This is a genomic window from Paenibacillus sp., assembly GCF_031177825.1.
Lineage (GTDB): Bacteria > Bacillota > Bacilli > Paenibacillales > YIM-B00363 > Paenibacillus_AE.
The window spans coordinates 1-57,671 of record NZ_JAPSKE010000004.1 but is presented as its reverse complement, the minus strand read 5'-3'; the positions used below and the strand labels follow the sequence as shown (position 1 = coordinate 57,671).

The following is a 57,671-nucleotide window of genomic DNA, read 5'->3' as shown; positions in this document are numbered from 1 at the left end:
CGTCATGAAAAAAATCGGGTACGCGTTGGCGTTATTCGCCCTGCTTAGCCTTGCTGCGGGATGCGGCGTCAACCCTTCAGCCTCGCCCGAGGGGAACGGGCACATTGGAACGGTGTCGGACGGCGGCAACGGCGGCCATAACGGCGCCGGCGTAGCGAAACCGACTCCTACGTCCAATAAGATGACGATTCAGGCTTATTACACGGACGACGATATTATGGAACTGCATCCATTCGTCCGAGAGATTGAGGTTTCCCCCGAGCATTCGAAGTATGAGGGCGCGTTCAAGGCTCTGCAGTCGGAAGATGGCGGGGTCACAGCCCTCTGGAAAAACGTCGATCTTAACAGCATTACATTTGTCGCCGAGAATGGCGGACTGTCGATGAATATCAGTTTACCGGATGAAGCCCGGCTTGGGGCCGGGGGCGAAGCGTTAGCCCTCGAAGCGCTCAAGAACACGATGTTCCAATTCGACGAGGTCAAGCACATCGAACTGACCGTGGACGGCCGACAGGTAGAATCGTTAATGGGCCATGTCGACCTGGAGCATCCGATAACCCGGCCGCAATGAAACGGGCCGCCCCCTCAAGAAGACGGAAGGGATGGATGGACGGTTAGTAAAGCATATCGTAAGCCTTGGCGGATGGATAGAAATTTTGACTCGCGCGGTTATGCTCGAGCAGAAGACAAAACCATAAGAGGGGCGAACGGGGCAGTGCTTGGCAGACTCATAAAGTATCAGATTTCAGAAAACGCGCTACCGATCGTCATACATCTCGTTGCTGCAGCAGAAAATTCCCGGCAAATGCGCGTGTAATTAATGAGATGCGAAAAATGCTAGGGGAGCCGGAGCTTGACCTTCCCTACAACGGCGGAACCAATCACGACAACTTTTAACAGTCAGGAAATATACTGCCCGATAAAACTAGCTAAGCCGAACGGGAAAGGGTTTCCGATAACCGCTCCTGAACGCTCGGCGGTACTTCATTGCGAACCGTTGCCGACAACCCGGTTTACGGATAGAATGAAAGCCGAAGGGAGCGACGACGCATATGGCGAATAATTGGTACAATCGGTTGCTGCTATCTTACATTCCCATTTTCATAATCGTTCCCTTGGTACTTATTATTATATTCCTTCTCGGCGCGGCGGAGATGACGAGGAAGGAGACGGTCCGGGCGAACGAGGTGTTCTCGGGCCAGGCGACCCAATCGTTGGAGTATTCGCTGCGCGCGATCAACGAGATGATGAATCGTGAAATTATTTCCAACGGATTTATCCCGTTTTTTACAAAATCAGGCAATCCGTATATCGCGGCGAACGAGGTATCCCGCAAGTTGAACGAAATCAAGCTGTCCAATCCGCTGATCGATTCGCTCTACCTGTACCGTCACCAGGACGGCGTCGTCCTAGGGCACCAGTCGATGCAGACGGCGGACCAGTTCGCGGATCGGGCGTTCCTGACGCAGATGCTCGAGCAGCCCGGCAGGACGGGCTGGTCCGACCCAAGAACGTTGGGAACGGAAGGGAAGGTCGTCGTCAGCTTGACGCGCACGGTACCGCTCTTGACCGGCGAACACGGGCTGATGGTCGTGAATGTATCGCAGAGCGCATTACGGGATTTCCTTCGAGGTATGATCGGCAACGAATTCAGCTTCATCCACCTCTACGACAGCAGCGGGACGCTGTGGTTCGGCACGGAAAGCGAGGACCTCGAGGCGGTGTCCGCGAGCGTCGGCCGCGAGATCTCCGACGTCGAGTCCGGCTACACGGGCTGGCGCATCCGGAGCGGGATGCTCGGCGGGTCGCCGTTCCGGGCGTTCGCGGAGTTGTCCGACGTGTGGATCGTAGCGACCATGGCGACGCTCGCGGTCGGGCTGGCATGGCTGATCCTCGTGTCTCGGCGTCACTATCGCCCGGTCGTCAGCCTTGTAAGGCGGATTCGAGATCTATCGAGCCCTGAGACCGCCCCGGAAGAGACGCCGCCGGCCAAAGACGAGTTTACGCTCATTGAGTCCGCGCTCAGCAAGATCGTGCAGCAGTCGGCGGAATACCGGAAGCAGCAAGAGGCGGATATCGTGTACAAGCGCCGTCATTTCTTCCACGAGCTGATGGAGGGCGACCGAACGATCGAGCCGGAGGAATGGAGGAAGGAACTGCGGCGGTTCGGCATGGACCCCGCCTTCGACGAGACGGCCGTCGGACTGCTGGAGATCGACAAATACGCCGCCTTCGAGCGGTCGTACTCCGGCAATGGCAAGGAGCTGCTTCGGTACGCGCTCACGAACGTCATCGTCGAGATCGCCGCGATGCGGTCCGTGCAGGCGTGGCCGGAGTGGATTTCCAGTCAGCAACTGGGCTTGCTCTTCCGATCGAAGCGAGGCGGTTCGGAGCAAGACTTCGAGGACCGGCTGCGAGAGCTGTGCGAGCATATGGTTCGATGGACGGCGGACAACCTGAAATTTTCGGTAACGCTTTCGATCGGCAGCCGAACGACGTCGTTGTCGGAGCTGCACCTCAGTTACGACGACGCCATGGAAGCCATGAAATACAAATCCGTGTTGGGGAACGGACGGGTCATCGGCCAGCAGGATATTCGTTCGAGGTCGGAGGGCGAAGTCTATAAGGGGCTGCAGATGGTTCGCGGCATCGCGCAGTCGTACCGGATGGGCGAGGTGCTCTGGGCGGAGCAGCTGAAGGAGATGTTCGACGACTTCCGAAGCCGCATCATCTCGAAGGACGACCTAATCAACGTCATGAACTACTTGATCTACCACCTGTTCCGGGAGATGATGGAGCTTCCGGGCGAGATCCAAGACATCTGGAAGGACGAGGTCGTGCCTGCGCTGAACGAGGCGTTGGAGCGGTTCGAAACGGTGGACGAGCTGTACGAAGACGTGCATCGGCTGTTAGAGGAGAACGCCCAGAAGCTGAAGCTGCTGCGGGAAGGCAAGAGCAATCACCAAGTCATTCAAGAGGTTCGAAGGTTTATCGAGGAGCAGGCGAGCAACCCGAATTTGTCGTTATCGCTGATCGGGGAGCGGTTCCAGATGAGCAACAGCTATGTCAGTCGATTGTTTAAGGACGAATTCGGGGAAAATTTCGTCGATTACGTCGCGAAGGTCCGCATCGAGCATGCGAAGCGATTGCTCCGGGACACCGGAGAATCGATTCATCATATCGCGACGACGATCGGATATACGAACTATATGACGTTCAATCGGGTATTCAAGAAGGTGACGGCGACGACGCCGAGCGAATACCGGAGTCGCCATTAAGCGACGTGAACGATGCATCGGGCAGGGCCCGCGGACGTAAAGTCCGCGGGCCCTTTTGGCGCGCTCTGCAAGAAATGCGGGGCGCTCAAAATCTGTTAGCGGCCATCGGGGCGGGCGGAGGAGCCATTTTCGCAAAATGTGTTAGGGGGTTCAAAACTGAGAATTGTCTCCTGAACGAAACATCGAGTACAGTGGGGGCAGTCGAACGGACGCTGCTCGGCGGGCGGATCGGACGGCTTACAATCAACCAGAGGTGGACGTATGCAAACTATGGGGAAAGTTTCCGCGGACGGGGGCGTTCTTCGGAACGCGTCGCTGCATCGCAGAAGAAAATGGAATCAGAATAAGCCGCTCCTCGTGATGTTCCTGCCGGTCGCCGCGTTCTTCCTATTGTTCAAGTACGCGCCGATGCTGGGTCTCGCGATCGCGTTCAAGGACTATAACTTCGCGGACGGCATCTGGGGAAGTCCGTGGGTCGGCTTCGCGAATTACGAGTACTTGTTCAACAATCCGAAGACGCTCAACATTATTCGCAATACGCTCACGCTTAGCGCGCTGACGGTGTTCGTCGGCTTCCCGTTCCCGATCGTGCTGGCGATTCTGCTGAACGAAGTGCGGCGGGCGTGGTTCAAGAAGTGGGTGCAGACGTTGGTGTTTCTCCCTCACTTCCTGAACTGGGTCATCGTCGGCGGACTGGTGCTGATGGTGTTCGCGCTGGAGAGCGGATTCGTCAACAACGCGCTGCAGGCGCTGACCGGACAGAAGTTCCCGTTCCTGTTTCACGAGACGTCCTGGATCGCCATCTTCGTCGGGTCCAGCATCTGGAAGGGAGCCGGGTGGGCGGCGATCATCTACCTGGCGGCGCTGACGTCGATCGACCCGAGTCTGTACGAAGCGGCGGGCATGGACGGCGCGAGCAAGTGGAAGCAGCTCTGGAACATTACGATTCCGGGCATCCAGCCGACGATCGTGCTGATGTTTATTCTGAACATCGGCAACGTCATGGACGTGGGCTTCGATCAGGTGTATGTGCTGCAAAATCCGGTTATCGTCAACGTCGGCGAGGTCATCAGCACGTGGAACTTCAAGGTCGGCCTCGGCGCGGGGCAATTCAGCAACGCGACGGCCATGGGGCTGTTCGAATCGCTGATCGGACTCGTCCTGGTGCTGACGGTGAATCAAATCGCACGGAAATTCGACAGAGGCTTGTGGTAGGGGGATGGGCATGAAGCAGACTTGGGGCGAAAAGGTATTTTACGGCGTCAATTATGTCATCTTGTCGTTGGCAGCGCTCAGCTGCCTGCTCCCGTTGATCCATCTCGTCGCGCTGAGCCTCAGCAGCGGCGAGGCGATCACGCTCGGGAAAGTCGGGCTCTGGCCGGTCGATCCGACATGGGAGGCTTATAGAAAGCTAATCCAAGGGACGGACATCATGAACGCGCTCCGGAACAGCCTTGTGATTACGGTCGTCGGGACGGCGCTGAATATGGTGTTTACGGTGTTGGCGGCGTATCCGCTCGCGAAGAAACATTTCTATGCGCGGAGGGGCCTGACGCTGGCGATCGTATTTACGATGCTGTTCACGGCCGGGCTCATTCCGAACTATATGCTCGCCAAGACGCTGGGCCTCGTTAACACGTACGGCGCGCTGTGGCTGCCCGGTCTCGTCAGCGCCTACAATATGCTGATTTTGCGGTCGTTCTTCGAAAACATTCCGGAGGAGCTCGAAGAGGCCGCGCGCATCGACGGCTGCGGGGAATGGCGCATCATCGGCCAGATCGTGCTGCCGTTATCTTTGCCGGCGATCGCGACCGTGTCGCTGTTCTATGGGGTCAACCATTGGAATTCGTTCTTCAACGTCTTGATGTACATCAACGATTCGACGAAATTCAACCTGTCCGTGCTCGTGCAAAACATGATTCAAAGCCAATCGCTGCTCGCGGAGATGGCGCAGCTCGATCCGGAGGCGTTCACGCAGCTCACGCCGGAGTCGATCAAGTCGGCGGGCGTGCTCGTCATGGTCGTGCCGATGCTGATCGTGTATCCGTTCTTGCAAAAATATTTCGTGAAGGGCGCGCTCATCGGCTCGATCAAAGGCTAGCGCGAAAGAAGATGCAGGGAAAGGGGGAATGCCGGCTCGGCTGAAGCTTGCGGATGGACATGATAAGCTTATTGCAACCTATGCAAACCAACGAACGGACGAAAAAAGGGAGGCTTTACGCATGGAGAAGCATCGGATGAAGAAGACGGTCGCGCTGTCGACGGCGGCGGTCATGACATTGTCGATTTTGGCGGCTTGCGGCAGCGCGGCGAACGAACCGAAGAGCGAGCCGGCGGCGGAAACGCCGTCAACCGGAGGAGAGGCGCCGGAAGCGAGAGGGAAAATTTCGGTTTCGATCTACGACCGCGGGCAAATTCCGAAGGAAGAAGGAACGTATTCCGATAACCGCTGGACGCGTTGGATCAACGAGAACGGCCCGGTCGACGTCGAATTCGTGCCGATTCCGCGGAACGAATCGCAGCAGAAGTACAGCATGCTCTTCGCGTCCGGAGAGGCGCCGGATCTCGTTCTCGAGTATGACAACGCTTTCGTCAACACCTTGTGGGCCCAAAAGCAGCTGCTCCCGCTGGACGACTTGATCGCGGAGCACAGCACGGAATACAAGAAGCTGCTCGAGAAATTCCCGGAGCTCAAGAAGCTGGCGACGAAGCCGGACGGCAAGATGTACGAGGTCGCTCGCATCATGAAGCCGGAAATTCTCGGCATGATGGTCATCCGGAAGGACTGGTTGGATAAGCTGGGTCTCCAAGTGCCGAAGACGGTCGAGGAGCTGTATCAAGTCGCCGACTCGTTCGCGAACGGAGACCCGGACGGCAACGGAACGAAGGATACGTTCGGCATCAACCTGAGCCAATTCGCGACCTATTACGTGGACGCGATGTTCCAGAACGAGATGTTCATCCTCCAAGACGGCGAATTGATTCGCCAGTTCGACCGGATGAAGCCGGCGTACGAGTTCAAGCGCCGCCTGTTCGAGAACAACATCGTGGATAAGGACTTCCTCACGGACACGAACGGCCAGAAGGCGGAGCAGGACTTCGCGAGCGGCAAGCTCGGCATCTACTTGGCGTACGCTTCCGTCATCAGCAAAAACTACGATACGCTGAAGAGTAGCGTGCCCGGCGCCGAAATCGTGGCGATGCCGTTCCCGGCGTCGGAATTCGGACAGTTCGGTCCGGACTTCAACCCGCCGTTCCAACTGACGGGTTCGGTGAACGCGAAAGCGAAGGATCCGGCCGCGGTCATGAAATATATCGACTTCATGGTGTCCGAGTCCACGGTCAAGCATTTCGCGTACGGCGAGAAAGGCGTCCACTACAACGAATCCGCGAGCGGCTGTCCGCAGCCGATCGACCGCGACAAGAATAAAGCCGAAATGGGCTATACGAACGACTATCGGATGTTCATGCCTACGTACCTGCTGCAAACTTGCGCCGTGAACGATCGTTCCCTCGAGTCGGAGAATCCGATCGACCAGGAATGGATCGCGATCGCCGAAGAAGCGACGAAGCTCTACTTGGATCCGAATCGTCCGCATCCGGGCTTCACGCACGCGAAGTTCCGTCCGGCGCTCGACAAGGACCTCAACACGATCTTCAACGACGGCTGGAACACGATGAACGAAATTATGGCGAAGACGGTCGTCAGCGGTAACTCGTATACGGTCGATCAAGGCGTCGCCGACGTTATCAGCGCATGGGATGCGGCGGGCGGCAAGAAGCTCGAAGAATGGTATAAGAACTGGTACCAGGAGAACAAGGACAGCTGGTTGTTCATGGAAGACCTGTATCAGATGAAGTTCGAGTAAGGCACCGCGTCGGGCGAGCGGCGGGGCATCGGCTCCGCCCGCGGTCCGACGGCTTTATAACTTGATTTGAAAGGGGTTACATAATGCGGAAAAGGAAAAGTTCATTGGCTCTGTTGCTCGCGCTCTCCCTCTTCGGAGGCGCGGCGGTTCCCGGCGCCGGAGCGGCGACGGCTTCGACGGGCGAGGGTTCGGCGCCCGAGCCGGTAACGTACCGGGCGTCCGCAGGATTCTCTGGCACGCAGGGCGGGAACGGCTGGCATTACTGGAAGCACCGAGGCGGCGCCCTGTCCGATCTGGTGTTCGTCGAGACGCCGACCGGCAATCCGATCGTCCCGCGGTGGAAGGACGCGACGACGAACACGCCGTGGATCTCGGCGACGGCGATGCACCCGGGCGCGTCCGACGACGTCGTGCGCGCGTGGACGGCGCCGGGCAGCGGAACGATCGCAATCGGCGGCGCCGTTCGCAAGGGCGACAACCTCGGCGACGGCGTACTCGTCTCCGTGCGGAAGAACGACGCGCCGCTGTGGAGCGCGCATCTGACGACGACGGAGCCCACGACGCCGACGGGTGTCGACACGGTGGGGGTCGCGCCTGGCGACGTTATTGCCTTCGTCGTGCAGAAGAACGTTACGCTCAACAACGATCATACGAATTGGGATCCCGTTATTACGTATACGCCTTCCGGCGGACCCGGCGAGGAGCCTGGCGAGGAGGAGCCTGTCGTCATTCCGGTCGCCGCCGCGGTGAATACGCAGGGCGGGGCGCAAGCGGACGTCAATCAGGAGTCGCTCGTCGCGGGCGGGACGGAATTCGCGATCAAGCACTTCTTGAAGAACGGCGCAACCGATAAGCCGACGCATCGGGAGGCGTACCTGAAGGCGGACTTCGGTTCGCTGTCCGGCGCTGCCGAAAACATCGGAACCGTCACGCTTGCCGTCTATTTGCCGGTCTCGCTGGGCAAGGACGTTCCGATTACGGTTCGCGGCCTCGAGGACGCCGCGTGGGAAGAGACGGAGATCACTTATAATAACGCGCCTGCGGAAGCGGGTGTCGTCCTGGATACGGCCGTCGTGCGCGAAGCCGGCTGGTACCGATTCGACGTCTCGTCTTACGTTCAAGACCGAGTCGAAGCCGGAGCGCCGACCGCGTCGTTCCGCATGACGGACGACAGCGCGGCCGATACGCTGGTGCGCTTCCGCTCCGACGATGCGCTCGAGCCGGAGCTCCGCCCCTACTTCCTCGCGGAAGTCGCCGACGGTGGCTCCACGGGCTCGTTGCCGCGCGGCACCGTATCGAATCTGCCGGATAGCTTCTATGCGCGTCCGGGATTGGAGACGATGCCGCGCATCGATTACGCGTCCATGTACGTCGCCGACGTGACGAAGTTCGGGGCGGCGGGCGACGGCGAGACGAACGACCGCGAGGCGTTCGATCGGGCGATCGCCGCGCTCGAAGAAGTCGGGGGCGGCATCGTCTATATGCCTGCGGGACGTTATTATTTCGCAGCGCCGCCGGCGCCGGACGCGACGCCGGCGGACCGCCGATTCTGGGATCGGACCGGCGAGCGGGCGCTGGAAAACGTCCACTTCGTCGGGGACGGCGAAGCGACCACGATCGTGTTCCGGAATCCGGGCCTCGCGGCGCTCCCGGAAGGGCGTCTCTATCACACCTCGAACGGCGTTTACAACGGCCGTCCGTACGGTTGGCGGATCGACGGAAAGAACGTGTCGTTCCGCAGCTTCGGCACGTCCTGGTCGCCTCGGATGGATATGCGTTCGATCAACGGACCGTATAATTTCGGGGTAAGCGGAGAGAACCTGCAAGCGATCGACCTCCATATCGACCAGGGCGCGATCGGCATCGTCTTCTGGCAGGGCACAAGGAACGTCTGGGCCGTCGATAACGAGGTGCGGAACACGGGCGCGGACGGCATTCACTTCGCCAACGTCGTGAATGCGACAGCGGCTTATAATTATACGGAAAATATCAATGACGACGCGATCGGCTTCGTCTCCGACGCGCCGGGCGCGAACGGTTGGCCCGTCTCGGAAAACAACTTCGCGCTGCATAACACGATCGTTCGCACGACGTGGGGCCGGGGCGTCAGCGCCGGCGGCATCGGGCACCGCATCGAAGGGAACTGGATCGAGAACTCGCTGCTCGCGGGCGTCTTCACGAACTCATTGGGGCAATCCGGCGAAACCGGCGTGCCGGTGGAGCGCATCTCGATCAAGGACAATACGATCGTTCGCTCCGATCAGAACAATCGAGCGGACAACAACTTCAATCAGAGCCACTTGTACCGCGGGGCCGTCGCGATGAACAACCTCGCGGACGAGGTGACGATCGAGGGGAATCGCATCTACGGCAACCCGGGCAACGGGATCTTGTTCAGCGCATGGGGGTCCGCGCTGCGGGCGACCGATCTGGCCGTAAGGGGCAACGACATCGCCGACTCCGCGGGGAGCGCGATCCGAATCAACGGCAACGCTACGATTCAAGGGCTGGAGATCGCGAACAATCGTTTATTGGGGAACGCGAACAGCGTGCTCTTCGGCGGGACGTTGTCGGGCGAAGCGTATGCCGGCAACCTGGTGTCGCAGCCGACGGTTCCCGCCAAGGAAGGCTTCGAGGTCACGGCGGAAGCGCCGTCCTTCGTCGACGTATACGACGCGATGGAGAACGCGCTGGAAGAGACCGGCTGGGCGACGGCGCCGAGCGTAGCCGTGCCAGAGACGATCGTCGACGTCAAGGCGTTCGGGGCGAAGGGCGACGGCACCGGCAACGATCTGCAAGCGTTCTACGACGCGCTGGAGGCGATCCCGTCGTCCGGCGGCGTGCTGTACGTGCCGGCCGGCACGTACAATTTGGAGCCGATCGCGGAACGCTCGTCGTTCCCGTTCACAGCGATTCGGCACCATCTGTTGATTGCCGGTCGCGCCGATGTCGAACTCCGGGGCGACGGGGAAAGCTCCGTCTTGCGCTTCCGGTCCGAGGATCATCAGGGGATTCGGATCGTGGATTCGGACAACGTGAAGGTATCCGGTCTCCGCTTGGAGCTGGCCGATCCGCCGACGCAACGCCATAATCGGGCGCTGCTAGACGTCTCGGCCAGCGCGGGGATCGAGGTCGAGCGCGTTCGCTTGATCGACTCGGGCGGTCCGGGCTTGCTCGTGGACGCATCGACGGGCGTCGCCGTGCGGGACAGCCGCGTAGACAATGCCGGCACGGCCGGTATCGAGATTGTCGGCAGCCGGCAGGTGTTCGTGGAAGGGTCGACGATCGCGGGCTCCCGGGACAGCGGCATTCACGTGAACAAGCTCGGCACGATCGCGCGCGAGCCGCAATACGTTCGCTTGCAGGGCAACCGCATCGAGGGCTCCCGCGATCATGCGGGCATCTCGATCGCGAGCGGCCAGCATATCGACATCGCGAACAACCATATTTCGGATACGCATATGGCCGGCGTCTTGCTTTACTACACCAGCGAAGCGTTTTATCACGAGAAGGTTCGGGTCGTCGGCAATACGTTGACGAATACGAACAGCGGTCCGCTTACGTATCATCACGGAGCGATCACGGTGCTGCAGAGCGCCAAGGGCGATCTGGAGGTGTCCGGCAATACGATTCAGGGGACGCCGTACTCGGGCTTCGCGGTGGACCGCAGTACGCTGACGAAGCTGCAGCTAGGAAGAAATCGATATGAGGACGTAGGCGGAGAAGCAGTGCTCTTGTGCCCGCCGAACGCGCAAAATCAAGCTTGTTCGATCGCTTCGTTCGTCGATCTCGATCGGCTCGTGAACGTGAACGCGGCGACGCCGAAGCTCGTCGAGCCGAACGATTGGGAGCGGTGGGCGCTCGAAGTGGAGATCGAGAACATTAGCGGCGGCGCGGTCGAAGGCGAGGTCGTCGTGACGGACCCGTTCGTCTCGGCGCCGGCTCCCTTCGCGGCGGCTGCCGGCGAAACCGTGCGGGCGACAGTCGAGGTGCCGAAGGAAGCCTTGTCCCCGACGCACGCCGTGCCGCTGCGCATCGAGGCGAGGCTCGCCGACGGCTCGACGGTTCCCGCTCAGGCGGTCGCGAACTTCTTGGCCGCGGCGAAGACGCCGGCGCCGCCGGTCCTCGACGGCAGCCTCGAGGAGTGGAGCGGCGCGATGACGTTCCGACTCGAGCAGGAGAGTCAGTATAAGAAGGTGAGCGGAGGTTCGACGCCGTGGGGCGGCGTCGACGATCTGAGCGCGACCGGCGCCGTCCTGTGGGACGACGACCACCTCTATCTCGCCGCGACTGTTCGCGACGACGTCCATCGCCAAGGGCAGACGGACGGCGCGGCTTGGATGGGCGACGGCATTCAATTCATGATCGACCCGGCGCGGAGGGACGGCCCCGGCAGTGCGGGCTACAGCGAATTGTTGTTCGCGCTCGCCGATACGGGCGAGATTGTGAAATGGCGTTGGGCGTCGGTATCCGGACGTCCGGTCGGGGCGCTGGCGAACAGCGAGGCGGCGATCGTACGGGAGGGCGATACGACGACATACGAGCTTCGCATCCCGTGGTCGGAGCTGCTCCCGGCGGGCGAAGCGGCGCCGGATTCGTTGATCGGCTTCTCGTTTTTGGTCAACGACGACGACGGCGCCGGACGACACGGCTGGCTGGAGTACATGAGCGGAATCGGCAGCGGGAAAAATCCCGCGTTGTTCGGGGACCTGACGCTCGCGTCGGAGCCGATGGCGAGCCTCGAGCGCCTGAGGACGAAGCTGGAGGCGTACGCGGACGCGGGCGAGCTGGATCGGCCGCTGCTCGCGGCGCTGCGAAATCGAACGGATTCGGCGGAGGGTCACTTCGGGAAGGGACGCTACGATCAAGCCGCCAAGCATCTGGAAGATTTCATGAAACACTTGGAGCGGCCGTCCCAGGGCGTCTCGCTCACCCCTCGGGCGGAGACGGACTTGAGGCGAACGGCGGAGACGCTGATCGCGCGGTGGCGGAGCCTGAACGACTAAAGAAGCGACGCCCCGCGCCGGCAACGGCGGGGGGCGTCGCCTTTTTCCCCGGTAGATTCGGCGGATATTCAAGATGTGCAAGTTGCTCAAGAACTGTTAGCTCGGGCCGGGAACGCCGTTGCCGCACGGGGCCGCAACCGTTGTTACCGCCTCAAAACTTGATAGTTGCCGGGACGCCCGCGCTCCGTTAGATTGGGGCTGTGAACGATGGCTACGGCGGAGAGTAAGGGGGATGAGGACGATGTTCTACGATACATCGGCGTTGGCCGAGATCCATGGCAAGCTCGAATCGCTTCCGGCGGTTCGGGAAGGGTGGGAACGCTTCGTCGCGCAGGTGCGGGCGATCGACGAGGATGCGATCGCGACGTACGAGCGCACATTGGAGACGCTGCGCGAACGAGCGAGGGAGCTCGGCGGGAATAAGCGATTTACGCTGGGGAATTTCGTGAGGGAGCTCTCGAGAGAGGCGCATCGCCTTGCTTTTTATTTCAGAATGACGTCGGAGCCTCGGGCAGCGGACGGCGCGCGGCGATTGCTTCTCTCGATCTGCGGGGAGGACGCTTGGCTCTACCAAGTCGGCGGCGGCCGGAATTCGGATTTATGGACGGCGGATATCGGCGTGAACGCCTCGCTCGCCTTCGACGCGATCCGTTCCGTCTTGTCCGGGGAGGAGCGGGAGTCGATCTCCGGGTGTTTGCGGGAGAAGGCGTTCGCGCCGCTATACGACGATTGGCTGCATCCGACCAAACGCATCCACGCGCTGGATACGATGGGACATAACTGGTGGAGCGTGTGCGCGGCGGGAGCGGGCGTCGTCCTGATGGCGCTCGAAGAGGAGCGGCCTGAGAACGACGCCTACTTGCACGCCGTCGTCGAGGGGCTGAAGGAATGGTTCGCCTACCCGGGCAACGTGCTTCAAAACAAGAAGGGCAACTTCGGCGCCGGCGGCGATTATATCGAGACGATGAGTTATCTCGATTATGCGCTAAGCAATGTCGTCGTCTTCGAGTCGTTCTATCGTCGGCGGACCGGAGACGACGGACTGCTGCGAAGTGTGCCGGCGCTCGAGGGCGTGCCCGACGCGTATATCGCTACCGTATACCGTTCGGAGAACGGCATGAAGACGCTGGGCTTCGGGGACGTCGGCGATCGGGAAGGAAACACATTCGTCTGGCTGCGGCTGGGCGAGCTGCTGCGGCGCGGCGAGATGATCACGTTCTACCACGCCTTCAAGCCGGCTCCGGACGGTCCGCTCGAGCTGCTGTATTACCCGCCGGCGCTGGCGCCGCAGCCGTTCCCTGCAGGGGACCGGACGACGGTGCTGGAACATTCCGGATACGCCGTGCTGCGGTCTGAACGGGAGGGCCGCGAGACGGTGTTCGCGATCAAGACGGGGGAGAGCTGGAATCATAACCATCTCGACGTCGGCACGTTCCTGCTGATCAGCGGCGGCAAGGAGTTCGTCGCGGACTCCGGGTATTGCGTCTATTCGAAGCCGCTATACAACAGCTACTACCGGCAGTCCCGAGCGCATAACGTCGTCCTGCTGGACGGCGAGGGACAGCCGCCGGAGATGATCGAGTACGGCACAAAGTTCGAAGGGAATATCCCCGTCGCGCTGGAGGCGCCGGGATATCGGTACGTACTGGCGGATTGCACCGGGCCTTACATGCATCTCTACCATCGCTTCTATCGGCATGTCATCTTAACGGACCGATTTCTCGTTATGGTAGACGATCTGCACGCGAATCGGGACGGTGCGTTCGAGTGGCTGCTGCATTACGACGGAACGACGTCGCGCGACGGCGATACGTTCCGCATCGCGAGCGGCGGAGAGACGCTCGAGCTCCGATCGCTGTATCCCGATCGGAAGACATACGCGACGGAGCAGGGCTACCTCAGCTCCTTCCATCGGAGCAGCGGCAAGGAGGACGAATTCCCCGAAGCGGAGTATTTGTCCGTTCGCGCGAGCGCCGCGGATCGGCGGATCAAGTTTATGAATGTATTCGTGCTTCCGGGCGAGGACGGCGCACGCTTCGACGTCGAGAAATTCGGCGACGAGCGGGTGCATGCCTTCCGCGTCCGGGAGCCGGAGGGGAGCGTAACCTCCTTCTATTGCAATACGCTGGCGGACGGCCGCGTCATGCACGAGAATTCGCATGTCGCCTTCGAGCGAATCGAGACGGACGCGTTCCTCGCGAGCGTCGCCGTCGACGGGGAGGGCCGCTTGCAGCGGGTGAGCCTGCACAACGGCAGCTACGTCAAGGTGGACGGGGTATGTCTGTTCAGCACGCTGCTGAAGTGCGACGCGACGCTGGACTACCGGGACGGACTTGAAGTGCGGACGTTCGCGAACGCAGCCGCATGGTGTTATGTCCGCTACGACGGCGAAGCGACGGCGGACGGCGTGCGGTACGACCCGAACGTAGGAATGTATAAGAAGCGGGTCGAGGAGGGCGCCCGTCAGTTCCGGCTGTAAGTTTTATCTGCAATATGGAAAAGGAGGCGCGCGACACAATGGTTGAGCGGGTAGAAAAGGCGCTTCGGGACGCCGTCGCGAAGACGAAGCGGAATATACTCCGACACGGAGACCGGTTCCCGTATATTACGGAGGAGAAGCGCTACGACTGGCGCGACGCCAACAATGAATGGATCGAGGGCTTCTATGCCGGCTTGGCGTGGCTCGGTCACGAGTTCGAAGGGGACGCGGCGCTCGGCGACGCGGCCCGACGCTTGACCGCGCGGCTCGTCAACCGCATGGAGGCGCGACAGGCGATGGGGCACCACGATATCGGGTTTCTGTATTCGCTGTCGACGAAGGCGGAATGGATCGTCGACGGCGCGGAAGCGGCGCGCGACCGCACCGTGCAGGCTGCGGACGCGCTGATGGAGCGTTGGCGTCCGGCAGGACGGTATCTGCAGGCTTGGGGCGAGGAGGGGCATGCGGAGCACGGCGGTCGCATCATTATCGATTGCCTGATGAATTTGCCGTTGCTCTTCTGGGCCTCGGAGACGACGGGGAAGCCGGCGTACCGGGAGGCGGCCGAAGTGCAGGCGGCCCGCTCGCTGAAGTATCTGATGCGCGGCGACGGCTCCTCGTATCATACGTTCCGCTTCGAGCCGGCTACGGGCGAGCCGGTCCGCGGCGAGACGCATCAGGGCTATCGCGACGGGTCGACGTGGGCGCGCGGGCAAGCCTGGGCGGTCTACGGCTTCGCGCTCGTCTATCGGTACACGGGCGAGCGGCGGTACCTGGATGCGGCCGTGCGGGCGGCGACGTATTTCCTCTCGCGGCTGCCGGAGGACGGGGGCGCGCATTGGGACTTCGACGTCCCGAAGGACGGACCGGACAACCGCGACAGCTCCGCCTCGGCGATCGCGCTCTGCGGGCTTCTCGAAATCGGGCTTCTGCTCGAGGAAGGCGCCCCGGAGCGGGACGCGCTTCGCCAAGCGAGCGAGCGGATGCTTCGCGCGCTGATCGAATCGTATTCGACGCTGGACGACCCCGATGCCGAGGGGCTGCTGCGGCACGGCGCCTATAACGTTGGCCGGCAAAGGCCCCGACGATTATATGATCTGGGGCGACTATTATTATGTCGAGGCATTGATGCGCGTCGCGAAGGGTGTCAACGGATACTGGTACGAGCGGTAAGCGGGAAGCGCAGAACGACGAACCGCGAACGACCCATGGTTGCTGCTTGAGGCTGTCCCGAAGTAGTTACATCTACTTCGGGACGGCCTCTTTCTTTTACGGCATGCACGCGCAACAACGACGACTTCCGGTACTCTATAGATTTGGAGGAAAGGTGGAAGATTGATGAAATGGGTTAACGAAACCGGCAAATTACCGGGCGGATCGCCGAGGTCGTGGGGAACCCGCGAGATAAGATACGGCAATTCTAAGGCCAGCTGCATCACACCCCCGCTAGTAGACCCCAAAACAGGATCCGTCCAATAATGGTGTTCAGCGGTTGGTGGAGATGCTGAAGGCGAACAAGGAAAACATCTATTTGTCGGTACCTCACTTACCTTTTTAAACATTTAACGCGAATAATCTGAACTATATTCTGTTAAAGGTGTTAAACTCAGAGGTGAAGTCGTTCGTTCAGTTCACGGGGGAAAGTGAATATGATTTCTATCACGAAACTTTTAACCTATAATGAATCCGAGCTGCATTGGAAGAAGTATCAAAAATTTTTTCCTGAAGAACTGCGATTAAATGTGAATTGTTTGCCGACTGAAGAATGGTGGGATTGGAACGAATATCGTGTTCATCTCGATCGGATGACTGTTCCAGATTCAAAAATGAAAGTTATTTTAATTCACGGTGCGGGTGGAAACGGTAGACTACTGGCTCCCTATGCACGAATGTTGCAAATAAATGGGTATGATGTTTTATCCCCTGACCTTCCTCCTTATGGTCTAACTTATACGGATTCATTGAAATCATTAGATTACCAGCATTGGATTGAATTACTTACAAATTTGATCGAGCAGGAAATGAAGCGCGACGGTAAACCGATTGTTTTATTAGGAGCAAGTATCGGTGGCATGCTCGCTTACCATGCTGCGTCCATGAGCACACATGTTAAAGGATTGGTAGTCACGACATTTGTAGATACAAGTAATTCAAAAGTTCGGGATCGAGTTGCCCCAAATAAGTTCGTTAGTCGACTAGGTAAATTCTCAATGGACGTTTTCCCCTTTATATTGGATCCATTTCGAATTTCTGTGTCGAAGGTATCTAGGATGGAGTTAATTACGAACAACATTGAATTGACCGAACTGATCATAAGGGATCCGCTTGCGGCAGGCACAAAGGTCCCGTTTCGATTGCTTAGAACTTTTATGAATATGAAACCATTGATTCAACCTGAACGTTTCGACATTTGCCCAGTATTACTTGTCCATCCTGAAGTAGATCCAATGACGCCTTTTGCATTAAGTGAACCTTTTTATAACAGATTAAAAAGCAAGAAAGACTGCGTAATCCTAGAAGGAGCTGGCCATTTTCCGATAGAACAACCGGGTTTGGACCAGATGAAAACTGCTGTTCTTTCTTTTTTAAGCGAGATTGAAAATGAAACTATGGGATGGTTACGGTAACGGAGACGATAGCTTCATAAAGCACTAGGGCAGCCGGCCAACGAGTCGTTGCATTCAATGCGGAAGATCAGACGGGGACGTTCTGGGAGAACTGGTACGACCTCTATCGCACGTCTTGCTTAGAGAGAGACGTATCGAGGAAATCTATAATCGGTTGATGGCCTAGAAAAGACAATACGAAACTACGGTCTGTCTTACGATGGCGTCTTGGTGTCGCTTCTCAAAGTAATCCGAGCCTAAGTCTTTGTAATCTTCCTGTCGGGTCGGCAAATAGTAAGCGATCATCATGATGGAGTGTGCAACGGCAACGGCTGTTCGGCGCTTTCCTTTGCGGGTTTTGGAGGACTCGCGCTGAGGCGGTGGATCCAATCCACCGCTTTTTCGTATTGCTGCGCGATTACTGAACTATCGGGGATGTTCGTTCGATGATCGGCCGAACACAAGACATAAAAACAGAACCGGCGGCCATTATGAAGGCAGCAGGTTCTAAGGAAATTATGAATTGCGAATGTACGTTCCAATTTCAACAAAAGAGTCAAGTTCTTGTTGTCCGAAATCTTGCGAGAAACATAAACTCGTAAACGCGAATTTCTAAGGGTGAAGCCTCGTCTCAATCGATTGCTCCGGTTTTTCGAAACCGCTTGCGCCACTCGGCGGGACTCTGACCATACTCCTGCTTGAACGTTCTCGAGAAGTAATGGACGCTCTTAAAGCCGGCTTCTTCCACGATAGAACTGATCGGCAGATCGGTCACGGATAAATAGCGGATGGCCGCCTTCAGTCGCAGATCGCGCAGGTAGTCGAAGGGGGTCGTGTTCGTTTGCTTTTTGAACATCCGAACGAGATAAGACGGGTTTAGGTGAACGACGTCGGCGAGTCGATGAAGCGTGATATCCTCCCTATAGTGCGCATCCATGTACTCGATCAACAAGTCCGCCATTTCGCTCGGTTTCGGTTTGTTCTGCACCCCGTCTGGCGCCATTCCTTTCCCAGAGTTGTTCAGCACATGCTCGATAAGTTTGTACGTTTTCTGAATTTCCAGCAAACAAACTTCTTCAAGGGTTTGGCATTGATCGGCGACGCCGGTGGACTGGAGGTGGTGGACGAAGTCCAGGGATTGAATGATCGCGGCAGCCAATGTTCCCGTGTAAATGTCTTTACGGGTTTGCATAAAGTTCCATCGGTCGATTTGCTTATCCGTGAACGTGAAATGATCCCACTCGGCGAGCTCAATGAAACGGAATTTCGCTTCCGCGCGCAAGCTTTCGAGCAGATGCGGCGTGGAGACGGACATAATGAACACGGCCGGAGCTTCCGCTTCGCATACGTTGCTCATCCAACGAAACCGAACTTTCCCTGAGGTGATATAAAGAATCTCATAGAGTGCCGGATGCATTCCTCCGCCGGGCGCCTCCGCCGATCGCGAGATCGAGCCCTCCCTGCATAGTCGAATCCTCACTTTACTTACCTCCTCAGCAACCGAAAAGTCTATGATGTGCAAATCAATTGCTTGAACTTCGCGAATCTTCCCGATTGAGTTTTTTCGTAAGGGTAACAGAGTGCAAAGACAGCGCTTTCTTCTCGATGTACACTTAAGTCACCAAGGTCAATATACGTCACAAGATCAATATACTTCAACTCATTCAAAAATAAAATAAAGGAAGTTGATATCCATTGAAAGCTTTACACATTACCGAGCAGAATCGTTACGAAATTATCGACATCCATCTTCCTGAACCGGAAGACGATCAAGTAACGGTACAAATCGAAATCGTCTCCACCTGTCCGCGTTGGGACATTCACATGATGGGCGGCAAGGACATGTTCCACGCGGATCGGCGGCCCGACTATCCTTTGCTTCCCGGCTTTCCGGGACATGAGGCTGCGGGAACGGTCGTCGCGGCGGGAACCAATGTGCGCTCCTTGAAAGTAGGGGATCGGGTCGCCGCGCTCGAGCATATCGGCGGTAACGGGGCGTATGCGCAATATTTGAATTACCGTGAACAAGAACTCATTAAACTGCCGGACGGGATCGAGTGGAAGCAAGCGGTATCGTTCGAGTTGCTGAAATGCGTGTTAATCGGCTTACTGCAGTTCGGCGATATTACCGGAAAATCGATGCTCGTGTCCGGTCTCGGCCCGGCGGGGATGTTGGCGGTGCAGGCGGCTAAGCTGCTCGGCGCGTCGAACGTTACGGCCGTAGAAATTAATCGCGATCGAATCGAGCTCGTCAACCGCTTAGGGATCGGCACTGCGAAGCACCCGGATGAGCTCGGGGAGGAGCGTTTCGATTTAGGATACGATTGCGTCGGCGCTTCGGCTTCCGTGCAGCGGCTGCTCGAGCAGGTCGATTCCCATCTCATGATTTTCGGCGTATTGAAGGGCGAAGTCCGCTACGGCCAGCATCTTTGGTTGAAGGGTACGATTTTAGAATCTTATAAATATCGCCGGTTCGGCGAAGAAGACAAAGCGTTACTCATCGATCTCGTGTTAAACAAGGGGTTAAATACCGAATGCCTTCAGACGCACCATGTACCTTTCTACCGCTACGACGAGGCGATTGAGCTTCTGAAGAGGCAAGAAGCGATTAAAGTGTACGCTTACCCCAAGACGGATTTCGTCGATTCCCTTACGGAGGATGAACATGCGAGCTGATGCGGTCGTATTTACCGGCGTTAGGCAGGTCCGCTTTATGGAAGTCGAGGTTCCGGATCCGGGGCCGGAGGATGTAGTCGTCGATTTAGTCTATTCATGGATCAGCAACGGGACGGAATCCTCCTTCCTGTATGGAGAGCGAGTTACCGGGGAACAAGCGCCGAGGCCGGGGGATGCATTGCCGTTCCCTCAGGTGGCCGGATATCAGAAGGTCGGGATCGTGCGAGGCGTCGGCGAATCCGTTCCAGACATCGAGCCCGGAGACTGGGTTTTCGCCTCCATCAGTAAGGTCAACGGAATGAAATTCGATTCGGGCGGGCATATCAACCCTTCCGTTACGCACAGAAGCCAGGTTTGGAAGCTTCCCGAAGGGGTCGAACCGCTGGCGTACAGCGGGGCGGTGCTAACGCAGGTCGGGTACAACTGCGGGTTCCGCCCGGACGTCACCCCCGGCGACCAGGCCATCGTCATCGGCGACGGCATGGTGGGGCAATGGGCCGCCCAATCGCTCTCGTACCGAGGGGCGGAAGTTACGGTGCTAGGCCGGCACGATGCTCGGCTGTCATTGCTTCCCTCGCCGATCCGTTCCTTCAATACGCGGAAAGAGCCGTTGTCTCGCTGGCTCGGCGGTCGGAGGGATATCGCGGTCGTCGTCGACACGGTCGGGGACATGGACGCGTTCCTCGAAATCCAACCGGCCATGACATGGAACAGCCATCTCGTATCAGCCGGATTCCTAGGGACCGAAGGAACGATCGATATTCAACGACTGCGCGCACAGGAGATGACGCTTCACTGCCCGTCCGGGTGGACGAAACAACGTATGGACGAGACGATTGCCGGCATTCATGAGGGATGGCTTCAAACCCTTCCCCTGATTACTCATAAGTTTTCAGCCGCCGAGGCGGAGAATGCCTGGATGCTAATTATGGAAAAGTCGGAGCCGTTCCTCGGGGTGGTCCTCGAATGGCGGAGCAAGCCATAACGGCAAGAGGGGAGGGACATAACGAATTCATGATGAGCAAGCAGAAGACCGAGTCGTTCGTGTTCGTTAAGGAAGAACCCCTGCCGCTTCGATATCGGCCGATCGCCGGCCAGGCGCTGGAGGTGAGGAAAAGTCCGCTCTCTTCGGACGCTGAGCACGTTCGGTTTGAGGAAGGGAAAGACTTCATCGTCGACTACGATCAAGGAACGATTCGCCGAACGGAGGGAAGCCGGATTCCGGACGGTTCGCAGCACCCGATGTACGGCGTGTCTCCGTTCGACCATACGCAATATCCGGATTATAGCAACCGCAATTACACCGTATATGCGGATTATTGGACCGACGAACCGCGAACGGACGATCGGTTTACCGCGTCGGACGTCGAACGGTCCGCGTATTTGAACCGAATCGCCCGCAAGCTTACTTTCGGGGAAGAAGCGTTGTATGTCGTCTATGGGGACAGCATCAGCGCCGGCGGGGAAGCGAGCGAAGAACGGCTGGCGTATTACGGTCGATTCGCGGAAAGCTTGCGGCTCTTGTTTCCGAAAGGGCGAATCAAGATCGTGAACAAGTCCGTCGGCGGAGAAGCCAGCGACGGCGGCGCAAGTCGGATCCTTGACGATGTGGTTCCGCTGCAGCCGGACTTGGTGTCCATCGGTTACGGAATGAACGATCAAAATCAACATCCCCATGGAAACACCATTCCGCTTGAGCTTTTCAGAAGCAATCTTCGGTACATGATCGAGACGATCCGCAAGGAATGCGGAAGCGACATCCTACTGGTCACGCCTTGCGAGCCGAATCCGCACTGGAAACATACGAGCGGCGCAACCCATTTGTATGCGGATACGATGAAGAAACTAGGCGTCGACTATGGAATCGGCGTCGCAGACGCACATGCTTTATGGAAAGAAGAGCTATCCTCAGGGAAAACGCCCGAGAGCTTGCTCCTGAACAATATTAACCATCCGAACGACTACGGTCACTGGATTTACAGCTGCGCGTTCGCCGCCATGTTGAAGCAATGAATTTAAACATAGGAAAGGATGTTGAGCCCATGACCGAAAACCAGAACGCGGAGAAAGATTTGTTCCTTACGAGAAGGAAATTGTTGACGTCGATCGGGATGTTCGGCATCGCCGCCGCCGCCGGCGGGTTGGCCGGAGTCGCTCATGCGGCGGAGGACGGCCAAGGAAGCGCCGCCGAGCACTCGGGGAAGAGACGGGAACAAGCCGAGATGCTGCTACCGCAGACCACCATTGCCGGCTTGCGCGCTTTGAACACGACGCCCTCGCCGAACACCGTCTACTATATTACGGACAAGGGACAGGAAGGCGTGTTCGCGTACGATGAGACGGATGTGACGTCACTAGATAATACGGGCACGATCCTCGTTACGGCGTCTGGGGCCAGATTCATGAGGGTTTACGAAGGCGGGCTCAATATTAAGTGGTTCGGCGCGAAAGGGGACGGGGTAACCGACGACACGGCGGCGATTCAGCAGTGCGTGAATGCGGCGCGAACCGGAACCGTGTATATTCCCGCAGGCGTATTTAGGGTCACATCGACCGTTATCATTCCAGAACTGACGTCGATCCAGGGCACGGGCTATGCCTCCCAATTGTTAGGTTCCGCCTGCGATTGCTTGACGTTCACGGTCTCCAACGGACTGTCGCCGGTCGTGGTAGAGAAGTTCGCCATATTCGGCAGCGAAGCGGCGAATTATACGGCCATTAACGTGCCGGGTACGGCTCAACTGCAACGAACGACGGGCATTACCTTTTCCAACATTTACATAGCTTACTACGGCACCGGCATGAGCTTGCGCGGCGTATGGCATTCCAGAGTCTACGGATGTTACATGAACGATGTCTGGAACGGCATCAAGGTGATCGGACAAAGCGTGAAAAACGTCATCGACAGCTGCCAGATTATTCGGGGCGGCGGTACGATTACGGGAAGCGGCGATTCTATGGCCATCTACGTGGATGCTACGTTCGATTACGAACCCGGCGGTAATACGGAGCACAGGCCGGAAGACCTCGTCATTACGAAAACGCTCACATTCGGCTTCGATATGGGCGTAAACTGGGTTCGATGCCTCTATGGCGTTATTACCGAGTGCGATTTCGACTATTGCAGAAAATACGGGATCAATTATTTGACGACGGAAGGCGGCCTCACGATCAGCAATAACTGGATCGCGCTGACGGAGGGAGCGGCTTTATATGGAATTTACGCGGGCAATTTCGGCGTACCGGGCTCCATCGCTTCCTGCCGAATCGAGCATAACACGATCGGTCATTACGGCGGCACGAATACGCAAGCGATCGGGATCGGCATCGGCTGGAATCAAAACAATACGACGATCGAAGGCAACTTTATCTCCGGCATGAAAGTTTACGATATTCTCGTGGATTTTGTCGAGAATGCTCACATCTCCGGCAATCGACTCGCGTCCGATGTCGGAACGTCGATCCGGGTCGTCAGCAATAAGCAGCCCGTATTCATTAATGGAAACCATGCGAAAGGCTCCATCGAATACGATCCGAATATCGATCAACTTTCGTTCAACGGCCAGTACGTCAAAAATTCCGTTCCGATCAGCGGTACATGGCGGAAAGGCGACACGGTTTACAATACCGAGCCTGTTTTGTTGAACGACAGGTACCTCATCGGATGGTACCGATTGACGGACGGTACCGGGAACGTATTGGGAACGGATTGGATCGAGATGAAGAGCTGACATCGGTTTCTCGACAGGGCAGGGCCGGTTTAGGTAACGGTATAGGAAGGGGGGCGGGACAATGGCGAAAGCGGAGGTCCGTCTTCCGGCGAACGCCGGCGGCGGTTTCATACGGGGAAAATTCGTGGTCACTACAGCGGCCGTCTTAGCCGTCATTGGAGCAGCCTTCCTTATATTAAATCAGCCCTCCCCCCGCGGGGATCAATTCGCAGGTCCGGAGCGTACGGATGCGCTGAGCGAACCGGCGCTGAAGCTGGATTACGTTCTCGATCCGGAAGTGAAGTACGGCACCGTATTAGCTACATATGCGGAGCATGGATATGTCGATTACGCGGGGGAGGACATCCGCGTCGACGCGGCGGCTTATACGGATTCCTCAGGCAATATCGAAGTTCGCGAAGTGGAAGGAAAGCCAGCCGTCGTCACCGACGGGGACGGCGGCTGGGTCGAGTGGACGTTCGACGTTCCCGAATCCGCCATGTACAACATCGACATCGAATATTTCCCGATGGAAGGGAAGAAGTCGAGCGTCGAACGGCGGTTTCTAATCGACGGCGAAGCGCCGTTCGAAGAAGCGTCCCGCATCGCGTTCCATCGGTATTGGCGGGAAGACGACGAGCAGCGGTTCGATGAGGAAGGCAATCAGGTTCGATCCGCGCAGCAGGAAATCTTCCGATGGCGTATCAAACCGGTCGAAGAACCCGAGAAATTTTACCATGAGCCGTACCGGTTTTACTTGGAAAGAGGGAAGCATACGTTTCGTCTCGTCGATCTTCGGGAACCGATGGCCGTCGGCTCCGTCATCGTAAGGAAGCCGCTAATCCTGCCTTCCTATGAAGAGGAAGCTTCCGAATACGAAGCTCAGGGCTATAAGCCCGCGCAGTCGGATCTTCTGAAGTTCCAATCGGAGACGCCGCTCGAGGTATCCGAACTGTCGGTGCGGCCTTCTTGGAACGACGATCCGAACACCGAGCCGAAAGCGGTTTCCCGAACGAGGTTTAACATGTTCAGCGGCAAATGGACCCGAGGCGGTCAAACGGCGACTTGGGCATTCGAAGCTCCCGAGGACGGGTTATACGAAATCGCTTTCCGGTACACGACCCCGACCTTCCATCAAGTTTCGCATCGAGCGATCCAAATCGACGGCGAAATTCCTTTCCGGGAGATGCAGGAATATGCCTTCCCCTTTATTCGAGGGTGGCACCTGGAGCCGCTGAAAAATGCGGACGACGAACCGTATTTATTTTATCTTGAGAAAGGAAAACATGAAATCTCGATGACCGGCGCAATGGGGCCCGTACGCGACCTTATCTATCAGATCGAAATCATGTTGGATGATCTTACCAACTTGAGTACGGACGTCGTGAAAATTACGGCTTCCTCGCGGGACCAGAACGGCAAGCTGTCGACCGACCGCAATCAGGATTGGAATTTGGAACTGTACATTCCGAATCTGGCTGAGCGGTTGGAGACCGGCGCACAGGTGTTTCAGGACAGTTACGATCATGTCAAGGCGGTGAACGGCGGTAAAGTTCCTTCTTACGGCCAGACGCTGCAAACGGCGGCATCCTTGTTCAAGAGCATGGCGCGGGATCCGCAGGGAATTCCGTATAAGTTGAACGAACTCGCCACCGTACAGGGAGCGCTAGGCACGATGCTGCAAAGCATGAAGGAGCAGCCGCTTTATTTCGATTATATGACCGTCGCGAAGCCCGGAACGACATATCCGTTGGAAGGATCCAGGATGACGGAGCATATGGCCGCCACGTACGAGAAATTCGTGGAATCGTTCAGGAGACCGAAAAGTACCGACCGCGCTACCGTGAAAGAAGACGAAAAAGTGCTGAGAGTATGGGTGTCGCGCGGGCGCGAGTGGACGGATATGATCAAGACGTTGGTTACGGAGGAGTTTACGCCGAAGACAGGCATCAAGGTAGATATCAATACGATCCCGATGGGGTCGGAGCATTTGCTCCTGCTCGCGTATACCGGCGGGAAAGCCCCGGACGTCGCGTTGGGCGTCTCCCCGAGCATCCCGGTAGAATTTTCGGTGCGAGGCGCGCTGGCGGATTTGAACGCGTTCGCGGACATCGAAGACGTTCGCTCCCGATTCGTGGAGGAAGCGTTGGTGCCGCTAGAGTTCGAGGGAGGGCTGTACGCGATCCCGGAGACGTTGGATTTTACCTTGCTGTTCTACCGGGAAGACATCCTGAACCGCATCGGCGCGGAGCCGCCTCAGACATGGAAGGATGTGTACGCGCTGCTTCCGCTGCTGCAGGAAGAAGGCATGCAATTTTATTACCCGGCCGGCTCCGGCGGGTATACGCCGTTCTTATTCCAGCACGGCGGAGATTTCTATAACGAGGAGCGAACCGAGTCCGCACTCGATACCCCTGAAGCGCTGGGCGCTTTCAAAGAATGGGTCAATCTGTTTATTAACTATAAAATCCCGCTTCAGGCCGATTTTTATCAACGCTTCCGGACGGGCGAGATGCCGATCGGCATCGGCAACTACGATTTCTTCGTAAAGCTCTCTACGGGAGCACCCGAGCTTAATGGCAGGTGGAAGATGATCCCGCTGCCCGGTACCGAACGCGAAGACGGCACGATCGACCGCAGCGCGTCCGGAGCAGGAGCGCAGAGCACTCTACTCGGCACGACCGCTCAGACGGCCGTCATGATGAGCTCCACTCCGTACAAAGAAGAGGCGTGGGAGTTCATGAAGTGGTGGATGTCGGAGGACATTCAAGTTCGGTTCGGCATGGAAGTGGAGAGTCTAGTCGGCGTCGGCTCCCGCTGGAACAGCGCCAATGTATCCGCGATGGAAGGCATGGCTTGGAGCGAGGATCAGCTCGCTGCCATTCGGGAGCAATGGAGTTGGCTTCGCGAGCAGCCGGTCATTCTAGGCGGGTACTATACGCAGCGTCATCTGACGAATGCGTGGAACGAAGCGGTGCTGCTCGGCGAGAACGAACGCATTGCGCTAGAGGATGCGGCCAAGGAAATCGATAAAGAGCTGGAGCGCAAGCGGGAAGAATACGAGACGATGATCGACGACAAGACCGACAGGTGAACGTACACGAGGCGAGAGGGGGGAGCAGTCTTGAACGTCGAGCCGGTGAAGGATTTGCTTCGCGACATCTGGAAGTGGAGATCGTCTTATCTCATGCTGGCTCCCTTCTTTCTCCTGTTCGCACTATTCATCATCGTGCCTACGGCCGCATCGGGCGTATTGAGCTTCACGTATTATAACATCCTTCAACCCCCGGTTTGGACGGGATGGTCCAATTTCAGAACGCTGTTCGTAGACGACGAGATTTTTATCAAAGCGCTGATGAACACGCTCTACTTCGCGCTGGTGACCGGACCGATCGGATACATCTTGGCTTTCCTGTTCGCCTGGTTGATCCATCAAATTCCGAAAAGAATCCGCCCGTATTATACGACGATCTTTTATGTTCCTTCGCTCACGAGCGGCGTCGCGATGGCCGTCGTATGGCTCGTCGTATTCGCGAACGACAGCTACGGGTATTTAAACAGTATTCTCATGCAAGCCGGCTTCGTCAGCGAACCGATCCAATGGCTTCAAAACATCGAATACATCATGCCCGTCATTATCGTCATCTCGCTGTGGATGAGTTTGGGCACCGGGTTTCTCGCTTTTCTCGCAGGCTTCGAAACGGTGAACTCAGAGCTGTACGACGCCGGAAAAGTAGACGGAATCCGCTCTCGTTTCCAAGAGCTTTGGTATATTACGATTCCTGCAATGAAACCCCAGATGCTGTTCGGCGCCGTGCTCGCCGTCGTCGGATCGTTCCGGGTCGGCGAAATCAGTAAGGCGATCGCCGGTTTTCCCAGTCCGTTGTACGCGGGACACACCATCGTGCTGCACCTTCAAGACTACGCGATGATCCGGTATGAAATGGGTTATGCCGCAGCCGTATCGGTCGTGCTCTTCTTCTTCATTTTCGGTCTCGGAAGATTATGCTTTGCGGTGTTTTCTTCGAGAGGAGAATAAACCATTGAAACGTATAGACGCCGGTCAACTGTTCATTATCCTGTATCTGACGCTGCTGGGCTTGTTCATGATGCTGCCGTTGATCTTCCTGGTCAGCACCGCATTCAAGCCCCAAGAGGAGTTGTTTCTGTACCCTCCTCGCTTTTTTGTTCAGTCCCCGACGCTTGATAATTTTAGAGATTTGTTGTTTGCGATGAGCGGCGATCGCATTCCGCTCGTGCGCTATGTGTTTAACAGCGTGATCGTCAGCGGCGTTACGGTCGCATTCACCGTATTGCTCGGGTCTCTTGCTTGCTTCCCGCTCGCAAAGCATAAGTTCCCTGGGCGGAACCTGTTTTTCAGCCTGATCGTCATATCGCTGATGTTCGCGCCGGAAGTGGTGGAAATCCCGCGATACCTCGTCATCGTCAACTTAGGTCTCATGGATACGTATCACGCGCTTATTTTGCCGCAGTTGGCCTTTCCGATCGGCCTGTTTCTCATGAAGCAATTTTTGGAGCAGGTGCCGGACGAAATCTTCGAAGCGGCCAAGGTGGACGGTGCGGGGGAATGGAGGCAATTGCTCCAAATCGCGCTGCCGTTAATTCGCCCGGCGTGGGCGACGGTCGTCATCCTCTCCTTTACCGCGGTATGGAACGATGCCGGGTCCTCCGCATTATTTACGCAGTCCGAACAAATGAAGACGCTGCCTTATTATTTATCGACCGTGAACGGGCAAGGGGTGGCGCGCGGCGGCGCGAACGCCGCCGCGACGTTCCTGATGACGGTGCCGACCGTGTTCATCTTCGTGTTGTTTCAACGGCAAGTGTTATCCACAATGGCGCATTCGGGTATTAAATCGTAGAGGGGGCGTAACGTCTTGAGCCGTTTCGTACAATGTGCCGTTACGTCCCTCCTGGCGATCGTGTTTATAGTCTCTATGGTTCCGGGACAGGGGAAGGCGGATACGCCATACCCGAATTACTATATCAGTCCCGATCATTTTCAATTGAAAATTCCGGCGCCATACGTTCCCGACGGGTACATCTCCCTCGACAACGACGAAGCGGGCGCGTTCAATAAACCGCAGGATTTGTTCATCGATCGCCAGGATCACCTGTATATCGCCGATACGGAGAATAAAAGGGTCGTCAAAACGGATGCCGACGGGAACGTGCTGCTCGTCATCGGAGCGGGCGGGGAAGCGGGCGGCCCCGGTGCGCTTGCCGCGCCGCGCGGCGTGTTCGTAGATGAGGAAGACGGCAGCATATACGTTGCGGACAGCTTGAGCGAACGAATCGTGCAATACGACGCCGAAGGCGGCTTCCTGCGCGAAGTCGGCAAACCGTCTTCGCCGCTCCTTCGCGACCCATTCAAATATCAACCGGTGAAAGTCATCGTCGATTCGCGCAAATATTTTTATGTCGTAAACAGCGGCGACCATAAGGGACTGCTGATGCTGGACCGGGAAGGGCAGTTTCGGGGGTATTTCGGGGGCAACCGAGTGGAGGCGACTTGGTTCGACGCGCTGATCCGGTTTTTGTACGATCAGGAGCAGCGCGCGGGCGCTTATATCAATTTGCCGTACTCCTTCAATAATGTCGCGCTGGCGCCGGATGGGTATCTATATGCCAGTACTACGGGGGCAAGCGCAAAACAGATCCGAAAGTTCAATATGGCCGGAGGCGACATATACCCGGGAGGGAGACGCGATTTTACCGACCCGTCTTTACATGGGGAGGATCGAACGCAAAACTTCGTCGACGTCGCGATCGACCGGAAGGGGAACATGACGATCCTCGACCAGACGTTCGGCCGCATGTATCAATACGACGTCGGCGGACGCGCCTTGTTCGCCTTCGGCAGCAACGGTCAGGGCGTCGGTAACAAGTTGTCGGGGGTCGCCGTCGAAGCGGACGCCGAAGGCAATTTGTACGTACTCGACGAGATGTTGAACGCAGTTTTGAAATTTCGCAAGACAGCGTTCAGCGCCACCGTTCATGAGGCCAACGCGCTGTACGGCGAAGGAAAATACGAGGAGTCGTTCGAGCCCTGGCAGCAGGTACGGGATAACAATAATTTCTACGAGCTCGCCCTGCAGGCGATGGGACAAATCGAAATGCGCCAGGACGACTACGCGGAAGCGATGGCTTCCTTCCGCGAAGCTTACGACAAAGACGGATTCTCGGAAGCCTATTACGAATTTCGCAGACAGTACGTGAAGGAGCATTTCGACATCATCGCATCCTGCACACTGATTGCGTTCGCGCTCCTCTATCTTTTCTTTACCTTCCGCAACAAGATCGGGGGACGCCTGCCGGAACGGATCGAACGGTACTGGTTCCTAAACCCTGGGATCCGACTGTTGAGGTTCTTGAAGTACGCATACCGCGTGATGCTGCATCCGTTCTTGGGATACGAAGAGCTCCGCTACGAAAACAAAGGGAAATGGAGCCACGCGTTCCTTCTTATCGCTCTGTATGCGGTTGCGACGTCTTCGAAATATTGGCTCACCGGCTTCGTCTACCGGCCTGTGCCCCTGCAATTCGTACAATGGGAATTTGTCGTTCTTCAGCCCATACTGCTCTGGATCATATGGAGCGTCGTCAACTACGGCATCGCTACCATTACGGAAGGAGAGGGTCGTTGGAGAGATGTGTTTATCGCTACCGCATACAACTTTACGCCATTCATCTTTTTCTCGATCCCGTTGTACGCATTAACTCATTTGTTAACATGGCAGGAACAACAGTTCGTTCAATTGTTCGAGACGATCCTTGTGCTCTGGTCGGCGTTCCTGTTTTTCGTCAGCGTCAGGGAAACGCACAGCTACGAAACGGGCAAAGCGATCGGGATTCTGGGGCTTACGACCGTCAGCTGCGTCGTGTTCGTCCTGCTCTATATGCTGGTCTTCGGATTGGGAATGAACGTCATCGACTTCGGGCGGGCGATTGCAAGGGAGGCGTTCTACGTTGGCAATTAACTTCCTGAACCGCAGACGGCTTGCACGATCCGTCAAGCTGCTATTGTTCGGCGCCGCCGCGCTGTGGCTTGCGTGGTGGATCATTCCCGATTCCGGAATGCAAACCGAGTTTTCCTCCGATCCGTTCCAACCCGCGGCGCAGCCTGAAGGAGGCGAGCTTCCGATGGCGGAAGGATTTCAAACGTATGCGTCGGACGGGCGATTCGAATTGCTAGCGGATGCAGCCAATCAACAGTTCGCGATTAAAGATGCTGCCTCGGGCCTCACTTGGGCGAGCAGCCCCGATCCGACCGGAGTCGCAGACATACGTCCGCTGGTTGCGCGGAATATCCGTTCGCCGTTCGAGATCGTATACACGGCCGATTTCAGTAAAACGCAGCAAACCGGCGTCAACAATGACGAGACGACGTGGAAAGCTTACAAAATCGAAAACGGAATTCAGTTCCATTACGAACTGAAGGAGTTGAATATCGCATTTATCGCCGAATTCGTGCTCGAGGACGGAGGTTTCTACGTTCGAATTCCCGATGAGGGCATTCGAGAGAGCGACGAAGGAAGCGCGCTCGTATCGATTAAGGTGCTGCCGATGTTCGGCGCTGCGTTGCAAGGGGAGGAAGGGTATATGGTCGTCCCGGACGGCAGCGGAGCGCTTGTCTACTTCGATCGGTTACACAATCAGGCCGCGAGTTCGGAATATTTCAAGTGGATTTACGGCGCGGATCCGACGTTCGATCCGATGGACGGTCCTCCCCTGGGCGAATCGGTCGCCGTTCCGGCATTCGGCATCGTGAAGTCCGGCGGCGGGGTCGTTCAGACGATTCAGAGAGGGGCGGCCGATGCCAAGGTGATCGTCAGTCCGCCGGGCATCCGAAACAATCCGTTCTTCCGAGGCGGCTTCGAATTCGCCTTCCGTAAACAGTACGTTACCTCGTACGGCGAATCTACGGAAAGCGCTGCGATCGAACGCATCGAACGCAGTCTGATTCGTTCGGAACGGGTCGTTCGATTCGACTTCGCCTCAGGCGAACGAACCGCTTACGCGGACTTGGCAACGCTTGCCGGGGATGCACTGCTCGGAACGACAAAAACCGTAGGTGAAGCGCCGCCTCCGATGATTCAAATTTTCCTCGGCGTCGAGAGCAGGGGAGACTCCTATTCCAAGCGGATGGAGACGATGACCACGTTCTCGGAAGCGCAGAGGATGATGGAGGAGCTAAAGAGGGGCGGGGTAGAAAGCTTCTCGGCGGAATTGAAGGGTTGGCAAAATCAAGGGTACTACGGAAGTCTTCCCCGACGTTTTCCCATAGAGGAGGCGTTCGGCGGCGAGCGCGGCTTGACGGAGCTGATCGAATGGATGGATCGAAATGGAATTGCGGCGTCGTTAGAGGACAACTATTCGGATGTATATCGCAGGGAGCGTGACGGGGTCCGGCTTCGAACGGATGCGGTCCGCAGACCGGACGGCCGCGTGTTCGTCCATTATCCGGATTCGGCCGCCGGCTCGTATCGCCGGAGTTCGGAGTGGTACAAAGTAAGTCCCTATTCGGCGGAACAGGACTACCTCCCGCAAAGTCTCGAGAAGCTTGATTCGGTCGACGTTCGATCGATTAATATGCGCTACGTAGGTGAGGCGCTGATGAGCGACTACAACGACGCGCATCCGCTTCGCCGCTGGGAGACGCAAGCGTACTATGAAAGATGGCTCGGCTCGGCGAAAGAGAAACTCGGTTCCGTCGGCGTGTATTACGGCAACGTTTACGCTGTTAAGCATGCCGATCGCGTCCTTGATATTCCGCTCAGATCCTCGCCGAATTATTTGCTCGACGAGCATATCCCGTTTTTGCAAATGGTGTATCACGGGAGAGTACCCTATTTCTCTTCCGCGCTGAACCGAAGCGACGACGCGCGCCTAGAGCTGTTGAAGGCGATCGAGTACGGAGCGATCCCTGCATTCGAATTGACGTACCGTACAACGACCGACCTGCGTTACACGAATTACGATTTTTTATTCAGCGCGCAGTACGAAACCTGGATGCCGGAAGTATCAGAAGCTTATGCCGCTTGGGCGCAGGCGCTGAAGCCTGTTGCGACGGAACGAATGACGGGGCATGAACGAATCGCCGAAGGCATATTTAAGACGACTTATGCGGACGGCACGCACGTTTGGGTCAACTACAACGAGCAGGCTGCGACCGTGGAAGGCGTTACGGTAGAGCCGCTCGGCTACGCGGTCCGCGAAGGCGGTGAGATCGAATGAACCGACGTAGGGGATACAGCTTAGAGCGGAAAAAGGTTATTGAAGGGTACATGTTCGTTTCCGTGTGGATCGTCGGCTTCCTGCTGTTCATGCTGTATCCGCTGTATGCAAGCATTAAAATCAGCTTTACGGATGCCGATGTGAGCAATCTGTTGAACGGGACCTGGAATCGATTCGAGCACTATAAGACGGCAGTATCCGACGTGATTTTCTTCCAAAGCTTTAGCGATCAGATCGTCCGCTCGCTCATCGATGCGCCGCTCATCTCCGTGTTTTCGTTGATTGCGGCCGTGCTGTTGAACGGAAATATCGCCGGGAAGCGATATTGGAGAACCGTGTACTTCACGCCGATCATCATCAGCGGATTGATGATCACGATCTTGAACGACAGCGGAGCAAGCGAGTTCTCGCTTCTCGACCGGTTCGGCGGCGCATCGTTTCTGATCGCCGAGTTGATCGGGGAAGGGACGTTTTCCAGAATGGGAGAACTGTTGTGGAAAAGTTGCATAGAAATTTTGATTTTTCTAGCGGGACTCCAGTCCGTGAGCCGGTCGCTCTACGAAGCCGCTCAGATCGACGGAGCGACCCCCTGGGAGTGTTTCTGGAAAATTACGCTGCCATCGATGGCGCCGATCGTCATCTTGACGATTGTATACGCATTGATCGACTCCTTCACGGATCCGGGAAATTCGATGCTCGCGCTCATTAACGATTGGAGCCTGGCGAAGATTGAATTCGGAGTCGCCTCCGCCGTCGGCTGGATCTATTTCTTGTCGGTGCTGATCATGGTTCTGATTCTATTCGTGATTGGAAGGAGGTTCATAAGCGGTGATAAAACCTGAGGCTAAGTTTTTGCGGGCGAAAGCGTTTGTTAACGAGCGAAATATTGTGTTGCGATATAAGCAGAAAGCGAAAAAGGCAGGACTGCAATGTCTGGTTTATATTGTGTTGCTTGAGTTCGGGTTTATCTTCCTTTTACCCTTTATCTACATGCTAAGCCGATCGACCATGTCCATCCCGGATTTGCTCGACGAGAGCGTGGCTTGGCTTCCGAATACGGTCTACTGGCAAAATTATGTGGACGCATATCAAAAGATGAATTTCCCGTTTACGTTTAAAAATACGTTCATGAATTCGGTCATCCCGATGTTCGGTCAGCTGCTATCATGCGCGATTGCGGGATACGGCCTTGGAAGATATCGGTTCCGAGGCTCGGGTTTGATTTTCGTGCTGCTGCTCATCTGTTTGATCGTGCCGCCGCAGACGACCATCATCGCTTTCTACTCGATGTACGCGAATATGGAATTGATCAATACGTATTGGCCGACGATTCTTCCCGCCCTGTTCGCACAAGGCATTCGCGGGGCGTTGTTCACGCTCATCTTTACACAGTTCTTCAAAGGGCTGCCGAGAGAGCTGGACGAAGCCGCCCGCATTGACGGTGCGGGGGCGTTCCGCGTATTTTCCCGCGTCATGCTGCCGCTCGCCAAGCCCGCGATATTCGTCGTTGCCGTGTTTTCGCTCGTGTGGCATTGGAACGATAACTTTTACCCCCGGTATTTCGCCAACAAAGCCGAGATGTTTACCATGCCGTGGCAATTAGAAATTATCAACTACGATTATTTGTTGAAGGGCAGCGTAGACGCCAACCTCAACGAAGGGATGCTGATGGCTGCCGTCATCCTCATTGTCGCACCGCTGTTTCTTGTATATATGGTCGGCCAACGTTATCTGGTGGAGGGGATCGAACGAACAGGGCTTGCCGGCGATTAATGCTCATGCGCCGGCGGGCGGCAATATGACTCGATGGAACTGAGAATCAAAAAATAAGGAGGATACACTTATGAAAAAGAGAATTAAGAAATTATTGGTTACCGCTGTTGCGGCCATGTTGGTCATTTCTCTATTGGCGGCCTGCAGCGGCAATTCCGGAACTCCTGCCGACGCCGAACCGGAAGAAGCCCCTGCGACGACCAATGAGACGCCGGAGCCGGCAGCCGATCCGGAGCCTGCTCCCGAGCAGGAGCCCGAATCGAAGGATCCTGTCACGATTACGATCGGAACGCTGGGAGAGGAGGATAAGAAAGCCTTCGAAGCGGTTGCGGCCGAATTCAAGAAGCTGCAGCCTCACGTGACGATCGAATATTTGGTCGGCACTCACTCGGGCAACATTCCCGCCATGGCGGCGGCCGGTAACGCGCCGGACATCTACTGGCTGCCTGACGGCTTCGTAAACATGTTCCAAGAACAAAAATTGCTGGCCCCGCTGAACGACGCCTTCCAGCGAATGAACGTCGATTTGAACGACGTATCCGAAGGGATGCTTTCCTACGGATTGTTTAACGACAACTATTACTTCGCGCCGCGCGACCATAGCCAGATGGTGACGTTCGTCAACAAGACGCTGCTGGAGAACGAGGGCTTCGAAATGCCGCAAGACGGATGGACTTGGGAAGAGTTCGTGGACATTTCCCGAGCCGTAACGAAGAAGGACGCGAGCGGCAACGTGACCCAAACCGGCAACGCGGGCAACGCCAATTGGCTGCCGAACTGGACCGCGTTCGCCCTTGGGTTAGGCGGATATCCTCTGGCGAATGGAGAAACGAGACTCGCGGAATTTTCCAGACCGGAGACGGTGGAGGCGTTCCGCATCGTGCTCGATCTCATGAAGGAAGGCGTCATGGCCAACGAATATGCGGAGGCTTATCCGAAGTTCGAAGAAGGCAAAGCGGCATTCTTCTTCGGCGTAAGACCCCATGTCGGTACAGTCATCAGCGCTGCGGAGTCCAACGGATTCGAGTGGGACGTCGTGTCGTTCCCCGTGCTGCCGAAGCAACATGCGATCGGATCCGGCACAAGCGGCTACGGCGTGAACCCGGCGAGCAAACATCTGGCGGAAGCGACCGATTTCGTCGCTTACACGTTGACCAAAGAAGGACACAAGGCGTTCTCCAGCAACTTGCTGGGCGGGGTCCCGGTATTAAAATCGCTGCAGCAAGAAAGTTATTGGAAGGAACAACCGGAGCTCCAAGGCAAAAACGTCGATGCATTCATGAAATACATCGAGTATAACGTTCCTCGGGTGACGGACTTGTACTTGAATGCAGCGGGGCAAGCCGAGACGGCCTTGTTCGGAAACATTTTCGCGGCATATATGAAGGGGGAAAAGTCGCTAGAGGATATCCTCAAAGAGCTCGACGAGAAAGTGAACGCGTTGCAGAAAACATAAGATTTCCGAGGCCGACGGCGAGCAACCGTCGGCCTTTCGTTGTAATTAACCATGGCAACAATTATCGGGATAAATTTTAATTTATTACGAAGATTGCTATTGTACAAGGTAGAAGCGATGAGTAACCCGTCGGGAGGTTTCGCCGAATGTCGATTTCCTGGAAGCTCGTGAGGGCGCGGCTGAATCCGTCCATATTCAGCAGAATGGTCGTCACGTTCCTTCTCATTATCACTCCCTTATATGTTCTAAGTATCGAAGTTTACAAGTGGGCGATCGAGACGCAGGAGCAGGATATTTCCAACACGATGCTCTCCCAAGTCGATTTTTACGTCGACAATTTGGAGAAGGAAATTCAGAGGATCAAGCTGCTGCAGTTTTACAGCACGAACGACCTGAATTTACAGCTGTTAGCCTACCAACCCGATTCGGTGGACGACTACGATAAGACGGTTGCGGTCACGCAGCTTCAACAATATTTGAAAGCGGTTGCCAGCAGCAGCTCGTACATTAAAAGCGTTAGCGCTTATTTTCCTTCCATGAACAGGGTCGTCACCTCGGCGACCTTCGAGAGCTCTATTCCGAAGGACGAATTTAAGGTGTTGGATACGAACTCTTATTATTCGATAGACGCGCAGATGATTTACTGGAACAGCCGAATCTTCTTAAGCGTGTCGAATTTGTCGAATACGCCGTTGGAGGCGAACGCGGGGAAGAGAACGCCGGCGTACATCATCGGCGTAGAGCTCGATCAGAAGGTTCTGGAGAACGCTCTGAAGCAGTTCAACGATTATGAAAACGGCGGAGCCGTCATGATCGACCGCGACGTTCAGTTCGAACTTACGAGCACGGGCCGGACGGAGACGAACCAGGAAATGATGAGCTATATCCGGAAAGCCGCCGCAGTCGAGAAGAGCGGTTACTTTAATATCGAGATTGCGGGGGAGACGTATTGGGCCGTCTATACGAGCTCCGATTATCTCGGTCTTACCCTATGCAAATTTATCCCCGAACGCGTAGTGCTGAAAAACTTCCAAAAATATTCCTACTGGTTCTGGGTGTTTACCGCGACGTCCGTACTACTCATTTTGCTGTACTCCATTTCTACCTATCGATTGATTTACAAGCCTCTGTCCGTACTCGTGAAAGCGTTCCGGAAAATGGAGAGAGGGGAAATGGAAGCTTCGATCACGCACCAAACCCACGATGAGTTTCGTTATTTGTACGGCGCATTCAATACAATGGTATACAAAGTCAATACGCTGATCGAACAGGTGTATAAACAAAAAATTCTTGCGCAGCATGCGCAGCTGAAGCAGCTGCAGACGCAAATCATCCCTCACTTCCTTTATAACAGCTACTTTATTTTGCACCGTATGGTCATTGACGAAGATAACGACAACGCGGCCCGGTTTTCCCAGTTGCTCGGCAATTACCTGAAGTTCATCACCCGGAGCGGCGAGGATGAGGTCATGCTGGACAGGGAGGTCGAGCATGCGCGGATTTATACGGAAATCGTCGGCATGCGCTTCGCCAATCGGCTGACGCTCCACTTCGAGGACACCCCGCAAGCGTGCAAGCGTATCAAAGTACCCCGGCTCATTATTCAGCCGATCATCGAGAACGCATTGGAGCACGGGCTTACGCATACGGCGAGCGGCGGGGTGTTGAACATTTCATTTTCCGAATCGGAGGAGGCGCTGGACGTGATCGTCGAGGATAACGGGACGGGGTTGACCGACGAAAAGTTGGAGCGGATGAACGAATCATTGAACGAAAAACCCGGCATGGACGACGTCGAAACGACAGGCATGCAAAACATCCACCGAAGGCTGCGGTACCGATTCGGCGCCGGCAGCGGACTGTTGCTTTCCAGAAGTGAACTCGGAGGATTAAAGGCGGTGATTCGCATTGCACGCGACGATATATAAGCTGCTAATCGTGGACGACGAGCAGCTAATCGTGGATTGGCTGTACCGTCTGTTCGGCGGTTTACCGCGATTGAACTTGGATATTTACCGGGCGTATTCGGGCGAACAAGCCATGCAATGGCTGAACCGAACGAAAATCGATATCGTGCTTTCCGATATCCACATGCCGGGCATGGACGGCATGCAACTGCTCGAAAACATCAAGAGCCGATGGCCTGATTGCAAGGTCGTATTTTTGACCGGCTACAACCAATTCGAATATGTGTATACGGCGATCAAGCACGATGGAGTGAGCTATTTATTGAAGACGGAAACCGACGACGAAATCGTCGGCGCGGTCGAAAAAGCGATTGCGGATGTTGAAAGAAGTTTCCGGGATGCGGAGCGGCTGGACAAGGCTCGACAGCAGGTTAACAAAGCGATTCCGCTGCTTCAGAAACAATATTTAAGTAACTTGCTCTCGGGAGACCAGGCGCTGCTTCCGGTGGCGCAGGCGCAGCTGGACGAGGCCGAACTCCCGCTTCGGGCGGATCTTCCCGTCTATGCGCTGCTCGGGCGAATGGACAACTCCTCGAGACAATCGGACCGGCCGAAAAAAGACCGCTTGATCTATACCGCGAGAAGTTTAATCGAGGATGTGGCGTTCAAGCGGATGCATACTGCATTCGTTCATGAGGAGCCGTACTTCATCTGGTTGTTCCAGCCGGCAGAGGCCGTTGCCGACTGGGGTCAGGCGTGTCTTTACGTTAGGGAAATGCTGGACACCGCGCAGAGAGCATGCGCGGAATCGCTTCATGTCGGCATGTCGTTCGCGCTGGCCAAGGGGAAGTGCGAATGGGACATGGTCGCAGCGAAGACGGAGGGGTTAAAGAGGCTGCTTAACTTCCGAATCGGTCCGAGCGGCGGCGTTATCGCGACCGAGGGCGATCCCGGCTCCGAGGAATTCGACGGCGGCGCCTCGGGTCCACCGCGGCCGGACAGTACCCTTTTGATCCAGCTGAACCGTATCGGGAAGCTCGCTAGCGCCTTGGAGCGCGGGGACAGGCACGATTTTTTTGACACGTTTTCCGAAGTCGCGGATTACTTGAAGAGGGTTCGTAATATGCGGTACGCCCCCGCGTCAGAGGTATATCTTTCGCTTTCCTTAAAGCTGATCTCGTATATTAACCGTTGGGGGTTGGCTGAGACGCAATCATGGACCGGAGGGTTGGAACGGCTGACACGGCTTGAATTCGAAAGCTGGGCGGACGCGGTCGATGAGTTGCGTACCGTCGCGGAACACATTTTCGCGGTACAAGCGCGCCATCTCGAGAACAGGGAGAGGGACACGGTCCTGCGTGTGCAGAAGTACATTTCTGAGCATTTATCGGAGGACATTTCGTTGGTGAAGCTGGGGGAGTTGACCCATTTCAATCCGTCCTATTTATCCCGGTTGTTCAAACAAGTGACCGGGATTAACATTTCGGATCTGATTCAACAAGCTCGAATCGATAAGGCGAAGGAGCTGCTCGGCAGAACAGGAATGAAAATCCAAGACGTGTCGGCCGCCGTCGGATTCGACTCTCCGGCGTATTTCGCTAAGTTTTTCAAGAAGTCGACTCAGATGACGCCGCAGGAATACCGCGACTCCTTTACGTAAATGTAAAACACGTAAACAGAACGCTTGAAAGTAAAAAACGTCATATATAAAACGCTTACATCCCTTTTTATAATAAAACCAGAGGCCTCAAGACGTAACTAAGAATCTAGGAGGAATGGTATGAAGCTACGGCGCAACGCAAGATTGATATCGTTAACGATTGCCGCTCTCGCAACAGCGACGGCCGCTTGCAGCACAGGCTCCCCGACCGGCGGAGAATCGAATCCGCCCGCAGGCGCCTCCGAGCCGTCCGCCGCTCTCGCAAGCGGTCCTCTAGATAAGTTCGAACCCGAGATTACGCTGACGAGCGTAAGGGCGGACCTCGGCACGAACTACAAATACGATCAGGGCGAAACGATCGATAACAACGTATGGATTCAGGAATACAAGGAGAAGCTCGGCATCAACCTGACGTATCAATGGGTCGTTCCGTCCGAACAGTACCAACAGAAGTTCGGCGTCGCTCTCGCGTCGAACGATCTGCCGGACGTGTTCGACGTCGACATTAAGAACCTTAAGCTGCTGACGGAGAACGACGTCATCGCGGATCTCACCGAGGTGTACGAGCAATACGCCACGCCGCTGACCAAAAGCGTAATCGAAGGCGACGGCGGCCTCATGCTCGGGACGGCGAAAATCGGCGGCAAGCTGATGGCGATCCCGGAGACGCTGTCGATGTTGGACAACGTCGAAATTATCTGGATTCGGAAAGACTGGCTCGAGAAGCTCAACTTGCCGGTGCCGACGACGATGGACGAACTGGTCAAGACGGCCGAAGCATTCGTGACGCAGGACCCTGACGGGAACGGCGAAGCCGACACGTACGGCTTCGCCTTCAATAAAGACGCCGTTATCGGAAACGTCACCGGGTGGGCGGATATCGCACCGATCTTCTACGCGTTCCATGCGTATCCGAACGGCTGGATCAAGGACGATTCGGGCCATCTTGTCAGCGGCACGATTCAACCCGAAGTCAAGACGACGCTTGCGTTCCTGAACGACCTGTACAATCGGAAGATGATCGATCCGGAATTCGGCGTCAAAGACGGCACGAAGGTGGCCGAATCGACGACGGCCGGGAAAATCGGCATCGCGTACGGGGCGATGTGGAACTCGATCTGGCCGCTGAACTCGAGCAAAGAAAACGCCGAAGACCCCGGCGACTGGATCCCGATTCCGCCGGTTTCAAGCGACGACAAGCCGGTCCTATCCCTGGTGTCCAACCCGGCCGCGAACTATCACGTAGTCAACAAAAATTTCGAGCATCCGGAAGCATTGATCAAAATGATCAATCTTTGGGTTGAAAACACGGTCGGTCCGAACGCGAACAACGACAAGTACAGCACGACGTCGGAAGGCAAGGAAGTATTCAAGATGTCCATGTTCCGGGTGTGGAAGCCGAAGCAAAACCTAGAAAGCTTCCAGGCGGTTCGGGGCGCGTTGGAGAAGAAAGATCCGACCGGGCTGAACAGCACGGACAAATCGAACTATGAGAAGGTGCTCGCGTACGAAGGCGGCGACGTCAAGAGCTGGGGGTACGCTTCCGTGTTCGGACCGGGAGGCTCGCAATCGATTCTGGAGCAAATCGATCAAAACAACCAAATGATTTTCAACGAATTTTATGGCGCGCCGACCCAATCGATGATCGATAAAGGCGCGACGCTAGGCAAGATGCAAAGCGAAACGTTCCTGAAAATTATCATGGGGAAAGCGCCGATCGACGAGTTCGACAACTTCGTGGAGCAATGGAGAAAGCTGGGCGGGGACGACATTACGAAAGAAGTGAACGAGTGGTACCAATCGAATCAATAAGTCGGTTGCGGAGCGGGAAAGAAAGGGGGGAGTTGGTGTTGCCGACTTCCCTTTTTTCTCCCCTGCGGATGCGACCGGATCAAGGAGGGATGTCCATGCAGGCTGCAAGAGGGAGAGGGAAGAAGTGGATTCGGGAATCCCCGCTGCATCTGATGATGGTGCCGGGAATCATCCTGCTCCTGATCTTCAGCTACGGGCCCATGATCGGCGTGATCATGGCGTTCCAACGGTACAATGTCGTTAAAGGGTTCTTCGGTTCGGATTGGGTTGGACTCGACAACTTCGAGTTCATCTTGCAGATTCCCGATGTGCGTCAAGTCTTTTGGAATACCGTGTTCATCGCGTTCATGAAAATCGTGGCCGGTTTGATCGTTCCCGTACTGCTCGCCCTGCTGTTGAACGAATTGCGGGCGAAATACGTAAAACGAAGCATCCAAACGATCATCTATCTTCCGTACTTTTTGTCTTGGGTGCTCCTCGCCGGCATTTTAATCGATATTTTGTCTCCGTCCGAGGGCATCGTCAATCAGTTTTTATCCTGGTTCGGGATCGAGCCGATTTTCTTCCTCGGGAACGAGGACGTGTTCCCGTACATGCTCGTCACGACTCACGTGTGGAAGGAGGCCGGCTTCGGAACGATCATTTATTTGGCGGCTTTGACCGGCATCGACCCTACGCTGTACGAAGCCGCTATCGTCGACGGAGCGAATCGTTGGAGACAGACGTGGCACGTCACGCTGCCCGGCATTCTCCCGATCGTCGTCTTAATGACCGTATTGAGCCTCGGGGGCATTTTAAACGCGGGATTCGATCAAGTGTACAATCTGTACAATCCTCTCGTATACAGTACCGGTGACATTATCGATACAATGGTCTACAGGATGGGATTAATCGAAAATCAATACAGCTTGGCCACGGCGATCGGGCTGTTTAAATCGGTCATCTCCGTCGTCCTCATCGTCGTATCGTATAAGCTGGCCGACAAATACGCGGGCTATCGCGTGTTATAGCCGAGGGGGGGAACGATGCAATACAAACTGTCTTTCGGTCGATCGGTATTTATCGCGTTCAATTACATCGTCTTAGTCGGGTTCGCCTTATTATGCTTGCTACCCATGGTTCATGTGCTCGCCATCTCCCTGAGCAGCGGCACGGCGGCGGCGGCAGGGTTCGTCACGCTGTGGCCCGTCGATTTCACCTTCAAGGCCTACGAGTACGTAGCGAACAAGCCGGAATTTATCCGGTCGATGATCGTCTCCTTCCAGCGCGTGCTGATCGGCGTACCACTGGATATGCTGCTTACGCTCCTTATTGCGTATCCACTATCCAAGGACGCGCGGACCCTCTCCTTCCGGAGAGGGTATATCGTATTTTTCATGATCACGATTTTGTTCGGAGGCGGTCTCATTCCCTGGTATATGGTCATCAAGATGACCGGCCTGCTCGACAGTATCTTCGCGCTGATTCTTCCCGGGGCGGTTTCCGTCTTCAACGTCATTCTATTATTCAACTTCTTCCGGAACTTGCCGAAGGAGATCGAGGAAGCGGCTTATATCGACGGCGCGGGACACTGGTATACGTTATGGAAAATCTTCGTGCCGTTGTCGATGCCTGCGATCGCTACGTTAATCCTGTTCACCACCGTAGGCCACTGGAACAGCTGGTTCGACGGCATCATCCTAATGAATCGAACGGAAAATTATCCACTACAAAGCTATCTTCAAACCGTCGTCGTGCAGCAAGGGTTGGAGCGGATGATTACGATTCAGGATACCGCCTTGCTCCAAGAGGTGTCCAACCGGACCAACAAGGCGGCGCAAATCTTTATCGGCGCCTTGCCGATTTTGCTCGTCTACCCGTTCCTGCAACGGTATTTCATGAGCGGTATCGTGCTCGGCAGCGTCAAGGGGTAATTGAAAGGGAGCTACATTGACGTGTTACATTCATAAGGAAGAAAGCGAGGAGGGACTTTTTTATGGAAATTTTACGTGTCGGCATGATCGGCACCGGAGGCATTGCCGGGTGGCACGCCCGCCAACTGCTGGAGCTCCCCGAAGTTGAAGTCGCGGCTTTGGCCGATGTGAATCCGGACAGTCTCGAACGGTTTAAGGAGAAATACGGGCTACATCGTGCCGAGGCTTATCCGGATTATCAGACGATGTTGGACAATGCCGTGCTGGATGCAGTCATCATCTGCTCGCCGCATACCGAACATTACCGGCAAGCCCGCGATGTGCTTGACAGGGGGCTGCATGTCCTCATCGAGAAGCCGATGACGTGCACATCGATAGAGGCGGAAAACCTCATTCAAGCGGCCGAGCGGTCGGGTAAAATTCTGCAGGTGTCGTATCAGCGCCATTGTCAGCCTGAGTTTCTTTATATTCGAGATACGATCCGAAGCGGAGAGATCGGGAAGCTGACTTCCATCACCGCCTCGCTCTACCAACAATGGCGAGAGGGGACCACGAACTCCTGGCGCCAGGATCCTTCGCTCTCCGGGGGCGGTTTCCTGATGGATTCGGGCAGCCATATTATTGACGTGCTGCTGTGGACTACAGGGCTTACTCCGGTCGAAGTGAAGACACAACTCCACCAACAGGGCTCGCCAGTGGAAATCGACACGTTCAGCTCTATCCGTTTTGCCGAAGGCGCTATAGCTGGACTGAACCTCGTCGGGCATGCGCCATGCTGGCATGAAACTTACGTGTTCTGTGGTGAAAAGGGCGGGATTTTCTTTGACAACGGAAAGATCACGCTGCGTAAAGCTGGGGAGGAGCCGGTCGTTCCGAAGCTGCCGGAGCCTGCGACGAATCAAGACAAAAGCTTCATCGATGCGATTCTTGGCCGCCACGAAGTCATGGTCCCCGGCGAATTCGCGCTCAAAGTCGTGAAATTCTCGGAAATGGTTTACCAGGCTGCAGGTTACGTGCCGAACGTTACGCTTGTGACCGACTGAGAACGAACAGCAAAACCTGGAACGCCGAAACGCGCCAAGCTGGCGCGTTTATTTTGTCTTTACGAACTGCGCGGAGCGTCACCTAATTCGCTTATCCTTTAGGTCAGTGTGCTGATGACGACTTGGCCGTGATTGGGCGGTTTCATTTCTTCCTGTCCCGTCCGTTGCGGCCGAGGCCGCTTCGTTCTATATGGAGGAATTCGAAGGGGCGGACGGCTCGCAGCCTTCCGACTGGCGGCTCGTATCGGGCGGCGGCGGCATCGTGTCCGGCGAATATGTCATGAGCGGCGATCAAGACACGCTGCTGTCTTTTGTACCCGGAGACTTTCCCGAGTGGAAAAACGTCAGGATGTCCGTCGACGTAAAGCTGAACGCAGGCTCGGCATGGTCCGGGCCCGCGTTCAGAGTCAATTATTCGGCCAACAGCTATTATTATGCCCGGATTCAAGCGGGCTCGCCCGGCAAGCTGGAGATCGTGAAGGTGATTAGAGGCTCCCCCACCGTGATAAGTCGTTCCGATGGTTGGATTGGGGCTCGTTCGCCGGCGAGAAGCTGTATTACTTTAACGATTACGAGCATTTCTACCCTTCCTGGCTCAGCGATTACACGGATCCGATCTGGATGACGCCCGAGCGTCATTCCGTCATCATGGATACGGGCTCTACGATTATGAAAGCCGAGACGGTCGACCGGCTGGCGGACTACGCGAACGCCGGCGGCAAGCTCATTTTGTTCGCGGATTCCGGTAAAACCGATTTCGAAACCGGCAGCGCGAGCCGTCCGCTGCTAACCCGGCTTGGCTTCGTCGCGAACAGCTGGTCTACGAGGGGCAGCGGTCTTCAATCGCAGGTCCTCCCCGCGAACGGCGTATTCGAAGGCATCTCGCAGCTTAAGCTTAGCGAACAGGTTTATGTGGAACCGCAAATGGACGTGCCGTTCACAGTGCTTGCCCAATACGACAACGGAAAGCCGGCTGCCGTTCGATGGTCTTACGGGGCGGGAGAAGTCGTGCTGATCCTAGGCACGTTGGATTGGTACAACTCTAAAGGGCTTATCGATGCGCTGAGCGGATGGGGAGGCTTCGAGCGTACGGCGGATGCGGACAGCGGCAAGGTTCGCGTCTCGACGCGCTCGCTTGGCGACGAGCGCATCGTGTTCGCTTATTACCGACCGTGGTTCAGTTCCGCGAATTTGAGCCAGGCCCAAATGAATGCCGCGTACCCGCAATTGACGTCGAACGTCAAGATCATGGCGCTCGCGGCCGCAGAGTACGACGTTTATGACGTAACCGGCGGAGGCGATCTGCTTGGGCGGTACACCGCTGCGCAAATGAACGGCGGCATGCCGCTAACGTTCCAGCCGGGCGAGCTTCGGATTCTGAGGCTCTTGCCGGTGACGACCGCTTACGGTGATTATCGTCTGCCGGCGAATGCGGAACCCGATCGACTGCGCTTGCAGGTATTCCGCTCGGCGACGGTTCCGGAAGATCGTACGGGAGCCGTTACGGAGGCGGTTTACGGCGGATCCCAAACCGGATCGCCGGTCGGCTTCGAGCTTCGCGAGTCCGATTCTTCGCGATATGCGCATCTGTCGGTAACGCTTGCGCCTGGCACGTACAGCTTCTTGCTCACCTTGCCGGGATACGCGCACAAAGCCGAGCATGTGACGATCGGCGGGACGTCGCCCGTTCCGTTGGTACCGGCGGAAAACCCGGTCTACGTTCATCAGGGAGAGGCCATTCCCTATGAATCGCTGACGCCGGAGCCCATAAAGAAGCTGGTTTTAAACGACTTTCCGACGTTAGCCGTAGGCGATGAAGGACTGCAGATCGAAGTATCGACTCTGTACGAAGACGGTACGTCCAGAACGCTCTCGAAGGACATCACTTACGAGAGTAATCATGAGGAGGTTGCGATCGTCTCGTCCTCGGGACGGATCACGCCGGTCGGGCACGGAACGTCGGTGATTACGGTAACGTACGGCGGTTACCGCGTTTCGCGGCCGCTGCACGTTGACATACGGAAGCCATAAGCATCTAACTCCATTCTTGACGGATCGATTGATATATTTTCATCATCGCGCTCATCATGGACGTCATCGCGATCGAAGAGGATTCGGCCAGGAAGACGGCTTCCAAGAAATGCTGGAGACAGCTCGAACCGTTCGAGGAAGAAGAAGGGGCGTACCGGGCGTACCCGTTGTTCCCTTACAATTTGCGTACGAAATTCGAGTCTTACCTAGTCAACCTTGACCCGGGCTGCGAGCATGCCTCCGAGCCGCATAACGAGGGCGTGGAGGAATACATTTACGTCCATCGGGGGGGGGGGGCTTGGAGCTGGGGTTCGGGGATGAAATTTATCGGGTGCCAGCGGGAAGCTCCGCGCATTACTCCGCGAATCGGCTGCATCGGTACCGGAATCCGGGGAAGGAAACGACGCGTTTTAAACTGTGATCTTTTACGCCGATGCAGCGGCTAGGGGTTGACGACGTTTCGTGAACCGCTGTCAGTACAGTAACTCCTCAGGAACGCCGGAGTATTACTTCGCCCGCGCTTCATGTAACCGCATGATCTTGGTACGACGTTTTTTTGTGCGTCGGCTCCGCTTTCCTGATGTGGTATAGTTGGGGTGACATACCATTTCTTGTAAAGGGGGTTGCGTGATGATCGGAGGGCGGCATCAGGCTCCCAAACGGCAGCAGGGGAAGAGCGGAAGCTCGGGCGGAGAGCGAAAGGTCGGCGAGACGATGCAGCAGGAGGCGCCCTATGGCGACTGGCAACAGCTGCAACGGTCGATGGGCAACCGCATGGTAGGGAACCTTCTGCAAAGAAGCGTGCTACGTAATTCCGCCGCTTCGCCTGCAGCGGTCATACAGCGAGCGCCCGGGTTGCCGACGAAGCAGGAGCTTCAAGGCGAAGGACTGAAGTCCGGAAAGAAGGCGTTCGGCAAGACGTCGTGGGGCAAGTTGGAAGAGGCATTAGCCGCTTACGAGAAGCTGGGCGATACCGATTATCCGGCGCAGGAAGAGCTAATGAAGCAGATCGAAGTCATTATCGGCGATTGGAAAGCAAGCTACGACAAGCGGAAAACCAAGAAGAAGCAAGACGAAGCGAAGCTGACCAAGGTAGAGCACATCCTAGACCGCATCCGGCAGAGGCGAATGGCGATCCAAGAAGCGGAGGCCCCTCCCTCTGTCGGGCGGGAAGTCCGTCGGCGCGCAGAAGCGTTCAGGGGCGCGCCTGTCCCCGTCCTCAAACAAGAGGAGAAAAAGCAGGAAAAAAGCGACGTCTTAAAGCTGAGGGAATATTTGGAGGGAAATAGTTACAGCGACGATGGACGCAATTATTTATCCTGGGGCGTCGGGGAAATCAAGCATGTAAGCTGGAAAGCGCATGTCGGTTCTGCCGATGCCGTCGAGCGGCTCGCGATGGCCAAGGCGGTCAGTCCGCGGCTGAGGAGTTGGGACGTATACCATAAATTCGATATTTCCGAAACCGAAGGGCCGATCGGAAAATTCCTCACCGTCTATCCCCCGAAAGAAGATGGGGATTGGGCGCATATTGTGACAATGCTGGAGAACGCGGTAAGCGGCTTCGCGCCGGTCGAAGTTGAAGGCGATATGCCGGTCGGGGAGACCGGTCAGGTGCATATGCGTCATGGCCAGAATACGCCGCTCACGCCCGCCATGCTTAAGGATGTGCAAGGCGTCGAGCAGAAGGGCCAGCTCGGCGAGTACCCGCGGTACGTAGGCGAAGCGGTACAGGGACAAGGACTGCCGCTTCTCCTTGAAATGAAAAAAGGGATACTATTTTTCAGCAAGACGTTGAAAGCGCCGCCGCAGTTGAGTAATCAGCATATCTACATGGCGATTCTAGTGGACGGCCGAATCGTGCCGGACAAGCGGGAGGAGCCGAATCCGGCGAACGTGCTGCTGCCGACCGGGGTCAAAGAATTCGAGAGAAAGAAGCAATAAGCAAAGTGCGACCGATCATTATGATCGGTCGCAACGGCGAACGCGAGTTGGAAAAGCTAATTATGCTCGACCTTTTCAACATACCCGTTATCGCTGCAAGGGAATGCACACAATAACCCCTCGGGCGAAAAGAACATACTCCGATTCAAACCCGCTAAGAAAGCAGGTCTTATTTTTCCCGGACTAGTTAATCCATAGAACACTGTAAGACTTTCGTATTCAACCACCGCGGGATTTACTGTCCGAGCCCCGTGTTGGATTTAATCGTTGGCGGATTGTAACGAGGCAGGCTGTACAAAAAGAATATACGCGGATTTCAAATCACTTGCGTAGAACTTGGCGCCGAGCTCGCAGCAGCGGCCCGTCAGAACCTTGTCGGAACGGACGTCGATATCATCACGGGAAGCTTCGAAGACTGGCAATCGGAGGCGGGGAGAGGGATTGATTTGGATCGAACGCCAGTTTCCATAGAATCGACTAACGAACAACGACGAGGCTGCCGGCGGGGAATGAACTGCACCACAAATGTTAGACATCAAATATCTAACATTTGGAGGTGCAGTTTTTTTGTTGGAGGAATTTACGGCTCGATCTTGCGCGTTATACTCCGGCTTCCTGCAGCGCTCTCTCCTTCGCCGCTTGTCGCGATCGGGAACGGGCCAGGCCGAGCGATGCGGCGGCCGTCGCCGCGGCAAGAACGACGGAGACGGCCCCGATCCATGTGACGGCCGTCAACGACGCTTGCTCGACGACGGCTCCGCCGATACCTGCGCCAGCCGCCATGGCGAACTGAAGCATCGATGTGTTCAAGCTGAGCATGATCCCCGCGGCCCCCGGCGCCAACGTTAGCAAATAATATTGCTGCGTCGGACCCGACGACCAGGCGGAGAACGCCCATAAGATGAGAAGCAGGAACACGGCGGTCGACGATTGGGCCAGGAACGAAAGGAGCACGAGTACCGTCGCGTGAAGCGTCATGCCGCTGACCAAGGTACGTCCCACGCCCCAACGGTCCGTGCTGAAGCCGCCGAGCTTGGAGCCGATCAGGCTGGCGATGCCGAAAGCGAACAGAGCGGCACTCACCCCCTGCTCGGTCATTCCGGTTACCGTAAGCAGGAACGGGGAAATGTACGTATATGCAACCGAATAACCCGCGATCCAGAAGAAGGTGATCGATAAGGCGACGGCAATTCGTGGCTCTTTCATGAGCGCCAGCTGTTTGCCGAGCGGCACAGGCTCTTCGCCGTCCGTTCGCGGGATCGTTAACGCGATGGCCAGAATGGCGAGCAGGCCGAGGGCGCCAATAAGACCGAATGTCATCTTCCAGCTATAAGCGGAGGCGATAACCCTGCCAAGCGGCACGCCGATGATCAACGAGGTACTGAAGCCCATGACGAGCGTCGCGATCGCGCTCCCTTGTTTTCCGGGGTCAGCCATATTGGAAGCGACGGTTAACGCCGTGACGACGAACACGCCTGTGCTGAGGGCCAGGACGATCCGCGACAAAATCAGCAGTTGGAAGCCCGGAAGCAGGACGGCGGCAAAGTTACCGACAACGAACATCGCAAGCGAAGCAATTAGCAACTTCCGCCGGTCCATTCGTGCCGTGAGGGCCATAAGGAGCGGAGTCCCGAAGGCGTAAGCGAGGGAGAATACGGTGATTAGCTGCCCGACGGCGGACACGGTTACGTCGATATCCTCCGCTATTTTATCCAAGATCCCCGCGATAATGAACTCCGACGTTCCGACGAGAAAGCTGACGACGGCTAGCATGTAAATCTTTAAAGCGTTAGACATGATGTAAACTCCTCTCTCCACTGTAATATATCTATATTTCTAGATATACCGAAATACTAGTGAAAAAAAATTACATGAGCAAATACGGGGCGTATTTTTCTGCGATTTCACGATTTACGCTGTAATAAATGTACGTCCCTTCCTTACGGAGTTCGAGAAGGCCGCATTCCGTCAGCTGTTTTAGATGGTGGGAAAGCGTCGATCCGGCGACCGTTTCCAACTTGCTCCCGATATCCGAACAGCAGAGCGTCCGTTCGTCGGCCAACAACATGGCGATCTTTAACCGAGTCGGTTCCCCGAGCGCTTTATAGATTTTGGCGGCTTGCCGAACGTCCGCAGTATTCTCGATCATCGCTGGCTCATCCTTTTTCACTTCGTTATTTCTAGATGTATCGAAACAAAGAATACCACACATTTCCACTGGAGTAAAGTGGATTCGCAAAAGAGGCTACCAGGGTGAGAAATGGGGATTACGGCAGCCGGTTTACCAAATGCGATAATATGTTCTTCTTATTGTATGATCCGGAGGTTAGGTATGTGAGCGCTGATACGGTGAATTTGAAATTTTATCAGCATGAAGATTTGGAAGCTCTTAGATTGTTTCAATTACCCGCGGAGCAGGAGCAATTCACTGCACTGCCTATTCATAGGGCGTCAACGGCGAGCAGTTCATTTACAGCTTAAGCATGTAATTCGCGATTCCAGGCAGATAGATCGTGAACGTAGACCCTTTCCCCAGCTCGCTCTGCACTTCGATCCATCCTTGATGAGCGAGGATGTTCTGCTGCGCGATGGCAAGTCCGAGCCCGGTCCCGCCGCTCGGGCGCGACCTCGAACGGTCCGCCCTGTAAAACCGATCGAAGATATAGGGAAGGTCCTCTTCCGAGATGCCGTCCCCGTTATCCTCGATCCGGATTTTGACATATTCGCTCTGCGCAAGGTCAGGTCGGCGAGCTTGTTCTATGGTCAGCCGGACTTGTCCGCCAGGGTGGGTGTAAAGGATGGCATTCGACAAAATATTGTAGAGCGCCTGAACGATTCGGGATTTTTCCACGGGGACATGGATCGTTTCCTCGGTTCCGTGCATCGTGAAACGGATTTGCTTATCCGCGAACAAGAATTCCGTTTTCTCCTCCAGATCCCGCAATATGGCGACGAGATTTTCCGTTCTCGGACGCACCTCCGTCATGCCGGCCTCAAGCTTGGATAAATCTAACACCTCGTGCACTAATCGAGATAACCGCAGCACTTCGTCGAGAATAGAAGCTTGCTTAGACGGAGAAAGGGAGGTTCCCGTCTCTTGAGCCAACTCGAACTCCCCTTGAATGATCATAAGCGGAGTTTTCAATTCATGCGCGACGTCCGATAGAAACTGCTTTCGGGTTCGTTCCGCGCGGGAAAGTGCATCGTGCATGTCTCGGAGAGCTCTTGAGATCGCCCCGAACTCGTCTTTCCTGTCCACGGGAAAGCCGACGGCGGGTTCGCCCTTCTTAACGGCATCGATCCCCCGAATAATGTTGTATATGGGTTTGGTCAGTCTCCAGGATAGCAAAAAGATGGTTAGCAGTGCCGCTGCACAGGTGAATAGAAGCGACGCTTTGGCGATATTGGGAATAATGCCGTACCACATCATTTTGAATTCATACGTTCGGAGCTGCTCGTCATTCATGACGTAGAGCCGTCCGATTTTCCGTTGATCGGCATAAAGCACCAACGGATACCCTTCGTTTCGGAGTGCTTCGACGTTCAAACGACCTTGCCGGTACATGGCCTCCCCGTCGGCGACCAGGACGATTTCGGCGAAGTCGGGACGATAATCGAATTCCGCGTCGCGAACGTTGTTCCACGAATGGCCCTGTTCGACGAAATAGCGCTCGAACTCCTTCCGTAACGATTCGAAGTCCGCTTGATCCTCCGAGTAGGCCAGATCGCGTTCGATATAAAATTGAATATGAACGACGCCCAGCAGAAAGAGTGCGATAAATACGAGCAATACGCCCATCGACAATATCAGTTTAGTTCTAATGTTCATATCCCGCTCCGAAACGGTAGCCGAAGCCGTATACGGTTTGAATATAGTCCGTCGTCCCGTTGCTGTCCTCGATCTTCTTGCGCAGTTTGCTGATATGGGAATCTACCGTTCGTTCGTCAATCACGAATTCATCTTCGAAAGCGTGCTGCAATAGTTGCATGCGACTATACACCCGGCCGGGCTTCGACGCAAGGAGATGCAGGAGCTTAAACTCGGTCGGAGTGAGGTGCAACTCCCGAGCGCTTTTAAATACTTGCAAGCTGTCTTCCTGAATCGTAAGTTCTCCTCTTCGCAATACGTTGTCCGATTTCCCGTTCTCGCTTCGGTCCATTCTTCTCAGTAAGGAGCGAATTCGCGCCGAAAGCTCTCTCAAGCTGAAGGGCTTCGTCAGGTAATCGTCCGCTCCCATCTCAAGGCCGACGATTTTGTCGGTTTCTTCGGATTTCGCCGTAACCATGATAATTCCCGGCGACCCGATCTGGCGAAGCTTGCGGCATGTATCCAGTCCGTTCATCTGCGGAAGCATCCAATCCAGAATGACGATATCCGGTTGATTAACGGCGAAAAGCTGCAAGGCGGCCGCTCCATCCGTCGCCGTGACGACCTCGTAGCCCTCCGTTCCGAGGAACGATTCCATAAGCGATAAGATTTTGAGTTCATCCTCCACGATCAACACTTTGATCCCCATCCCAGTCCTCCCGACAATCAACGATTTCTATTTCCAATTTATCTGATATTCAGTAGCGTCACAACCTTTCGATCGGTTCTCCATAAGTTCGCAACATTACGGTGGCAGTATTGTACTAAGGACGTTGCAGTCCGGTGTGATAATAGCCGCGGGGAGTGGAGAAAAAGATGTACCTTACGATTGCGAATATGTTATCGGCTTTCGCTATGACGTTATTATGGTTGATTGCCGCCGTCGCGGTGGCAGGCTTGCCTTATGCGAAAAACGGCAGAAATCTGAAAAGGCGAAGAAGCTTCGCACTTGGGGTGACGTATCTCGCGCTGCTGATCGGCGCCCTCTGGTATTTGATCGTCATCAATCTTTGGCTTCGCCACGGCTGGCTGTTTGCGGAGGGGACGTTCAAAGCGGTCGTTCCGCTGATGGCCGTCTCTCAAGGTTGTATTGTGAAGTGGGCTATGCCGAAATTAATAGGCATTCGAGAAGAGGCCGACTTGAACGAGATCGCGCATCCCGCCTTGCCGATAACTTATTATGCGGCCGCACTCGTTTCCGGCATGGCCGCCGTCAGCAACATCTTTGCGCAGCCGGTGTTGCCTAGCCTTTTCGAAATCGTTCAAAGACTTCTGTTCATTGCTCTCGTCCTCGCCGTACCCGCGTGGTTTGCCGTAAGGATTTATCTTGAAGCGGCGAGGGAGGGAGAGATCCGGCGTAATTTCGCCAGAAGATTCTTGAGATTTATGGCGGCGGGCAGCTTCACCGCGCTGGTCGTCATTGCAATCATTGTCGCGAATGCGATCGCGGGAGTCCATACTTCCAAGCTGCCGGAAGCCTCCGATATGATGGACCATAACCGGATCGATGAAGGCGGAGGCACGCCGACGCTGATGTCCGAAGGCCATGCTCATCATCATGATGCTAATCGAGGAGCCGAACGTTTGGAAGTGGCGGACTTGACGGGGGATATTTCCGCTCCCGCCGACGCGGCGTTCGAACTGGTGGCGCAAAAAGGGGAGGTCCGGCTTGCCTCCGGGGCTCGAATCGATGCATGGACGTACGGAGGAGAAATCGCTCGGGAGCTTCGCGTGCGGCATGGAGATATGGTCGAGGTGAAGCTGATCAATAAAGATATCGACAAGGGCGTCTCCATTCATTGGCACGGCTACAATGTGCCGAACGCGATGGACGGCGTGCCCGGCATGACCCAAAATGTCGTCAAACCGGGGCAATCGTTCACGTATAAATTTCGGGCGGCGCAGGAAGGGAGCTATTGGTTCCATTCCCATCAGCAAGCTTCGGAGCAAGTGGCGAAAGGATTGTTTGGCTCATTGATCGTGGAGCCGAGGCATGATGTCGAAGCTTACGATGAAGACTTTACTCTGATCAATCATCGTTGGGAGACGGATCAAGGGTATGTGAAGGCTTTCGGGAACCACGACGGCGAGCAATTCAAACAGGTGAAGCCGGGGAGCAGGGTAAAGCTGCGAATCATTAACACGCATAAGCAATCGCAGAAATACTTGCTGCAAGGCGTCGACTTCCAGGTAGAAAGCATTGACGGCGTTCGAATTCAAGACCCGGAGCTATTGTCCGATCGGACGGCGCTTCGGCTAGGTGCGGGCGGAAGATACGATGTCGTATTCACGATGCCGGATCATCCCGTTAGGTTGAAACTCGGCGATGCTCGAAACGATAAGGCACCGAGTATACTTTTCTATTCGGATGCTCCGCCGGCCCATCCGGAATTCGAATCCGAATCCGAATCCGTACTATTCGATCCATCCGATTACGGCAAGCCTGCGGCGAACGAAGTCACGTCCGCAACGACATTCGATAGAGAATTTTCGATGATTCTCGGCAATAAGCTCGGCTTTTATAATGGGAAGTTTCATTTTCTATGGACGATCAACGGAGAGGTTCATCCGCACGTGCCGACGCTGATCGTGAAAGAAGGCGAAATCGTCAAAACCACCTTCGTGAACAAAAGTCTTGCCGAGCATCCGATGCATCTTCACGGGCACCATATGACGGTGTTGAAGAAAAACGGTAAGAAGGTGAAGACGCCTTGGGTCACCGACACGTTAAACGTGCTTCCCGGCGAAACGTACGAAATTGCGTTTATCGCGAACAATCCCGGGATGTGGATGGATCATTGCCACAATCTTGACCATGCGGCGACCGGGATGATCTTGCATCTCATGTATGACCATGTGCTTCCATCCTTCGAAGTCGGAACGAGGTCGGGGAACCTGCCGGATTAACGTCCCTAATGAACGGGGCACGGGAAGAGCCAGGATCCACAAAGGTTTGTCGTTAGAAAACGTGCGGGAACAGAGGTGGGGGTAGCCTCACCCAATTCGTTGCATATGCCGCACATATTCTCCACGACACCCTTAGCGATTTTCACTCCCATGTCTCAACGGGTCGTAGCCCTTTCATTCCTTCGTTACACCTATCTTAGGGGTGGAGGTCGGTCTTTCTAACGGAATGGGTCTGAGCCCTTTTGTTTACGGCTCCCGATACTTCGTGCTTCTTTCGATCCTGCGAATACGCCAACTTGCGTGAGTTGCTTTAATTAAGCAGCTAGTGCAAGTACCTTGCCTGGATTCTAATCTTCTTCAGTGCGCGCTAACCAACCAAAAGGCGTGCCAACTTCCCGCACAACTTCATGATGGACTTCATCTTTTTCAGCTTTTTGACTTGGACATTGAGCTGATGCAAAGCCGAAAATTCTGGGTTGTTCATGACCATGCTCATAGTGATTAGGTAGAGAAAATGTCGTAAACGTGGACGACCGCGTTTACTCAACGTTAACTGGCCTTTCCATTTCCCTGAACTGGCTTCGGTCAGATTAAGGCCTGCGTGACGCAATAGAGCATTTCCATGGGCATAGCTACTGAGGTCGCCTGCTTCCCCTAGAACGCCGGCTAACGCTATGGAACTATCTGGGAAGTTTAGTTATATAACAGAATATTTGAATCGATAAGGGGATTTGACCGTATACATATTATTATGTTTATTTGGGGGTATATTATGGGTAATTCTAATATGATAGCTATAATCGGTGGGACGGGGAAGGTGGGGCGTCATATTGCTTCAAGAGCGTTAGAGAAAGGGTATCTAGTCCGTATGCTTGTTAGAAATCCAGAAAAGTTAACTTTCAGAGACGCCAGGATTGAGATAGTAGAAGGCAATGTACAAAATTTGGAGGATATTCAAAAACTATTAAATGGTTGTCAAATAGTTATTAATACTTTCGGTCAGCCACTCAAAGAGAAACCGATTTATAGCAGCGTAACTGAAAAAATACTTGAAGTAATGGCTGATTTACAAATTGATCGTTATATTGGTGTTACGGGTGGTTCTCTAACTATTCATGGGGATAAAAAGAGCTTTTTAAATAGAATTGGTGCAAAGATGTTTGAAATCATCTACTCTAATATGATGATAGATAAGAAAAGAGAATGGCATATTCTTAACCGTAATAATCTAATTAAATGGACTCTAATTAGGCTTCCATTTATAGTTGATGGCACAGAAAAAGGGTTTATAAAAGAAAATCTTACAGATATGCCAGGTACTAAAATAACGAATCGAGATATAGCGACTTTTATCATTAACCAGATTGAAAATCTAAAGTATGTACAAAAATCGCCATTTATCTCAAATTAATATTAATTGTACTCTTCAATTTACGGGTACGTTAGCATTCCTGTAGAGCGTTAATTTTCGGCTTTGCATAAAGAAAAGCGCCTCGATTTGTCCGTTTGCCAAAGTGAAGGTGAACTCCCTCACAGGATCTTCACAACTGTGTTTTAAAATTGAGGTGTGTAGTTTAATAAATAAATATCAATCGGTGGAGGGTGAGACGATATGAAAAAACGAATGGCGCTAACTTAGCGCGGCTGCTTTAATTTTGGCTGTTGTCTTAAGTGCTTGCGGTAATGATCAGGCTCCAGCTGAGAGTGGTCAAGACCATTCCTCCGGAGAACTCCCGGAGGGATTGAAAGTAGCTGAAAATCCAAAGTTTCCGATCGGGAGCCAAGCCGTCATTCTTGACAATCATATGCCGGGTATGAAGGGCGCGACCGCAACCATTGTCGGAGCTTATGATACAACGGTTTATGCCGTTTCGTACGTCCCGACGACAGGCGGAGAAAAAGTGACGAATCATAAGTGGGTTATCCATGAGGAAATTGAGAATGCGGGGGATACGCCGTTTTCCAAAGGCGATGAAGTTACGCTTATGGCTAATCACATGGAAGGCATGAGCGGCGCTACGGCTTCCATTGATTCTGCTGAGCAAATGACTGTTTATGTAGTCGACTATACGCCGACAACCGGCGGCGACCCGGTGAAAAACCATATGTGGGTGGTTGAGAGCGAACTTTCCGTTGAGTAAAGGAGCTATTTATGAAAAAAGCGATATTCTTGTTTTTATCTGCTTTTCTTTTCACAGCGTGTGGGGACACTGGCGAACCGGATCATGCGGGGATGAAGGGACCTGAGCATGGAAATCATCCCGGACATGAATCGGAGACACACGATGAACCTTAAAAAATAAACCCATGGGGCAGCCTAGAGTGCACCCCTTAGAATGGACATTGGATAAAACTGGATCGTCTACATTTAGTTGGACAGAAAAAATGAGGGGGAATAGAATACAGGAAAGAGTTGAAGGAGCGGATTGCTGTTGTCGCAGTTAAGACGAAAGTTTACGCCGGAATTTAAGCAGCAAA

General features: G+C 55.3%; 37 protein-coding genes and 1 pseudogene. 32 read left to right on the top strand and 6 right to left on the bottom strand.

The window, feature by feature from the left end:
* Positions 1-4: 4 nt before the first annotated feature.
* The 9 genes from RIN49_RS06075 (at position 5) to RIN49_RS06035 (ending at position 17,259) form a co-directional block, all read left to right on the top strand.
* Positions 5-571 carry a GerMN domain-containing protein gene (locus RIN49_RS06075; protein WP_309119271.1) on the top strand — a complete coding sequence of 189 codons (567 nt, stop codon included), beginning with the start codon at positions 5-7 and terminating at the stop codon, positions 569-571.
* A gap of 481 nt (positions 572-1,052) precedes the next feature.
* Entirely contained in the window at positions 1,053-3,278 is a 2,226-nt protein-coding gene (locus RIN49_RS06070) for a helix-turn-helix transcriptional regulator (RefSeq protein ID WP_309119270.1), read from the top strand.
* 270 nt (positions 3,279-3,548) lie between these two features.
* Positions 3,549-4,493: an ABC transporter permease gene (locus RIN49_RS06065; protein ID WP_309119269.1), complete on the top strand. Its 945-nt coding sequence runs from the start codon at positions 3,549-3,551 to the stop codon at positions 4,491-4,493.
* A gap of 10 nt (positions 4,494-4,503) precedes the next feature.
* A complete protein-coding gene (locus RIN49_RS06060) occupies positions 4,504-5,379 on the top strand; it encodes a carbohydrate ABC transporter permease (RefSeq protein WP_309119268.1) in 876 nt (291 codons plus the stop codon).
* A gap of 121 nt (positions 5,380-5,500) precedes the next feature.
* On the top strand, positions 5,501-7,147 hold the full coding sequence (locus RIN49_RS06055; protein ID WP_309119267.1) for an extracellular solute-binding protein: 1,647 nt from the start codon (positions 5,501-5,503) through the stop codon (positions 7,145-7,147).
* Between the two features lie 83 nt (positions 7,148-7,230).
* Positions 7,231-12,153, top strand: coding sequence for a right-handed parallel beta-helix repeat-containing protein (locus RIN49_RS06050; RefSeq protein ID WP_309119266.1), 4,923 nt, complete (start codon positions 7,231-7,233; stop codon positions 12,151-12,153).
* Positions 12,154-12,394: 241 nt separating this feature from the next.
* Entirely contained in the window at positions 12,395-14,632 is a 2,238-nt protein-coding gene (locus RIN49_RS06045) for a heparinase II/III domain-containing protein (protein ID WP_309119265.1), read from the top strand.
* 38 nt (positions 14,633-14,670) lie between these two features.
* On the top strand, positions 14,671-15,855 hold the full coding sequence (locus RIN49_RS06040) for a glycoside hydrolase family 88 protein (RefSeq protein ID WP_309119264.1): 1,185 nt from the start codon (positions 14,671-14,673) through the stop codon (positions 15,853-15,855).
* 426 nt (positions 15,856-16,281) lie between these two features.
* On the top strand, positions 16,282-17,259 hold the full coding sequence (locus RIN49_RS06035; RefSeq protein WP_309119263.1) for an alpha/beta hydrolase: 978 nt from the start codon (positions 16,282-16,284) through the stop codon (positions 17,257-17,259).
* A 610-nt stretch (positions 17,260-17,869) separates the two neighbouring features.
* On the opposite strand, the gene RIN49_RS06030 is transcribed toward RIN49_RS06035, so the two are convergent.
* On the bottom strand, positions 17,870-18,718 hold the full coding sequence (locus RIN49_RS06030; protein ID WP_309119262.1) for a helix-turn-helix domain-containing protein: 849 nt from the start codon (positions 18,716-18,718) through the stop codon (positions 17,870-17,872).
* 215 nt (positions 18,719-18,933) lie between these two features.
* Between RIN49_RS06030 and RIN49_RS06025 the strand changes: the two genes are divergently transcribed.
* The 20 genes from RIN49_RS06025 (at position 18,934) to RIN49_RS05930 (ending at position 48,418) form a co-directional block, all read left to right on the top strand.
* The gene (locus RIN49_RS06025; RefSeq protein WP_309119261.1) at positions 18,934-19,914 is read left to right on the top strand and encodes a zinc-dependent alcohol dehydrogenase; all 981 of its coding nucleotides are present in this window, start codon (positions 18,934-18,936) and stop codon (positions 19,912-19,914) included.
* Positions 19,904-20,899, top strand: a complete 996-nt coding sequence (locus RIN49_RS06020) for a hypothetical protein (RefSeq protein ID WP_309119260.1) — start codon at positions 19,904-19,906, stop codon at positions 20,897-20,899. The genes RIN49_RS06025 and RIN49_RS06020 overlap by 11 nt, the downstream gene beginning before the upstream one ends.
* Positions 20,881-21,927 (top strand): SGNH/GDSL hydrolase family protein, encoded by a 1,047-nt coding sequence (locus RIN49_RS06015; protein ID WP_309119259.1) that lies wholly within the window; start codon positions 20,881-20,883, stop codon positions 21,925-21,927. The genes RIN49_RS06020 and RIN49_RS06015 overlap by 19 nt, the downstream gene beginning before the upstream one ends.
* Before the next feature lie 29 nt (positions 21,928-21,956).
* Positions 21,957-23,645, top strand: a complete 1,689-nt coding sequence (locus RIN49_RS06010) for a right-handed parallel beta-helix repeat-containing protein (protein WP_309119258.1) — start codon at positions 21,957-21,959, stop codon at positions 23,643-23,645.
* Positions 23,646-23,706: 61 nt separating this feature from the next.
* Positions 23,707-26,718, top strand: a complete 3,012-nt coding sequence (locus RIN49_RS06005; RefSeq protein WP_309119257.1) for an extracellular solute-binding protein — start codon at positions 23,707-23,709, stop codon at positions 26,716-26,718.
* A gap of 30 nt (positions 26,719-26,748) precedes the next feature.
* The gene (locus RIN49_RS06000) at positions 26,749-27,663 is read left to right on the top strand and encodes a carbohydrate ABC transporter permease (protein ID WP_309119256.1); all 915 of its coding nucleotides are present in this window, start codon (positions 26,749-26,751) and stop codon (positions 27,661-27,663) included.
* 4 nt (positions 27,664-27,667) lie between these two features.
* Positions 27,668-28,507 (top strand): carbohydrate ABC transporter permease, encoded by an 840-nt coding sequence (locus RIN49_RS05995; RefSeq protein WP_309119255.1) that lies wholly within the window; start codon positions 27,668-27,670, stop codon positions 28,505-28,507.
* A 15-nt stretch (positions 28,508-28,522) separates the two neighbouring features.
* Positions 28,523-30,625, top strand: coding sequence for a YIP1 family protein (locus tag RIN49_RS05990; RefSeq protein ID WP_309119254.1), 2,103 nt, complete (start codon positions 28,523-28,525; stop codon positions 30,623-30,625).
* Complete coding sequence (locus RIN49_RS05985) at positions 30,615-32,882, top strand: DUF5696 domain-containing protein (protein ID WP_309119253.1); 2,268 nt, start codon at positions 30,615-30,617, stop codon at positions 32,880-32,882. The genes RIN49_RS05990 and RIN49_RS05985 overlap by 11 nt, the downstream gene beginning before the upstream one ends.
* Positions 32,879-33,724, top strand: coding sequence for a carbohydrate ABC transporter permease (locus RIN49_RS05980; protein WP_309119252.1), 846 nt, complete (start codon positions 32,879-32,881; stop codon positions 33,722-33,724). The genes RIN49_RS05985 and RIN49_RS05980 overlap by 4 nt, the downstream gene beginning before the upstream one ends.
* A gap of 166 nt (positions 33,725-33,890) precedes the next feature.
* Entirely contained in the window at positions 33,891-34,655 is a 765-nt protein-coding gene (locus RIN49_RS05975; RefSeq protein WP_309119251.1) for a carbohydrate ABC transporter permease, read from the top strand.
* Positions 34,656-34,725: 70 nt separating this feature from the next.
* Positions 34,726-36,111 carry an ABC transporter substrate-binding protein gene (locus RIN49_RS05970; protein WP_309119250.1) on the top strand — a complete coding sequence of 462 codons (1,386 nt, stop codon included), beginning with the start codon at positions 34,726-34,728 and terminating at the stop codon, positions 36,109-36,111.
* Between the two features lie 146 nt (positions 36,112-36,257).
* Positions 36,258-38,039 (top strand): sensor histidine kinase, encoded by a 1,782-nt coding sequence (locus RIN49_RS05965; RefSeq protein ID WP_309119249.1) that lies wholly within the window; start codon positions 36,258-36,260, stop codon positions 38,037-38,039.
* Entirely contained in the window at positions 38,020-39,678 is a 1,659-nt protein-coding gene (locus RIN49_RS05960; protein WP_309119248.1) for a response regulator transcription factor, read from the top strand. Before RIN49_RS05965 ends, RIN49_RS05960 begins: the two co-directional genes overlap by 20 nt.
* 120 nt (positions 39,679-39,798) lie before the next feature.
* Positions 39,799-41,490, top strand: a complete 1,692-nt coding sequence (locus RIN49_RS05955; RefSeq protein WP_309119247.1) for an extracellular solute-binding protein — start codon at positions 39,799-39,801, stop codon at positions 41,488-41,490.
* A gap of 95 nt (positions 41,491-41,585) precedes the next feature.
* Positions 41,586-42,500 (top strand): ABC transporter permease, encoded by a 915-nt coding sequence (locus tag RIN49_RS05950; protein ID WP_309119246.1) that lies wholly within the window; start codon positions 41,586-41,588, stop codon positions 42,498-42,500.
* Between the two features lie 15 nt (positions 42,501-42,515).
* Complete coding sequence (locus RIN49_RS05945) at positions 42,516-43,403, top strand: carbohydrate ABC transporter permease (protein ID WP_309119245.1); 888 nt, start codon at positions 42,516-42,518, stop codon at positions 43,401-43,403.
* 62 nt (positions 43,404-43,465) lie between these two features.
* Positions 43,466-44,446 (top strand): Gfo/Idh/MocA family protein, encoded by a 981-nt coding sequence (locus RIN49_RS05940; protein ID WP_309119244.1) that lies wholly within the window; start codon positions 43,466-43,468, stop codon positions 44,444-44,446.
* 522 nt (positions 44,447-44,968) lie between these two features.
* A complete protein-coding gene (locus tag RIN49_RS05935; RefSeq protein WP_309119243.1) occupies positions 44,969-46,477 on the top strand; it encodes an Ig-like domain-containing protein in 1,509 nt (502 codons plus the stop codon).
* A 630-nt stretch (positions 46,478-47,107) separates the two neighbouring features.
* Positions 47,108-48,418, top strand: coding sequence for a hypothetical protein (locus RIN49_RS05930; protein ID WP_309119242.1), 1,311 nt, complete (start codon positions 47,108-47,110; stop codon positions 48,416-48,418).
* A 600-nt stretch (positions 48,419-49,018) separates the two neighbouring features.
* Here the strand turns inward: RIN49_RS05930 and RIN49_RS05925 are convergent.
* The 4 genes from RIN49_RS05925 to RIN49_RS05910 form a co-directional block, all read right to left on the bottom strand.
* A complete protein-coding gene (locus RIN49_RS05925; protein WP_309119241.1) occupies positions 49,019-50,215 on the bottom strand; it encodes an MFS transporter in 1,197 nt (398 codons plus the stop codon).
* Positions 50,216-50,285: 70 nt separating this feature from the next.
* Entirely contained in the window at positions 50,286-50,567 is a 282-nt protein-coding gene (locus tag RIN49_RS05920; protein ID WP_309119240.1) for an ArsR/SmtB family transcription factor, read from the bottom strand.
* 321 nt (positions 50,568-50,888) lie between these two features.
* Positions 50,889-52,247: a sensor histidine kinase gene (locus RIN49_RS05915; protein WP_309119239.1), complete on the bottom strand. Its 1,359-nt coding sequence runs from the start codon at positions 52,245-52,247 to the stop codon at positions 50,889-50,891.
* The gene (locus RIN49_RS05910; RefSeq protein WP_309119238.1) at positions 52,237-52,935 is read right to left on the bottom strand and encodes a response regulator transcription factor; all 699 of its coding nucleotides are present in this window, start codon (positions 52,933-52,935) and stop codon (positions 52,237-52,239) included. Before RIN49_RS05910 ends, RIN49_RS05915 begins: the two co-directional genes overlap by 11 nt.
* Before the next feature lie 167 nt (positions 52,936-53,102).
* Here RIN49_RS05910 and RIN49_RS05905 point away from each other — a divergent pair, with 167 nt between their 5' ends.
* On the top strand, positions 53,103-55,193 hold the full coding sequence (locus RIN49_RS05905) for a multicopper oxidase family protein (RefSeq protein ID WP_309119237.1): 2,091 nt from the start codon (positions 53,103-53,105) through the stop codon (positions 55,191-55,193).
* 367 nt (positions 55,194-55,560) lie between these two features.
* Here RIN49_RS05905 and RIN49_RS05900 read toward each other — a convergent pair.
* Positions 55,561-55,875 (bottom strand): annotated as a pseudogene (locus RIN49_RS05900) (transposase); the annotation flags it as partial.
* A gap of 90 nt (positions 55,876-55,965) precedes the next feature.
* Here RIN49_RS05900 and RIN49_RS05895 point away from each other — a divergent pair.
* Both RIN49_RS05895 and RIN49_RS05890 read left to right on the top strand, forming a co-directional pair.
* The gene (locus RIN49_RS05895) at positions 55,966-56,604 is read left to right on the top strand and encodes an NAD(P)-dependent oxidoreductase (RefSeq protein WP_309119236.1); all 639 of its coding nucleotides are present in this window, start codon (positions 55,966-55,968) and stop codon (positions 56,602-56,604) included.
* Between the two features lie 241 nt (positions 56,605-56,845).
* Entirely contained in the window at positions 56,846-57,334 is a 489-nt protein-coding gene (locus tag RIN49_RS05890; protein ID WP_309119526.1) for a YdhK family protein, read from the top strand.
* Positions 57,335-57,671: the final 337 nt, after the last annotated feature.

Coding starts and splice junctions, on each gene's coding strand:
- RIN49_RS05940 (WP_309119244.1), top strand. CDS start 43,466: ATGGAAATTTTACGTGTCGGCATGATCGGCACCGGAGGCATTGCCGGG.
- RIN49_RS06055 (WP_309119267.1), top strand. CDS start 5,501: ATGGAGAAGCATCGGATGAAGAAGACGGTCGCGCTGTCGACGGCGGCG.
- RIN49_RS05920 (WP_309119240.1), bottom strand. CDS start 50,567: ATGATCGAGAATACTGCGGACGTTCGGCAAGCCGCCAAAATCTATAAA.
- RIN49_RS05980 (WP_309119252.1), top strand. CDS start 32,879: ATGAACCGACGTAGGGGATACAGCTTAGAGCGGAAAAAGGTTATTGAA.
- RIN49_RS06015 (WP_309119259.1), top strand. CDS start 20,881: ATGGCGGAGCAAGCCATAACGGCAAGAGGGGAGGGACATAACGAATTC.
- RIN49_RS05925 (WP_309119241.1), bottom strand. CDS start 50,215: ATGTCTAACGCTTTAAAGATTTACATGCTAGCCGTCGTCAGCTTTCTC.
- RIN49_RS05955 (WP_309119247.1), top strand. CDS start 39,799: ATGAAGCTACGGCGCAACGCAAGATTGATATCGTTAACGATTGCCGCT.
- RIN49_RS05965 (WP_309119249.1), top strand. CDS start 36,258: ATGTCGATTTCCTGGAAGCTCGTGAGGGCGCGGCTGAATCCGTCCATA.
- RIN49_RS06045 (WP_309119265.1), top strand. CDS start 12,395: ATGTTCTACGATACATCGGCGTTGGCCGAGATCCATGGCAAGCTCGAA.
- RIN49_RS06020 (WP_309119260.1), top strand. CDS start 19,904: ATGCGAGCTGATGCGGTCGTATTTACCGGCGTTAGGCAGGTCCGCTTT.
- RIN49_RS05975 (WP_309119251.1), top strand. CDS start 33,891: ATGTCCATCCCGGATTTGCTCGACGAGAGCGTGGCTTGGCTTCCGAAT.
- RIN49_RS06075 (WP_309119271.1), top strand. CDS start 5: ATGAAAAAAATCGGGTACGCGTTGGCGTTATTCGCCCTGCTTAGCCTT.
- RIN49_RS05950 (WP_309119246.1), top strand. CDS start 41,586: ATGCAGGCTGCAAGAGGGAGAGGGAAGAAGTGGATTCGGGAATCCCCG.
- RIN49_RS06010 (WP_309119258.1), top strand. CDS start 21,957: ATGACCGAAAACCAGAACGCGGAGAAAGATTTGTTCCTTACGAGAAGG.
- RIN49_RS06035 (WP_309119263.1), top strand. CDS start 16,282: ATGATTTCTATCACGAAACTTTTAACCTATAATGAATCCGAGCTGCAT.
- RIN49_RS05895 (WP_309119236.1), top strand. CDS start 55,966: ATGGGTAATTCTAATATGATAGCTATAATCGGTGGGACGGGGAAGGTG.
- RIN49_RS06040 (WP_309119264.1), top strand. CDS start 14,671: ATGGTTGAGCGGGTAGAAAAGGCGCTTCGGGACGCCGTCGCGAAGACG.
- RIN49_RS05915 (WP_309119239.1), bottom strand. CDS start 52,247: ATGAACATTAGAACTAAACTGATATTGTCGATGGGCGTATTGCTCGTA.
- RIN49_RS05970 (WP_309119250.1), top strand. CDS start 34,726: ATGAAAAAGAGAATTAAGAAATTATTGGTTACCGCTGTTGCGGCCATG.
- RIN49_RS05930 (WP_309119242.1), top strand. CDS start 47,108: ATGATCGGAGGGCGGCATCAGGCTCCCAAACGGCAGCAGGGGAAGAGC.
- RIN49_RS06065 (WP_309119269.1), top strand. CDS start 3,549: ATGGGGAAAGTTTCCGCGGACGGGGGCGTTCTTCGGAACGCGTCGCTG.
- RIN49_RS05905 (WP_309119237.1), top strand. CDS start 53,103: ATGTACCTTACGATTGCGAATATGTTATCGGCTTTCGCTATGACGTTA.
- RIN49_RS06050 (WP_309119266.1), top strand. CDS start 7,231: ATGCGGAAAAGGAAAAGTTCATTGGCTCTGTTGCTCGCGCTCTCCCTC.
- RIN49_RS06060 (WP_309119268.1), top strand. CDS start 4,504: ATGAAGCAGACTTGGGGCGAAAAGGTATTTTACGGCGTCAATTATGTC.
- RIN49_RS06005 (WP_309119257.1), top strand. CDS start 23,707: ATGGCGAAAGCGGAGGTCCGTCTTCCGGCGAACGCCGGCGGCGGTTTC.
- RIN49_RS05945 (WP_309119245.1), top strand. CDS start 42,516: ATGCAATACAAACTGTCTTTCGGTCGATCGGTATTTATCGCGTTCAAT.
- RIN49_RS06070 (WP_309119270.1), top strand. CDS start 1,053: ATGGCGAATAATTGGTACAATCGGTTGCTGCTATCTTACATTCCCATT.
- RIN49_RS05910 (WP_309119238.1), bottom strand. CDS start 52,935: ATGGGGATCAAAGTGTTGATCGTGGAGGATGAACTCAAAATCTTATCG.